Annotated in this window: 48 protein-coding genes (1 of these 48 running past the window's edge); 17 read left to right on the plus strand and 31 right to left on the minus strand. The window is 59.1% G+C overall.

Features of this window, described 5'->3' with window-relative positions; translation table 11 throughout:
* Positions 1–920 precede the first annotated feature (920 nt).
* The 14 genes from SB719_RS07400 to SB719_RS07465 all read right to left on the minus strand — a co-directional run bounded on the left by SB719_RS07400 (position 921) and on the right by SB719_RS07465 (position 14279).
* On the minus strand, positions 921–2216 hold the full coding sequence (locus tag SB719_RS07400) for a PQQ-dependent sugar dehydrogenase (protein ID WP_065649396.1): 1296 nt from the start codon (positions 2214–2216) through the stop codon (positions 921–923).
* Complete coding sequence (locus SB719_RS07405) at positions 2213–2635, minus strand: DUF2231 domain-containing protein (RefSeq protein ID WP_065649397.1); 423 nt, start codon at positions 2633–2635, stop codon at positions 2213–2215. The genes SB719_RS07400 and SB719_RS07405 overlap by 4 nt, the downstream gene beginning before the upstream one ends.
* 111 nt (positions 2636–2746) lie before the next feature.
* Positions 2747–3583, minus strand: coding sequence for an MBL fold metallo-hydrolase (locus SB719_RS07410; RefSeq protein WP_065649398.1), 837 nt, complete (start codon positions 3581–3583; stop codon positions 2747–2749).
* A 256-nt stretch (positions 3584–3839) separates the two neighbouring features.
* Positions 3840–4346, minus strand: coding sequence for a protein disulfide oxidoreductase (locus tag SB719_RS07415; protein ID WP_412159101.1), 507 nt, complete (start codon positions 4344–4346; stop codon positions 3840–3842).
* Positions 4343–5062, minus strand: a complete 720-nt coding sequence (locus tag SB719_RS07420) for a DsbA family protein (RefSeq protein WP_412159151.1) — start codon at positions 5060–5062, stop codon at positions 4343–4345. The genes SB719_RS07415 and SB719_RS07420 overlap by 4 nt, the downstream gene beginning before the upstream one ends.
* The gene (locus SB719_RS07425; RefSeq protein ID WP_412159102.1) at positions 5062–7065 is read right to left on the minus strand and encodes a protein-disulfide reductase DsbD family protein; all 2004 of its coding nucleotides are present in this window, start codon (positions 7063–7065) and stop codon (positions 5062–5064) included. Before SB719_RS07425 ends, SB719_RS07420 begins: the two co-directional genes overlap by 1 nt.
* Positions 7066–7114: 49 nt before the next feature.
* Entirely contained in the window at positions 7115–7474 is a 360-nt protein-coding gene (locus SB719_RS07430) for a hypothetical protein (protein ID WP_304231970.1), read from the minus strand.
* Positions 7475–7584: 110 nt separating this feature from the next.
* On the minus strand, positions 7585–9903 hold the full coding sequence (pqqF, locus tag SB719_RS07435) for a pyrroloquinoline quinone biosynthesis protein PqqF (protein ID WP_314689016.1): 2319 nt from the start codon (positions 9901–9903) through the stop codon (positions 7585–7587).
* Positions 9903–11042: a pyrroloquinoline quinone biosynthesis protein PqqE gene (gene pqqE / locus SB719_RS07440; RefSeq protein WP_065649403.1), complete on the minus strand. Its 1140-nt coding sequence runs from the start codon at positions 11040–11042 to the stop codon at positions 9903–9905. The genes pqqF and pqqE overlap by 1 nt, the downstream gene beginning before the upstream one ends.
* Positions 11029–11307 carry a pyrroloquinoline quinone biosynthesis peptide chaperone PqqD gene (gene pqqD / locus SB719_RS07445; RefSeq protein ID WP_065649404.1) on the minus strand — a complete coding sequence of 93 codons (279 nt, stop codon included), beginning with the start codon at positions 11305–11307 and terminating at the stop codon, positions 11029–11031. Before pqqD ends, pqqE begins: the two co-directional genes overlap by 14 nt.
* 4 nt (positions 11308–11311) lie before the next feature.
* On the minus strand, positions 11312–12067 hold the full coding sequence (gene pqqC, locus SB719_RS07450; protein WP_065649405.1) for a pyrroloquinoline-quinone synthase PqqC: 756 nt from the start codon (positions 12065–12067) through the stop codon (positions 11312–11314).
* Positions 12061–12987, minus strand: coding sequence for a pyrroloquinoline quinone biosynthesis protein PqqB (gene pqqB, locus SB719_RS07455; protein ID WP_065649406.1), 927 nt, complete (start codon positions 12985–12987; stop codon positions 12061–12063). Before pqqB ends, pqqC begins: the two co-directional genes overlap by 7 nt.
* Before the next feature lie 55 nt (positions 12988–13042).
* Positions 13043–13114 (minus strand): pyrroloquinoline quinone precursor peptide PqqA, encoded by a 72-nt coding sequence (pqqA, locus tag SB719_RS07460; protein ID WP_010617686.1) that lies wholly within the window; start codon positions 13112–13114, stop codon positions 13043–13045.
* A 139-nt stretch (positions 13115–13253) separates the two neighbouring features.
* Entirely contained in the window at positions 13254–14279 is a 1026-nt protein-coding gene (locus tag SB719_RS07465) for a dipeptidase (RefSeq protein ID WP_065649407.1), read from the minus strand.
* Positions 14280–14429: 150 nt separating this feature from the next.
* On the opposite strand from SB719_RS07465, the gene leuA reads away from it, so the two are divergent.
* Positions 14430–16142 carry a 2-isopropylmalate synthase gene (leuA, locus tag SB719_RS07470; RefSeq protein ID WP_065649408.1) on the plus strand — a complete coding sequence of 571 codons (1713 nt, stop codon included), beginning with the start codon at positions 14430–14432 and terminating at the stop codon, positions 16140–16142.
* Here the strand turns inward: leuA and SB719_RS07475 are convergent.
* A complete protein-coding gene (locus tag SB719_RS07475; RefSeq protein ID WP_304231990.1) occupies positions 16063–16845 on the minus strand; it encodes an AraC family transcriptional regulator in 783 nt (260 codons plus the stop codon). The genes leuA and SB719_RS07475 overlap by 80 nt on opposite strands.
* On the minus strand, positions 16838–17710 hold the full coding sequence (locus SB719_RS07480) for an NAD(P)-dependent oxidoreductase (protein WP_304231993.1): 873 nt from the start codon (positions 17708–17710) through the stop codon (positions 16838–16840). The genes SB719_RS07475 and SB719_RS07480 overlap by 8 nt, the downstream gene beginning before the upstream one ends.
* Positions 17711–17916: 206 nt before the next feature.
* On the opposite strand from SB719_RS07480, the gene pqqU reads away from it, so the two are divergent.
* Entirely contained in the window at positions 17917–20034 is a 2118-nt protein-coding gene (pqqU, locus tag SB719_RS07485; RefSeq protein WP_412159103.1) for a TonB-dependent receptor PqqU, read from the plus strand.
* A gap of 37 nt (positions 20035–20071) precedes the next feature.
* Here pqqU and SB719_RS07490 read toward each other — a convergent pair whose 3' ends face one another.
* On the minus strand, positions 20072–20629 hold the full coding sequence (locus tag SB719_RS07490) for an isochorismatase family protein (RefSeq protein WP_065649411.1): 558 nt from the start codon (positions 20627–20629) through the stop codon (positions 20072–20074).
* Positions 20610–21191, minus strand: a complete 582-nt coding sequence (locus SB719_RS07495; RefSeq protein WP_065649412.1) for a helix-turn-helix domain-containing protein — start codon at positions 21189–21191, stop codon at positions 20610–20612. The genes SB719_RS07490 and SB719_RS07495 overlap by 20 nt, the downstream gene beginning before the upstream one ends.
* A gap of 95 nt (positions 21192–21286) precedes the next feature.
* Between SB719_RS07495 and SB719_RS07500 the strand changes: the two genes are divergently transcribed.
* From SB719_RS07500 to SB719_RS07510, 3 genes are all read left to right on the plus strand, one after another.
* A complete protein-coding gene (locus tag SB719_RS07500) occupies positions 21287–22465 on the plus strand; it encodes a benzoate/H(+) symporter BenE family transporter (protein ID WP_065649413.1) in 1179 nt (392 codons plus the stop codon).
* Between the two features lie 150 nt (positions 22466–22615).
* Positions 22616–23947, plus strand: a complete 1332-nt coding sequence (locus tag SB719_RS07505) for an SrfA family protein (protein WP_412159104.1) — start codon at positions 22616–22618, stop codon at positions 23945–23947.
* 2 nt (positions 23948–23949) lie between these two features.
* Positions 23950–26898 (plus strand): virulence factor SrfB, encoded by a 2949-nt coding sequence (locus SB719_RS07510; protein ID WP_412159105.1) that lies wholly within the window; start codon positions 23950–23952, stop codon positions 26896–26898.
* Between the two features lie 213 nt (positions 26899–27111).
* Here SB719_RS07510 and SB719_RS07515 read toward each other — a convergent pair whose 3' ends face one another.
* Positions 27112–28059 carry a sugar-binding transcriptional regulator gene (locus tag SB719_RS07515; RefSeq protein WP_314689178.1) on the minus strand — a complete coding sequence of 316 codons (948 nt, stop codon included), beginning with the start codon at positions 28057–28059 and terminating at the stop codon, positions 27112–27114.
* A gap of 194 nt (positions 28060–28253) precedes the next feature.
* On the opposite strand from SB719_RS07515, the gene dalD reads away from it, so the two are divergent.
* Genes dalD through SB719_RS07530 form a run of 3 tightly spaced genes read left to right on the plus strand, consistent with a single transcriptional unit; the run spans position 28254 to position 32437 of the window.
* Entirely contained in the window at positions 28254–29648 is a 1395-nt protein-coding gene (gene dalD, locus SB719_RS07520) for a D-arabinitol 4-dehydrogenase (protein ID WP_412159106.1), read from the plus strand.
* A 12-nt stretch (positions 29649–29660) separates the two neighbouring features.
* Positions 29661–31127 carry a xylulokinase gene (gene xylB / locus SB719_RS07525; protein WP_314689174.1) on the plus strand — a complete coding sequence of 489 codons (1467 nt, stop codon included), beginning with the start codon at positions 29661–29663 and terminating at the stop codon, positions 31125–31127.
* Positions 31128–31156: 29 nt separating this feature from the next.
* A complete protein-coding gene (locus tag SB719_RS07530; protein ID WP_412159107.1) occupies positions 31157–32437 on the plus strand; it encodes an MFS transporter in 1281 nt (426 codons plus the stop codon).
* 156 nt (positions 32438–32593) lie between these two features.
* Here the strand turns inward: SB719_RS07530 and SB719_RS07535 are convergent, their stop codons facing one another.
* Positions 32594–32734, minus strand: coding sequence for a hypothetical protein (locus SB719_RS07535; RefSeq protein WP_412159108.1), 141 nt, complete (start codon positions 32732–32734; stop codon positions 32594–32596).
* A gap of 233 nt (positions 32735–32967) precedes the next feature.
* Between SB719_RS07535 and SB719_RS07540 the strand changes: the two genes are divergently transcribed.
* Positions 32968–35331: a virulence factor SrfC family protein gene (locus SB719_RS07540; protein ID WP_412159109.1), complete on the plus strand. Its 2364-nt coding sequence runs from the start codon at positions 32968–32970 to the stop codon at positions 35329–35331.
* Here SB719_RS07540 and SB719_RS07545 read toward each other — a convergent pair whose 3' ends face one another.
* From SB719_RS07545 to SB719_RS07555, 3 genes are all read right to left on the minus strand, one after another.
* Positions 35332–35601 (minus strand): barstar family protein, encoded by a 270-nt coding sequence (locus tag SB719_RS07545; protein ID WP_412159110.1) that lies wholly within the window; start codon positions 35599–35601, stop codon positions 35332–35334. It lies immediately after the preceding gene.
* A gap of 2 nt (positions 35602–35603) precedes the next feature.
* On the minus strand, positions 35604–36065 hold the full coding sequence (locus tag SB719_RS07550) for a ribonuclease domain-containing protein (protein WP_065649417.1): 462 nt from the start codon (positions 36063–36065) through the stop codon (positions 35604–35606).
* An 88-nt stretch (positions 36066–36153) separates the two neighbouring features.
* Positions 36154–36501: a helix-turn-helix domain-containing protein gene (locus SB719_RS07555; protein ID WP_039384236.1), complete on the minus strand. Its 348-nt coding sequence runs from the start codon at positions 36499–36501 to the stop codon at positions 36154–36156.
* Between the two features lie 289 nt (positions 36502–36790).
* Here SB719_RS07555 and SB719_RS07560 point away from each other — a divergent pair, with 289 nt between their 5' ends.
* Together SB719_RS07560 and SB719_RS07565 are read left to right on the plus strand one after the other, a co-directional pair.
* Positions 36791–37945 (plus strand): efflux RND transporter periplasmic adaptor subunit, encoded by a 1155-nt coding sequence (locus SB719_RS07560; protein WP_314688920.1) that lies wholly within the window; start codon positions 36791–36793, stop codon positions 37943–37945.
* 15 nt (positions 37946–37960) lie between these two features.
* A complete protein-coding gene (locus SB719_RS07565) occupies positions 37961–41113 on the plus strand; it encodes an efflux RND transporter permease subunit (protein ID WP_065649419.1) in 3153 nt (1050 codons plus the stop codon).
* Positions 41114–41199: 86 nt separating this feature from the next.
* Here SB719_RS07565 and SB719_RS07570 read toward each other — a convergent pair whose 3' ends face one another.
* Positions 41200–41682: an RrF2 family transcriptional regulator gene (locus tag SB719_RS07570; protein WP_065649420.1), complete on the minus strand. Its 483-nt coding sequence runs from the start codon at positions 41680–41682 to the stop codon at positions 41200–41202.
* 159 nt (positions 41683–41841) lie between these two features.
* Entirely contained in the window at positions 41842–43041 is a 1200-nt protein-coding gene (locus SB719_RS07575) for an MFS transporter (RefSeq protein WP_304232024.1), read from the minus strand.
* A gap of 201 nt (positions 43042–43242) precedes the next feature.
* Between SB719_RS07575 and tus the strand changes: the two genes are divergently transcribed.
* Positions 43243–44172 (plus strand): DNA replication terminus site-binding protein, encoded by a 930-nt coding sequence (tus, locus tag SB719_RS07580; RefSeq protein ID WP_065649422.1) that lies wholly within the window; start codon positions 43243–43245, stop codon positions 44170–44172.
* 23 nt (positions 44173–44195) lie between these two features.
* Here the strand turns inward: tus and fumC are convergent, their stop codons facing one another.
* Positions 44196–45593 (minus strand): class II fumarate hydratase, encoded by a 1398-nt coding sequence (fumC, locus tag SB719_RS07585; protein WP_314688919.1) that lies wholly within the window; start codon positions 45591–45593, stop codon positions 44196–44198.
* Positions 45594–45772: 179 nt separating this feature from the next.
* Here fumC and manA point away from each other — a divergent pair, with 179 nt between their 5' ends.
* The 3 genes from manA to add all read left to right on the plus strand — a co-directional run bounded on the left by manA (position 45773) and on the right by add (position 49729).
* Positions 45773–46957 carry a mannose-6-phosphate isomerase gene (gene manA / locus SB719_RS07590; RefSeq protein ID WP_292971600.1) on the plus strand — a complete coding sequence of 395 codons (1185 nt, stop codon included), beginning with the start codon at positions 45773–45775 and terminating at the stop codon, positions 46955–46957.
* 119 nt (positions 46958–47076) lie between these two features.
* Positions 47077–48576 carry a YdgA family protein gene (locus tag SB719_RS07595; protein ID WP_304232029.1) on the plus strand — a complete coding sequence of 500 codons (1500 nt, stop codon included), beginning with the start codon at positions 47077–47079 and terminating at the stop codon, positions 48574–48576.
* 154 nt (positions 48577–48730) lie between these two features.
* Positions 48731–49729 (plus strand): adenosine deaminase, encoded by a 999-nt coding sequence (gene add / locus SB719_RS07600; protein ID WP_065649426.1) that lies wholly within the window; start codon positions 48731–48733, stop codon positions 49727–49729.
* 48 nt (positions 49730–49777) lie between these two features.
* Here add and SB719_RS07605 read toward each other — a convergent pair whose 3' ends face one another.
* From SB719_RS07605 to SB719_RS07625, 5 genes are all read right to left on the minus strand, one after another.
* Entirely contained in the window at positions 49778–50818 is a 1041-nt protein-coding gene (locus tag SB719_RS07605) for an oxidoreductase (protein ID WP_304232034.1), read from the minus strand.
* Between the two features lie 65 nt (positions 50819–50883).
* Positions 50884–51807: an arabinose operon transcriptional regulator AraC gene (gene araC, locus SB719_RS07610; RefSeq protein WP_292971609.1), complete on the minus strand. Its 924-nt coding sequence runs from the start codon at positions 51805–51807 to the stop codon at positions 50884–50886.
* A 56-nt stretch (positions 51808–51863) separates the two neighbouring features.
* Positions 51864–52850: an L-arabinose ABC transporter permease AraH gene (araH, locus tag SB719_RS07615; protein ID WP_065649429.1), complete on the minus strand. Its 987-nt coding sequence runs from the start codon at positions 52848–52850 to the stop codon at positions 51864–51866.
* A 17-nt stretch (positions 52851–52867) separates the two neighbouring features.
* Positions 52868–54388, minus strand: coding sequence for an L-arabinose ABC transporter ATP-binding protein AraG (gene araG / locus SB719_RS07620; protein ID WP_065649430.1), 1521 nt, complete (start codon positions 54386–54388; stop codon positions 52868–52870).
* A gap of 88 nt (positions 54389–54476) precedes the next feature.
* On the minus strand, positions 54477–55460 hold the full coding sequence (locus SB719_RS07625) for an arabinose ABC transporter substrate-binding protein (RefSeq protein WP_304232040.1): 984 nt from the start codon (positions 55458–55460) through the stop codon (positions 54477–54479).
* A 367-nt stretch (positions 55461–55827) separates the two neighbouring features.
* Here SB719_RS07625 and SB719_RS07630 point away from each other — a divergent pair, with 367 nt between their 5' ends.
* Both SB719_RS07630 and araA read left to right on the plus strand, forming a co-directional pair.
* On the plus strand, positions 55828–57513 hold the full coding sequence (locus SB719_RS07630) for a ribulokinase (protein ID WP_304232043.1): 1686 nt from the start codon (positions 55828–55830) through the stop codon (positions 57511–57513).
* A 12-nt stretch (positions 57514–57525) separates the two neighbouring features.
* Positions 57526–57671 carry the start of an L-arabinose isomerase gene (gene araA, locus SB719_RS07635; protein WP_412159111.1) on the plus strand. The gene runs 1357 nt beyond the window's last position, so the window shows 146 of its 1503 coding nt (coding positions 1–146); it begins with the start codon at positions 57526–57528; its stop codon lies beyond the right edge, outside the window.

A 57671-nucleotide genomic window follows, 5' to 3' on the forward strand; every position in this document is an offset into this window, starting at 1 on the left:
TATGGCGCTCTGGTCCGGAATAGACATCTGCCTCCACGGGCCGCATGAATGCGGCCCCTGCGGAGATGCATTTACCGACACCAGGGTCATTCCGCAGGGACGCCATTTATGGCGCCCTGGCCCGGAATAGACATCTGCCTCCACGGGCCGCATGAATGCGGCTCCTGCGGAGATACATTTACCGTTCTCTACGTCATTCCGCAGGGGCACCATTTATGGCGCTCTGGTCCGGAATAGACATCTGCCTCCACGGGCCGCATGAATGCGGCCCCTGCGGAGATGCATTTACCGTTCTCTACGTCATTCCGTAGGGGCACCATTTATGGCGCCCTGGTTGCATGTAAAATCCGGTGTTAAATGGATACGCCAGGGCCGCATGCAGACAGCCTGAGCGGCCACGAAAAAAGGCGGAGGGGTGAGCTCCGCCTTGTTTCAAGTTCCGGTCAGTGCGCCTGACCGGTCAGTTGCAAAAGGGCAACGATGATTTGCAGGATAATCCGGACAATGTCCAGGAGCAATCGCACAAGTTCCATCACTTTCCTTCTCCTCTGACAGGAGCGCGCGCCATTCAGCGGCCGGGGCCCTGACCCTACCCGCCGGCCGCCTGAGCACATCTGTGAGGAGCGCTGAGCGGCACTCATTGCTAAAGCCACAGGCCAGCACCACCTGAAACCTGCCGGGATTTGACTATCCGCGCCCCTGAGAGTCATCAGAAAGCAACGATACTCCGCCCGCACTCAACACTGTATAACCATACAGTAATTTCCTGAAACTTGAAATATTTCCCGTCACATTTTATGATTCGCTGTGTGAGGAGTGCTGAGCACCCCGTTCGCCGCGCGGTTACCCGCCGCTTAAGCGAACCAAAAAAAAGGATTTGGCTGACCAGCCAAATCCTTTTCTATTTTTACCGGTAAAAACTACTGCGCCGCGCTGATGCGCCAGATCGCATCACCCGCATCGTCCGCGATCAGTACCCCGCCCTGATTATCCGTTGCCAGCCCCACCGGCAAACCGCGCACGTTTTTCTGATCGTCCGTGAGGAATCCGGTGACCACCGGCTGTGGTTCACCCACCGGCATGCCGTTTTCAAATTTAACCCACACCACTTTGTAGCCATTAAGCGGCGTCCGGTTCCAGCTGCCGTGCTCGCTGATAAACGCACCACCGCGATATTGCGGCATATTGTCTGCGCCGTAGAACAGCAATCCGAGCGGTGCAACATGCGAACTCAGGGCGTAGTCCGGCTTGATCGCTTTCGCTACCAGATCAGGCCGCTGCGGGCGGACCCGATCATCCACGTGCTGGCCAAAATAGCTCCAGGGCCAGCCGTAGAAGCCGTTGTCCTGCACTGAGGTCAGATAGTCAGGAACCAGATCGGAACCAATTTCATCGCGTTCATTTGCAATGGCCCATAGCTTACCGCTCTGCGGCTCCCACTGCAGCCCGGTGGGATTGCGGATGCCGCTGGCGTAGATGCGGCTCGCGCCGCTGGCTGCATCCACTTCCCACACCGCCGCACGCTGATACTCGGCACCCAGTCCATTTTCGGTGATATTGCTGTTAGAGCCGACACCGACATAGAGTTTACTGCCGTCCTGGCTGGCAAGCAGTGCTTTGGTCCAGTGGTGGTTAAGCTCACCCCCCGGCAGCGCCGTTACCTCTTCCGGCGCGGTACGGATTTCCGTTTGCCCGGTCTGATAAGGGAACTTCACCAGGCTGTCGGCATTAGCCACGTAAAGCGTGTTGCCAATCAGCTGCATACCAAAAGGCGCGTTCAGGTTTTCGATAAAGAGATGCTGCTCCCATTTACCGTTGACGTTACGCAGCAGCGAGATACGGTTGCCGCCCGGCGCACCTTTGCCTGAGGATTTCTGCACAATGCCCATGATGAGCTGCTTCGGGGCCGTTACCGGATTTTTCACCCCGTTGGCCTCGGCCACCAGCACATCGCCGTTTGGCAAAACATAGAGCTGGCGCGGGTGCATCAGCTTCGCCGGGATCCGCTCTATCTTCAGCCCGTCCGCCACTTTTGGCGTTTCACCGGTTTTCCACGGCGTCCCCTCCGGCACCTGCATAGGCGGCATGAAAAAATTCTGCGCTTTTGGCAGCTCGGGATTCGGTCCGATCTGTTTTTGCGGATCGAGAGAGGATCCGCTGTCGCAGGCGCTCAGCAGCGCAGCAAGACTGACAGCACTCAGAATGCGCAGTTTCATGGACGACCTCCCGGGATACGACGCGCGCGCAGCGCCAGCTGTACGTTGGCGATCAGCAGCAGCGCCACCACTATGGTCGACAGCGTAACGCCCACAGGTACCACCGCATACGCATCACGGCTATGAATAAAGGCGTTAACAATGGCCACCAGTATGGCCAGCAGCGAGAGCCAGAAGTGGGTTTTCTCACCGGCGGTGACGCCGCGAAACAGATGAATCAGGCTGATAATTCGCGGCAGAATAGCCAGCAGCAGACCAAACACAATCAGCCAGCTGGCGGCTTTGGTCCACATCACCACGAAGGTCTGCAGATAGAGGATATCAAACAGCCAGGCGGCAAAAAAAAAGCCCAGCGGCAGTGGCTCCAGCAAGGCATACAGCGTAATGCCGAACGCCGACTTTCCCGAGGTATGAAACATGGCACGCTCCCTTTAGAGTTTTCAGACGGCGGCGAGCCGACAGGCTTCGCCACGCCGCCAGAGAAATATTAGTAAAGATAAAGGGTAATGCGCAGAAAACCGGCAAAAAAGCTAGCAGTGCGGCCGGTAGTGGGCCAGTTCGCGCGCATCGTGGCTGCAAAACAGCGCAACGCCGCTCTGGGGCTGCAGCGAAAGTTCACGCAGCCGCTGCTGATTGATGCGCCACGCCTCGCGATCGCTGCACATGAGGCGCTGATAAGCGCGCAGACCCGGCGTGCAGTGGCGTCGGGTGTGATGCATCTCTCCACGATAAAACCAGGCATCGCCGCCATGCAGCAGCCAGCCATCGCCGTGGCGGATCGCCACGCCTGCGTGTCCGGCGGTGTGTCCCGGCAGCGGCACCAGCAGGATCTCATCACTGAGATCGTCTATGGCTCTGACCGCATCAAACCCGAACCAGCGTTCACCCTCACTGGCGTAGCCGCGCCAGCCATCGTGCGCGGTCCACTGCTGTGGCCGGAAGCGCTGACGCGCCAGCCAGCTCTGCTCACGTCCGCTGCGTACCGTATCAAGCTCGCGCTGCAGGAGATGGATCCGCGCCGCCGGAAAATCACTGATGCCGCCTGCATGATCAAAATCGAGATGGGTCAGAATAATATGCCGGACATCTTCGGCCTGAAAACCCAGCAGCTGAATTTGTCTCAGTGCACTCATCCGTTCACTGTAATGAATATTATTCAGCAGACGAAAAAAACCGGAAAGCCGGCGTTCCGGATAGCGCATATCATTAATTCCCAGTCCGGTATCCACCAGAATCAGGCCGTGCCGATCGCTTTCAATTAACAGACAATGACACACCAGTTCAGCAAAGGGGCCACGGCTGAAGCCATCAAACAGCGCCCCGCCCAGCGGGCACATGCAACCACAGTTCAGATGATGAATACGCATCCTCTCTCTCCCTGCGGCGCATAAAAATATTCCGCCGCTATAATCAGAAATTAGTCTGTTATTCAGGTATGCATCAGTTGCGGCATTATTGCAAAAAAAATTAATGACTGAATTAAATAAGCCAGTTGCAAATAACAAAATAACCGCAGCGCGTAGTGAGTTTGCCGGATAATTATAAATGACTTCTTTTGGAGATTATTAAACAAGTAAAATTGAGCCACGTATTATTAAAAAAGGCGCCCGCAGGCGCCCGTTATTATCCGCTGAACTGTGCAGCCCACCATAAACGCAGCATCAGTCCCCAGCGGCTGCTCCAGCCGCTGGTGGTACTGGTTACCCGGCCCTGATAAAGCACGATAAAGGTTGGCGTAGCCGCAATGTGCCAGCGCTGCCCCAGTTCACCGCGCGCGTCATTAACGGCTATGCCCTGCAGCCCTTTTTTTGTCAGCTGTTGTGTCACCTGCGCATCTGAACCCGATCGCAGCGCCACGCTTACCACCGGCACACCCTGCTGGCTGAGCCTCGCCACAACCGGCGTGGTCAGTTTGCAAACGCCGCACCAGCTGGCCCAGACGTAAACCAGCACCGGTTTTGATACGCTCAGCCCGGCCAAGCTCTGCTCACCCTGCAGCGTGGTGAGCGGCTGCTGTGCCAGATCGGCAGGCAGCTGCGGCGCGCGCAGCCAGTCAGCCGCCAGCATAATCAGCACGCCTGCCAGCAGCAGCCAGAGCGCTTCACGCAGCCAGCGCTTCAGCCGGCTCACGGTGCCGCCTTCAGCGCATCTTTCACCGCCGCCTCCAGCTGTGCATACGGCACCGCACCGCTGATCAGCTGATTACCCACCAGCGTGGCCGGGGTGCCCTGCACGCCCAGCTGCTGCGCCAGGGTCAGGTTGTGATTAATGGTATCCAGGCTCGCTTTATCCGGTGCCGCCAGGGTAATACCGGTTTTTTTCAGCGCGGCGCTGATGCTGGCCTCATCGTGATTGCCTTTTTTGGTCATCAGCATTTCATGCAGCTTCAGGAAGTTTTTCGGCTGCTGATTCCAGACCGTCAGCGCCAGTCGCGCTGAACTCAGCGAGCTTTCGGCACGATAAGGCAGCGGTTTAATCACCACCGCCACCTGCGGATACGCTTTCAGCAGCGTCGTAATATCGGCCTCAAATTTTTTGCAAAATACGCAGTTGTAATCGGTGAAATAGACCAGCGTCAGCGCCGGCTTTTCAGCGCCGATACGCGGCGATCCGGCATCGCTGAACAGCATATCACGGTTTTTTTCAACCATTTGCGCCACCACATTCTGCTGCTGTCGCGCAGCTTCCTTATCAAAGGCATCGGCGGCCTCAGCCAGTATGGCGGGGTTTTGTACCAGCGTTTCGCGGATCAGCACTTTGATACGCGCCTCCTGCTCCGGCGTAAAAGGGGCAGCAGCCAGTACCGGTGCGCTCAGCAGCAGCACAGCAAACAGGATATTTTTCATCATTTTTTTGCCTTATTCAGTGTGGAGAGCACCGCGTCACGGTTCAGCAGCGGTGACAAAATCTGACCCTGCGGCAGCGCCGGGCCATAAATCTGATTAAACGGAATGGCCGCCCGATCGCGCTGGCGCAGAAAGTCGCCAATGGCGGGATCCGGCTGTGTCCAGTCGCCGCGCAGCAGCACGACGTCCTCTGCACTCAGCGCGGCGCGAACGTCAGGCTGATTCAGCACCCGGGACTTATTAACCTTGCAGGTAATGCACCAGTCAGCGGTGATATCGACAAACACACGCCGGTTCTGCTGCAGCGCCGCGGCGATGGCGTGCTCTGACAGCGGCTGCCAGCGGAGTTCACCGGCATCCTCTGCCGGACGCGTCAGCAGGAACAGTGCCCCTGCTACCATCAGCACGACAGCCACCGCACCCGCCTGCTGCAGTGCGCGACGGCGCAGCAGCCAGATCAGCAGCATCAGCAGCAGCGCGGCGGCCAGCAGGCCTGCTGCGCGACTGCCCCAGTGCGGGATCAGCAGCGTAACCAGCCAGAGCGCTGCCAGCAGCATCAGTATGCCCAGCAGCGTGCGCAGATGAACCATCCAGCGTCCCGGACGCGGCAGCCAGCGCGCAACGCCCGGCAGCGCGGCCACCAGCAGCCACGGCACGCTCATGCCGATACCGAGCGCCGTAAACAGCAGCCAGAGCTGGGGCAGCGGCGCGGTCAGCGCATAGGCCACCGCCGTGCCGAGAAACGGCGCGCTGCACGGCGTTGCCAGCAGTGTGGCAAACGCGCCCTGCGCAAAGTGTCCCGTTAGTCCGTTCCCCTGATGCGTGGCCAGCCGGGTGTTAAAGGCTGAGGGCAGACGGAAATGCAGCAGATCAAACAGACTGGCGCTGAACAGAAACATGACGCCGGTCATCAGCAGCAGGAATCCGCTGTTCTGGAACTGTATGCCCCAGCCCAGCGCCTGACCGCTCAGGCGCAGCACGCTCATCAGGAGGGCCAGCAGCAGAAAGGAGAAGAGGATCCCGGCGCTGGATGCCAGAAACTGCAGGCGCGTCTGGTGACGGGTCTGTGCCTGCTGCTGCACCAGACCGCTCAGCTTGAGCGCCATAACCGGCAGCACACAGGGCATCAGATTCAGCACCAGACCGCCAAGCAGCGCCAGCAGCAGCACCGACCATAGCGTACTGCGCGCCTCGCTGCTCAGCAGCGGCTCCGCCTCAATCGTCACCTGGCTCTGCTGCGCCAGCCCGTTATCGCTGATCACCAGCGACAGCTGGCGGACGCGCAGGTCGGGTGCCGCATCGCCCCACTCGTCGGTCACGGTCACGCGTGCGCTGAGCGTGTTGCCCTGCACGCTGATCGCCGGTGCTGCCAGCATGCTGCCCGCCGGATAGTCAAAGAAGAGTTCGGGCGTGCGCCAGCCCGCCTGGCGTACCGCGCGGATCTGCAGCTCACCGTTCACAAAGCTGGCGTTCAGCTCATCAGTCAGCCCGGCACCGGGCGGAACCAGCCCCATCGCACGGGCAAAATCGCGATCAAATTCCGCCGCTGGCGGCCGGGCCAGATCGAGGCTGAACGGAAAATCCGTCAGGATACAGACGTCGCTGCACGTAGACAGCGTCAGCGTGCCGGTAAGCGTACGGCTGTCCGGCTGACGCTGCAGTGCGATCGGCAGCGTGACATTTCCCTTATAGCCCTGCGTGGTCAGTCCGCTGACATCAAAGCGTGCCGGTACAGGCCAGAACCACTGAGCGCTGATGCCGGGCGTCTGCCAGGCGATGGCCGGTGCCACGCCGCCTTCTCCCGGCGTGCGCCAGTAGGTTTTCCAGCCTGGCTGCAGATGAATATCAAGCAGCAGCCGGGTGTCGCCCGCCTGCGGCGCGGCGCGCAGGCGCACCTCAGCGTGGCTGTTTTGCGCGTTGCGCAGCCAGCCGGTATCCGCAGCCTGCGCACTCAGTACGCAGCCTGCCAGCAGGAGCAGCAGGCTCCTGAGTAAAACAGTCATGATAAATTCTCCGGTAAATAACAGGGGATACGCGAAACAGCGCGAAGTGTTATTCCCGGAAGACGCAGAGCGTAAGATGTCGCCGTCGCAGCGGCGGACGATGCGTTTTATGACGCCAGAAGAAAGAGAGATGTTGCGGTGCAGCAAGCGCTGATAGCAGTGCCATAACAAGCATCAGCAGCGGCAGTACGGCATCAAACACCGGTGTACTGCCGCTGAGGGATTTAGCGCTCAGTGCACAGGGCTTATCACTGCTGGCGGACGTATCATGCGCGCCGATCTCAGCGAAAACAGCAGCGGCGTTCACCGGCTGGGCGGGCAAATTGAAGCTGCGCTGTACAAGGCAAAACGCCAGCACCAGACAAGCGAGTGCCAGGATCCACGTTGCGCGTTGGGGCGATATCATCATGCCGCAGCCTCAGAGAAAAGTGCGGGCATTTTATGTAACGCCGCCGCAAACGCCAAGTTTTGCCGTGTAAACTTTTGTCGGGTGAGGCAGCGGCGCACGTTTGTGCCGGTTCAGGGCCGGTTAATCAGCACCCGCCAGCGCCGCCGCTGGCGCACCAGCTGCCGGAAAAGCTGCAGCATATGCGGCAGCGTCAGGGCGGCGACCGCCTCAGGCGTCAGACACGGCCCGCCCGCTTCGCGCCGCAGCAGATCCTGCGCCACCTGCCGGTTAGCGTGCGGCTGGCAGCGTTCCTGCAGCGTCTGCTGCCACGCGCGCAGCGTTTCGTCGTCACTCTGGCTCAGCACCGTCTGCATATCCAGCAGAAAGCGCCGGCAGTGGATCAGCAGGCGTACCCAGGAAATATCCGGCGACTGCAGCGCAAACAGCAGCCCGTCCACATCGGCGCAGCGCTCATAGCGGGCCGTGACCACATAGCCTGTCTGTTGCTCCACGCGCAGCCGCTGAAAAAAGCGCGGTGCCAGAAACAGCCCCAGCGCCTGCAGCGCCGCCAGGCTGATGTCATCCGGTGCCGTCAGGGGAATAAACAGCAGCAGCGCCTGGTCGCGGCCCTGACAGGCAACGGGCGTAATGCCACGCCGCAGCGGAGGCGATGCAGACGGCGTAGCCTGCCGCCTGAGCCTCGCCAGGCTCTGCGCGGCGTAGTGATTCAGATGCCGGTCATGCCCGCACCACGCCGCCTGCCAGCGCCGGGCTGACGCCGGATGCAGCAGCTGAGAGGGCAGCGTCTGCAGCAGCTGGCGGATAACAATGGCCGCGGGCTCAGGCGGGTCGCCCGCCTCATCCGCTGCGCTCAGCTGCGCCGTGATGGCCGGCAGCAGCTGCCAGGCCACGGCGGCGTCTGCCGGAATATCCAGCAGCAGCTGCCAGATCCCCTGCTGCTGCTGCCAGACGCCACGGCCACCCAGATGGCGCAGCTCTGCCAGCAGCGGCCGCAGACGCCGCTGGTACGCCATGCCGGCGCGGTCGGCAAGCGGCTGATAGCACGCCGGGCGCAGCAGCAGCGTCTCAGCTGGTTCAACCGGCAGCGCCTGAGGTAATGCGGCAGCGGTACCGCCGGAGCCTGTGGCATCAGCCCGTATCGCACGTGGCGGAAACTGCCAGCGGACAGCTGCCGCCGGTACGTCTGCGGAAAACGCCCCGCGGCTGCAGCGCAGCGTAAATCCCTGCGTGATGCAGGTCAGGGCGTTGCTCAGCGGCTGCCGGGTCAGCAGGCGCATCCGCCGGGCCTGCGTCAGCTGCAGGATAGCCGATGCAAGGTCCGATGGCAGATGCGCTGCAGGCGCCTCTGCCGCTGCCCGCAGCCGCAGCTGACGCAGCGGCGTCTCCGCGCGGAAGTCGCGCTGCGCCAGCTGCAGGTAGTGCTGCTGCTGGCGCAGCGTAGTGTGCTGCACGGCCTGCAGGTGCTGCCAGACACGCTGCTCTATACGCCAGGCCTGCGCGGATGAGATCGCTGGCGCGCTGAAGCGCAGCGCAAGTAATGCGTGCCGGGTATCCTGCCACAGCCAGCTGACCTGCAGGGTGTCACACAGCTTCTCGCCGCGCAGCTGATGCAGCAGACCGCCTTCGGCTTCATCCAGCCAGTAGCTGCGCAGCAGAGTGACACTGTCACTAAAATTGTGAGAGTAAGGCGTCAGCAGCGTCAGCCAGAAAGCGTTATCACCCGGCAGCTCCAGCAGCGTGATCGCATTGTCGTCGGGCTGCTGTGGCACAACCGGCAGCGCCGGAACGCTGTCGCCCGGCAGGCCGCTGAACGCTGCGGCCAGACTCTCCAGTTCGTCCAGCGACTGCGGTCCGGAAAGCCAGAGCTGCATTGCAGGTGCCGTAAAGCGGGTCTGGTGAAACCGGCGCAGCGCGCGCTGCAAATCAGTGACGTTGTCACCAAAAGCCGCCCTGCTGCCGGCGCGGAAACGCCTGAAGCGTTCTCCCAGCGGATGCAGCAGCGCCGCTTCGCTCAGCGCTTCGCTGTGGCTCTGCAGCAGCTGATACTCCGCATCGATAACGGCGCACTCCTGGCGAATGACGTCAGGCGTGAGCTTCGGAGCGAGCAGCATGTCCGCCAGCCGCGTGACGCCGCCTTCCAGCGCCGGGGCCGGCAGCTGAAAAAACCACGCGCTGCGGCTGAGCCGGGTGGTGGCGTTGACCTCGCCGCCCTGCTGCTGTACCCACGGCATCAGACGCTGGCTGCCACTGAAGCGCGCACTGTCGCAGAACAGCAGATGCTCGAGCAGATGCGCCAGTCCCGGCCAGCGATCGGGCTCATGCAGGCTGCCGGCCCCGACCTGCATCAGCGCCGCAGCTTCGCGGGCGTCAGGCTGGTGATACAGGTGGCAGCGCAAGCCGCTGGCCAGCGTCAGGGTACGCTGCATCATCAGAGACGCTGTTTGACAATCAGCGTGGAGTTGGCCCGGTTACGGAACTGCAGCTGGGCAATTTTGATATCGCTGCAGTTTGCCTCGCGCCGCGCCTCCAGGATCTGCCCGTGATGCGGTGATTTACTGCAGACCGGATCGGTATTGTCAGCATTACCGGTCAGCATATATGCCTGACAGCGGCAGCCGCCAAAATCTTTCTCTTTTTCATCACAGGAGCGGCACGGCTCCGGCATCCAGTCAAAGCCGCGATAGCGGTTAAAACCAAAGGAGTCATACCAGATTGACTGCAGGCTCTGCGTCAGCACGGAAGGAAATTCAACCGGCAGCTGGCGCGCGCTGTGACAGGGTAACGCGGTGCCTTCCGGGGTTACGCTGAGGAAGATGGAGCCCCACCCACCCATACAGGGTTTAGGACGCTCTTCATAATAATCCGGCGTCACAAACAGCAGATTGGTCAGGTTGCCGCTCTCACTCATGCGAGCCCGGTAGCGTGCCACCGTCTCTTCAGCACGGGCGATCTGCTCCCGCGTGGGCAGCAGCCCCTCGCGGTTCAGGTGTGCCCAGCCGTAAAACTGGCAGGTTGCCAGCTCAACATCATCGGCATCCAGCTCAATGCAGAGATCGATAATTTTATCGATCTGATCGATGTTGTGGCGATGCAGCACAAAGTTCAGCACCATCGGGTAGCCATGCTTTTTCACTGCCCGCGCCATCTCAAGCTTTTGCTGAAACGCTTTTTGCGAGCCCGCCAGCGCGGCGTTGAGCGTCTCATCGCTGGCCTGAAAGCTGATCTGGATATGGTCCAGACCGGCGTCCGCAAAGGCGTCGAGCTTTTTCCCGGTCAGGCCAATGCCGGAGGTGATCAGGTTGGTGTAAAAGCCGAGATCGCGCGCGGCGCGGATCAGCTCAGGCAGATCTTTGCGTACCAGCGGCTCGCCGCCGGAGAAGCCGAGCTGTACGCTACCCATAGCGCGCGCCTGCCGGAAGACCTCAATCCACTGTTCGGTGGTCAGCTCTTTCTCCTGCTGCGCAAAATCGAGCGGATTAGAGCAGTACGGGCACTGCAGCGGGCAGCGATAGGTCAGCTCAGCCAGCAGCCAGAGCGGCGCATTAACGGCGGGTTTATTCGGGTTCACGACACTGGATCCATTTCTGTTCAACGGCTGACTGCAGGAAATCTTTCACGTCGTCACCGACGCCGCCGGCTTCGGGAAAACGGGCGTCAAGCGTGCGGACGATCGCTGCCACGTCCTGCTTACCGGTCACCAGCTCCAGAATGGCCGCTGCTGTTTCATTCAGTTTCGCCATGCCTTCCGGGTAGAGCACGACGTGACTCTCCTGCGCGGCTTCCCACTGCAGACGATAGCCGCGCCGGAACGCGGGGATCAGGGTATCTTTCATGCGCTTACACCAGTCTTGTTGTATGCCAGGCCGCCCGATCGGTGACCGTATGATAAGGCGGACGCTGCAGCACGTAGGCCATTGTCATGGCGTCCAGCATTGTCCAGAGAATGTCGAGTTTAAACTGCAGGATCTCCAGCATGCGGTTCTGCTGTTCCGCGGTGGTAAAGACCTCCAGTGCCAGCGCCAGCCCGTGCTCAACGTCGCGGTTTGCCTGGCTCAGTCGGCTGCGGAAGTAAAAGTACCCTTCCTCTTTGATCCACGGATAGTGCTGCGGCCAGCTGTCGAGGCGTGACTGATGGATCTGCGGCGCAAACAGCTCGGTCAGCGAACTGCACGCCGCTTCCTGCCAGTTAGCGCGGCGGGCAAAATTGACATAGGCGTCAACGGCAAACCGCACGCCGGGCAGCACGTGCTGTTCCGACAGCAGCGCCTCGCGCGTCAGGCCCACCGCCTCACCCAGCTGCAGCCAGGCTTCAATGCCGCCCTCACGATCGTGGCTGCCGTCATGATCGAGAATACGCTGCACCCACTTGCGCCGCGTGGCCGGATCGGGGCAGTTGGCCATGATCGCGGCATCTTTCAGCGGAATGGTGGTCTGGTAATAGAAACGGTTCGCGACCCAGCCCTGGATCTGCTCGCGCGTTGCCTCACCGTTATGCATCGCTTTATGGTAAGGGTGATGAATATGGTAGTAAGCGCCTTTGGCGCGCAGCGCCTGTTCAAACGCCTCGGGGGTCAGAGCGTCGGTGATCACGATGCGGACTCCTGCAGATGGATCGCCATCCCGTCCTGGCTCACTTCAATGCCCTGCTGCGTCAGAAACTGGCGCTGCGGCGAGTGTTCGTCAAGGATCGGATTGGTGTTATTAATATGAATAAGGATTTTGCGCTTTGCCGGCAGCGCGGCCAGCAGCGCCATCAGACCCTGCTCTTCGGCCAGCGCCAGATGGCCCATCGCCCGTCCGGTATTTTTGCCAACGCCGGTGGTCAGCAGTTCATCATCCTGCCAGACGGTGCCGTCAATCAGCAGGCAGTCCGCTTTCTGCAGCCACGGCATGATCACCGCATCCGGCTCGCCCAGACCCGGCGCGTAGAGCAGCGTCTGTCCGCTGGCGCGGTTTTCAATAAACAGCGCCACGTTGTGCCCCGGCAGCGGCCGGTCGCGGTACGGGGAATAAGGGGGAGCGTTGCTGAGGATCGGGATCGCGGTAAACTGCAGATCGGGACACACCGCCACGCTGAACGGCTCAAGCGGCGTCACTCCGTGATGCGTCAGGCCGCCGTTCCAGTGCTGCAGCATCGTAAAAACAGGAAAACCGCTGGTGAGATCGGCATGAACTTCAGGCGTGCACCAAACCTGATGCGGGCAGCCTTCACGCAGGCTGAGTAGCCCGGTGGTGTGGTCAATCTGGCTGTCCGTCAGAATAATACTGCCGATAGCGGTGCCGCGCAGCACCCCTTTTTTTACCAGCTCAGGCGTCTGCGCAATCTGCTGGCTGATGTCGGGAGAGGCGTTGCATAGCACCCACTCTTCCCCGTCATCACTGACAATAATAGAGGACTGGGTGCGCGCCTGCGCCTGGATTGTGCCGTTACGCAGGCCGCTGCAGTTGGCGCAGTTACAGTTCCACTGCGGAAAGCCACCGCCTGCCGCTGAACCGAGAACTTTAATAAACATGTGAAAGACCGAAGCAGAAAAAGAGAATGCCCGCACGAGCGGCGGGCAGAGAGTCTTAGCGGTTGGAGATGTACAGAGTCACTTCCAGGCCCAGACGCAGGTCAACAAACTCAGGTTTTTTCCACATAGTGTTCTTCCTCATCGATGAAAACGCAGAGCAGGCTCTGCCATAAATGCCGCTGGCGACTGCGGGCAGTACACCAGGCGCGGCGATGTTGCGCCAATGTCGCGCGGAGATCAACCCTGATTCATCAGGGAAACGCGGTTCAGGCCTGCCAGATCTGGCGCAGCACGCGCTGCCAGTTGCCCCACGCGAGCTGTTCAGTCAATGCCTGATCATAGCCGAGACTTTGCAATAGCGCATAGAGCCGCGGTAATCCGGTGACATCTTTTAACGCCGCCGGTACGCTGATGCCGTCAAAATCCGATCCCAGCGCCACATGATCGCGGCCCATAATAGCGATCAGATGCGCGGCGTGTTTAACAATTTCCGTCAGAGCCGTGCTGTCATCGCGCTTTCCGTCACCGCGCAGGAAGGCGTTACCGAAATTTATCCCCACCACGCCGCCGCTGTCGCGAATGGCGCGCAGCTGATCGTCGGTCAGATTACGCGGCTGCGCACAGAGCGCGTGCGCGTTAGAGTGCGTGGCCACCAGCGGCAGCGTGCTGAGCCGCGCCGTCTGCCAGAACGCTTTTTCATTCATGTGCGAGACATCAATGACCATGCGCTGCTCACAGGCCAGCGCAATCAGCTGCCGGCCCTCTTCCGTCAGTCCGTCGCCGCTGTCGGGCGAACCAGGAAACGCGCCGGTAACGCCGTGACCAAAGCGGTTAGCGAGGTTCCAGAATGGCCCGATGCTGCGCACGCCGGCCTGATAAAACGCCTGCAGATCCGCTCCGGCGCCGTCGAAACCGTCGGCCCCTTCGATGTGGGCTACCAGCGCCAGCACGCCGTCGCGACGGCAGGCGGCGATCTCCTCCGCGTTCAGGCAGAGCCGGGCGCGCCCGGCGGATTCCGCCGCCAGCGTTTTCAGGATCGCAAGCTGCTGCCAGAGAATGGTGAGCGGCGGAAGCTGTTCCCGCGCACGCTCAGGTGCCACCTCGCTGAGATAGCCTGCCGGCGGCACAAACAGCGCAAACAGCCCGCCGCCAAAGCCGCCCTGCTGCATACGCGGAAAGTCGAGATGCCCGGTTTCTGTACCGGAAAAAAACGCGCGCGCCGGATCGTCGCGATGGTGCAGCCAGAGCCGCAGTAACAGGTCGTTGTGACCGTCGAACGTAAGAAATGACATAGTCTGCCTGAACCGGAAAGTGTGGCGCTATGCTACGCGTCCGTACCGCTTTCGCCAACCTGTCCGTTTCGCACCCGTGGTTGTCCGCTACGCGCAGGCAGACGGCCGTTTGCCTGCGCCACACTACAGGCTCTGCCAAAGGAGACGACTATGCTGACTTACCCTGCTGATAAATATTACCCTGCCGCCGTGCTGCCGCTGGCCGATCGCCAGTGGCCGTCGCGCCAGCTCACTCACGCGCCGCGCTGGCTCTCAACAGACCTGCGCGACGGCAACCAGGCGCTGGCGGTGCCGATGGACAGCGCCCGCAAGCTGGCGTTCTGGCAGCTGCTGCTGCGCTGCGGCTTCAGTGAAATTGAAGTGGCCTTTCCCGCTGCGTCGCAGACCGACTATGCGTTTGTGCGGGAGCTGATCGAGGAAGATCGCATTCCGCCCCACGTCACCATTCAGGTGCTCACCCAGGCGCGCAGCGATCTGATCGATCGCACGTTTGAGGCGCTGACGGGGGTCCGGCAGGCGATTGTTCATCTTTACAACGCCACCGCCCCGCTGTTTCGCGAGCGCGTGTTCTGTCAGAGCAAAGCGGAAATTGTCGCCCTGGCGTGCAGCGCCGCCCGCCAGATCCGCGATCGCTGTGCCGCGCAGCCTGACACGGCGTGGACATTTCAGTATTCGCCGGAAACGTTCTGCTTTACCGAGCCGGACTTTGCGCTGGAAATCTGCGAAGCGGTGGCGGCGATCTGGCAGCCTGGCCCGCAGCGACCGATGATCATCAATCTGCCTGCCACGGTGGAGGTCAATACCCCCAACGTCTATGCCGATCAGATTGAATACTTCTGTCGCCACTTCAGCCAGCGTGCAGCGGTGACGATCAGCGTACATCCGCACAACGACCGCGGCACCGGCACCGCCTGCGCCGAGCTGGCGCTGCTGGCGGGCGCCGATCGCGTCGAGGGCTGCCTGTTTGGCAACGGCGAACGCACCGGCAACGTTGACCTGGTGACGCTGGCGCTGAATCTCTATACCCAGGGCGTGGCGCCGGGGCTTGATTTCAGCGACATGCAACAGGTGGTGGAGACGGTAACCACCTGCAATCAGCTGCCGCTGCATCCGCGTCATCCTTATGCCGGTGAGCTGGTTTTCACCGCTTTTTCAGGCTCTCATCAGGACGCCATCCGCAAAGGCTTTGCCGAACGCACGGCGCGACAGGAAACCCGCTGGCAGATCCCCTACCTGCCGCTCGATCCGCGCGACATCGGCTGCAGCTATGAGGCGGTGATCCGGGTCAACAGCCAGTCGGGTAAAGGCGGCAGCGCCTGGCTGCTGGAGCAGAATCACGGGCTGCAGCTGCCGCGCGCGCTGCAGCAGAATTTCAGTCAGCGGGTGCAGCAGCAGACCGATACGCAAGGCGGCGAAATGACGCATCACGCGCTCTGGCAGCTGTTTTGCCACCACTACGGCCTGACACAGCCGGCGCGCCAGCTTGAAACGGCAGAGAGCCAGAGCGATGAACGGGCAACGCGTCTCCGCCTGCAGTTTACGACAGCATCAGGTACACGCACGCTGAATGGCAGCGGCAACGGCCTGCTTTCGGCTGCCGTCAGCGCGCTGCAGCAGCACTACGGACGCGCGCTCGCTATTGAGGATTACCACGAACACACGCTGGGCAAACGCAGCGACAGCCGCTCGGTCGCCTATATCTGCTGTACCGACGCAAACGGCGGACGCGCCTGGGGTGTGGGAATCGACAGCGACGTGACGCGCGCCTCGCTGCAGGCGCTGCTCAATGCGGCGGACGCCTTTCTGCCGGCGGAAAGTAGCCCGCCGGTGAGACGCCCAGCACGCGACGAAACATCGCGCTGAACGCGCCCGGACTCTCATAGCCGAGGTCAAGCGCCACCCGCAATACGCTTTCGCCCTGCGCCAGCCGCATCAGCGCCTGGCTCAGCCGGGCGCGCCGCAGCCAGTCGCCAAAGCGCAGTCCGGTTTCGTGGCTGAAATGACGCGAGAGCGTGCGTTCCGCCACGCAGAGTTCGGCCGCCGCCTGCGCCAGCGTCCACGGCTCTCCTGCGCTCTGCCGGATACGGGTACAGAGCGCCAGCAGGCGCGGACTTTGCGGCATCGGCAGGTCAAACGGCAGCACATTCATTACCCTGATCTCATCAAGGATCAGCTCATAAATGCGTTCGCTGCGGCTGCCGGGGGAGTAGTCGTCCGGCAGCGACAGCGCGCTTACGATCAGCTCACGCAGCAGCGCGGAGATCTGCACCACCTGACAGCTGGCCGGCAGGTCAGCGCGCGCCAGCGGATCGATAAACAGCGTGCGTGCAGCGACCTGACCGCCCGTCTGCAGCGCGTGCTGCGTGCCGGCGGGCAGCCAGACCCCGCGGCTGGGCGGCACCATCCAGCTGCCGTGCGCCGTCTCAACCCGTATCACGCCGCTCAGGGTGTGGATCAGCTGCGCGCAGGTGTGATGGTGCCACGGCTCGCGGGCGCCGTGTGCGTAATCGTGCGCAAACGGTATCAGCGGGCGCCGGGAAAAATCGAAGCTTATCTGTTTACTCATCCCCGCGTTTCAGCCAGGCGTAGACAGATGCCAGATCCTGATCGCCGTAGCCCGCCTCCACCGCCTGCTGCCAGAGCTGCGCAATGTTCTCCAGCGCCGGCAGCCGGGTCTCTCCCGCCGCCTCCAGCGCCAGTTTTGCATCTTTAAGCGCCCAGGTAAGCTGCATCTGCGGGGTGTAGTCCTCGCTGGCAATGGCACCAAGCTTGACCTTAGCGTAAGGCGCCGCCAGCGGACCGCCCTCCAGCACCTGCCACAGATCGTCCGTGCTGAAACCAAACTGCTCTGCCAGTCGCGTGCTCTCTGCCAGGCTCTGCATCAGGCCAATCAGCCAGCTGTTCACCACCAGCTTCATGCGCGAGCTGGCACCCGCCTCGCCCAGCCACTGCGTGCCTTTGCCGATTGCGGCAAAGACCTGTTCGGCGTTCTCAGCCCGCGCGCGGTCGCCGCTGGCCAGCACCAGAATCTGGGCGTTTTCTGCCGGCGCTTTGGTGCCGGAGACCGGCGCATCGATAACGTTGATATCGGGACGCGCCGCGGCGATCTGCGCGATCAGCGCGTCGGTTGCCGCGACGCCGATGGTGCCCATCTGTACCAGAGTGGCATTCTGCTTCAGCACCGGCGCGATGCGCGCCGCCACGTCGCGGGTGGTATCTCCATCGGCCAGCATGGTAATGACCACATCCGCCTGCGCTGCGGCGTCTTCCGCGCTGTCACTCAGCTGCAGGCCCGCCGCCTCCAGATCTTCCCCTTTAGCCCGGGTGCGGTTCCAGCCCTGCACGCGAAACCCTTTTTTCAGTAAGCTGGCGGCGAACGCGTGGCCCATCGCCCCCAGACCCAGTACGGCTACAACCGGTTGCTGATGCATTTTCTCTCCTGATGATGTGAGCACTGTTCTTTACAGTGACAGAAAGCGTAGTACGCCACCAGGGGTGTGGTGCAATACGGTAACGTTTTCATCCTGCCGGCAACGGTCCGCACTATTTTTTACGCTTTTCAATCAAATGACATAACCGGTAACATACCTGCCACTGAGATCCTTTTGGTTCATTCCTTTTTCTGACGGTTTTCATTATGAACATTGCTTTACTGCGCCGGGCACTGCTGCTGCCGGCGCTGCTGCCGCTGCCGCTGCTCGCCGCAGATAACGCGGAGCGTACGCTGGTGGTCAGCGCGGCACCCGCGGCCAGCGGCCTCTCTGAACTCGATACGCCCGCTGCGGTAAGCGTCGTCAGCGGCGAAGCTATGCGCCATGCTGCCCCGCGCGTCAATCTGTCAGAGAATCTCGCCAGCGTGCCTGGCCTGCAGATACTCAACCGGCAGAACTACGCCCAGGATCTGCAGCTCTCTGTACGCGGCTTTGGCTCGCGCTCAACGTTTGGCGTACGCGGCGTGCGCCTTTACGTCGACGGTATTCCCGCCACCATGCCCGACGGCCAGGGGCAGACATCCAATATCGATATCGGCTCGGTGGCGCACGTTGACGTCCTGCGCGGCCCTTTCTCGGCGCTGTATGGCAATGCATCAGGCGGCGTGATTAACGTTGAAACCGCCAGCGGTGAACAGCCTCCCGTACTGGAGGCGGGCAGCTGGTACGGCAGCTTTGGCAGCTGGCGCAACAGTGTAAAAGCCAGCGGCGCAACGGGCGACGGCACGCAGCCGGGCGATGTCAGCTACACCCTTTCCGCTTCGCGGTTTACCACCCACGGTTATCGCGACCACAGCGCCGCACAGAAAAACCTCGGTAACGCAAAGCTCGGCGTGCGCATTGATGAGGTGAGCACCCTGACGCTGCTGTTTAACAGCGTGCATCTGGAGGCGCAGGATCCGGGCGGCCTGACGGCCGCGCAGTGGCGCGACAATCCGCGTCAGGTCGCCAGCAACGTCTCTCTCTATAACGCCCGTAAAAGCGTGGATCAGACCCAGGCGGGCGTGCGCTATCAGCGCGAGATGGGCGAGCATGACGATCTGAGCCTGATGCTCTGGGCCGGTGAGCGTGAAACCACGCAGTATCAGTCCATTCCGGTTGTGGCGCAGACCCGCCCAGACCAACTCGGTCATCCCGGCGGCGTGATTGCGCTGACGCGCCACTATCAGGGCATCGATACGCGCTGGACCCATCGCGACGCGCTGTTCAGCGTGCCGGTGACGCTGACCGGCGGTCTCGACTACGAGACCATGACGGAAAAACGCAAGGGCTACCGCAACTTTACCCCGGATGGCGCCCTGGGCGTGCAGGGTGAGCGGCGCCGTGATGAACGCAACCGGATCTGGAACCTCGATCCCTATCTGCAGAGCGCCTGGCAGCTGACGGACGCGTGGTCGCTGGATGCGGGCGTGCGCTTCAGCACGGTGAACTTTACCTCGGACGATCGCTACGTTACCGCCAGCGATCCGGACGACAGCGGCAGCCGTCGCTATCATCGCTGGCTGCCGGCCGCCGCGCTGAATTACGCTATCGATCCGGGCTGGAACGCTTACCTCTCCGCCGGCCGCGGCTTCGAGACCCCTACGCTGAATGAGCTCTCTTACCGCACCCGCGGCACCAGCGGCCTGAACCTGGGTCTGCAGCCCGCCACCAGCGAGACGCTGGAACTCGGCACGAAAAAGCGCCTCGGCAACGGCCTGCTCAGCGCCGCGCTGTTTCAGACTGACACCCGCAATGAGATTGTTTCAGCCGGCAGCGATGAAGGACGCTCAACCTATAAAAACGCCGGTGAGACGCGCCGCCGCGGCCTGGAGCTGGCGTTCGACCAGCAGATTGGCTATGACTGGCAGCTGAAAGCGGCATGGACGCTGCTGGACGCCCGTTACCGCACTAACGCCTGCGGTGACGAGAGCTGTCGCGGCCATCGTATTCCGGGGATTGCGCGTAACATGGCCTATGCGGGCGTGGCGTATGCGCCGGAACAGGGCTTTTACGCCGGCGCCGATGTGCGGTATCTGAGCGATATTGCGGCCAATGACGAGAACAGCGTGCGGGCGCCCGCTTACACGCTGGCGGGCCTGAACAGCGGTTACAAGTGGCAGATCAGCAACTGGACGCTGGATCTGTTTGGCCGCGTGGATAACCTGCTGGATCGCCACTATATTGGCTCGGTGATTGTGAACGAAAGTAACGGCCGCTACTACGAACCGGCGCCGGGTCGTAACTACAGCGCCGGCCTTAACGTGAGCTACGCCTTTAACTGACCGCCCGGTGCCTGACCCAATCAGGCACCGGCAGGCCTTACTGCGCCAGCAGCGCCAGCACCTCCGCGGTGCTGCCGGTTTCACCCAGCCGCGGGAAAATGCGCGCGACGCTGTTTTCATGCGTGTGCGCATCAAGGCAGGTCATGGCGTCGGTGGCCAGCGTCACGTTATAGCCGAGCGCATACGCCTCGCGCGCGGTCGACTCCACGCCAATACTGGTAGCAATGCCGCACACCACGACCTGCGTGACGCCGCGCTGCTGCAGCTGAGCGTGCAGATCGGTCTGATGAAATGCACCCCAGGTTTTTTTCGTAATGCAGATATCATCCGTTTCCGGCTGCATCTCCGGCACCAGATCTGCCCAGTCAGCGGGCAGTTCACCGTCGTGGCGCGGCATCTCATTGCGCCCCGGCGCACCGCCCGCGACGTTAACCCGTACGACCGGCAGATGACGCGCGTGAAATGCGGTGACCAGTTCGCTGGCGCGCGCAATCACGTCGTCAGCGCTCAGCGGTGCCACCGGCAGACGGACAATGCCGTGCTGCAGGTCAATGACGATCAGGGCGGTGTGTGCATCAAGCGTGGTTAGTGCCATGGGGACTCCTCATAAATTCGTTAGCAGAGAGATAGTGTATCAGACTGTGGAAACGCAGCGGCGTGGCGAGCGGATTGCAGTAACTGTGCGGTTTATCGGCGGCAAACTGATACGCCTCGCCCGCCCGCAGCCGCTGCGCGCCCTGCTCCAGACCCAGCAGCAGCTCGCCCTCCAGCACCACCACCTGTTCAATGACCCCTGCCTCATGGGCAGAGGAGTGGCTCCGGGCGCCGCCGGCGAGCGTTACCTCAAGCAGATCAACACCCACCCGGGTATCAAACGGCAGCAGCGGGCGGACCTGCATCTGCGCGCTGGCCTCGCTGAATACCGTGGTGCTGGCTGAATGGGGCACGCTGCCGTGGATAAAGCGGGAGAAAGGCACGTTAAAGCCGGTCACGATCTTCCACAGCGTAGCCACCGTGGGGCTCGATTCACCGCGCTCAATCTGTCCCAGCATCGCTTTACTGACGCCGGTACGGGCGGCCGCCAGCGTCAGGCTCCAGCCGCGCTCCTGACGCAGCTGCTTCAGCGTCTGGCCTAACTCGTGTTGCAGATTATCCATATCGTCTCCTGAAAGCGTACCCTCCAGTGTATCACTTGTCGCAGCGGGACACGCGTGCCACAATGTGCGTTATAACGCACAACAGGACGTTTTCTATGCATCCGGCCGACACCCGCTCTCTCCCGTTTATTCCGCTGCTGGTCGCAGGATTTGTCGCCGTTCTGGTCGGCTACAGCAGCAGCGCCGCCATTATCTGGCAGGCGGCACAGGCGGCGGGAGCCACACCGGCGCAGATCGGCGGCTGGTTTACCATGCTGGGGCTGGCGATGGGGGTGGCCACGCTGACGCTGTCGCTGCGTACCCGCCTGCCGGTGATTGCGGCCTGGTCAACGCCGGGCGCGGCGCTGCTGGCGACCAGCGTGGAGGGGCTGAGTCTGAATGAGGTCACGGGCGTGTTTGTGGCGGTTAACCTGCTGATCCTGCTGAGCGGCGTGACCGGGGTGTTTGCCCGGCTGATGCGCTTTATTCCACCCTCGCTCGCGGCAGCGATGCTGGCGGGCATTTTACTGCGCTACGGTATCGGCACGTTTACCGGTCTGGAGGGCAACGCCGCACTGTGCGGCACCATGTGCCTGGTCTGGCTGCTCTGTCGCCGCTGGCTGCCGCGCTACGCCATCATTCTGGCGCTGAGCGCCGGGACAGGCGTGACGCTGCTTCAGCAGAGCGTGACCCTGCCGCCGGACGCCTTCAGCTTCACCCTGCCGGCATTTGTGATGCCGCACTTTACGCTTGCCGCCCTGACCGGCGTGGCGCTGCCCTGTTTTCTCATTACCATGGCCTCGCAGAATGCGCCCGGTATTGCCACGCTGCAGGCGCACGGCTATCAGCCGCCGGTCTCGATGCTGACCAGCTGGACCGGTGCCATCGCGCTGCTCTGCTCGCCGTTTGGCGGCTTTTCGGTCTGCGTGGGCGCGATCTCAGCGGCTATCTGTATGAGCGATGAAGCTGACCCGGATCCGGCGCGTCGCTGGATCGCCGCCGTCTGTGCCGGGGGGTTCTACCTGCTGGCCGGGCTGTGCGGCGCGCTGATCGCGGCGCTGCTCGGCGCGCTGCCCGCCGTGCTGATTGCGACGCTGGCGGGGCTTGCGCTGCTCACTACCCTCGCCGGCAGTTTGCAGCGCGCGCTGCAGGAGCCGGATCAGCGCGACAGCGCCATCATCACCGTGATGATCACCGCCAGCGGTATCTCCCTGGCCGGTATCGGCTCCGCCTTCTGGGGCATGGCGGGCGGCGTGCTGGCCCATCTCCTGCTGACCGCCCGTCGCCACGGTTAATTAGTAACCACTTCGTGCAGGAGCCGGGGAAAAACAGCCCGTTTACCCCCTCTTTTCGCGCCTTTGATTTTCCGTATTTGGCTTAAGATCACTTTTACGCCATTAATACACGATATTTTGCACGTGACCTCCATCGATAAGGGCCAACGAGTGGCAAAAACTTTTCTGCGCAGCGGCAAGCTGGATTCGGTACTGGCTCTGGGTGAGAGCGGCCAGCCGGTGTGGATCTCCGCGCTGCAAATTCGCGAAACGCTGCGGCTGCGTCGTCAGGATGCGCTCGCCAGCTGTCTCGCTATTCCGCAAGCCAGCGACAGCGGCGATCGCCTTGACTGGTACGCCCCGCACGCGGGTAAAGTCAAATCCTGGCTCGCCGCCAGCGACAGCGAGCGCCGCCGGGCGCTGGAGCTGCTGACGCAGTATCAGCAGGCGCTGCAGGCGCTGAGCGAACGCGCGCGCGCGGCGGACAAGCCGGCGCTGCGCCTGTTTGGTGCGCTGCTGAGCAAAAGCTTTCAGTTTCCCGATCAGCAATATGTCTATCTGGTTGACGCTAAACCGGTGATCACCTTCTGGGGGTTTGTTGATCCGCTGGCGCGCACGCGCGATGACGCGCTTGCCTGCCTGCGCGACACGCTGGAGCTGACGCTGCCGGCGCTGGTCGCGGAACCTGAACTGCCCGTCACGCCGCCGCTGGCGGCTGAACCGGTTGCTGAGCCTGAGCCCGAGCCCGACACTAAACCTGAACCTGAAGCCGTTGCGGCGTCTGAGCCGGTATCGCCTGAAGCACCGCCGGTGGCAGAACCGGCAGCGGCTGTCCCGGCCCGCCGCCCGTCACGGCTGCGTCCGCTCGCCCTGCTGCTGCCGGCTGCAGCGGTGGCAGCCGGGGTAACGCTGTGGATACAGCGCAGCGAAACGCCTGCGCCCGCGGCTGACCTGACTGCAGCCGTAGCCCCTGCGCCGGTTAGCGCACCGGTTCTGCCCGGCGTGCTGGTCAAAGCCGCGACGCTCTCCGCGACGCTGCCACAGCACGCCGCTGCGGCCATACCGGCACCGGCGAACGCCGCTCCGCCTGAGATTGTGGCGGAACATACTGAAGCGGCAAAGGCGGACGACCTGATCATGACCACGGACGATGCCCGCCTCGGATCGGTGAAATTTATCGACGGCACCTGGCGCGTGACGCTGCGCCAGACCAACCTGCCCACCGGCAAACCACCCAGCCTGCGTTATAAAATCCGCAACGGCAAAGGCACCGCCTGGATCAGCCAGGGCGATAATATTCGCTGTAAAGCTGACATCACCGCCGCGATGACCAGTGCCGGAACCATGGTGGTGCGCAGCCGCTATACGGCCAGCTGCAGCGATAAGTCGCGCTATCGTATGCCGGAGCTGATATGTAAAGCGGGCGACGGCATTGCCAGCTGTAATGCACAGTATGGGGCCGAACAGGCCTTTCCGTTGACGATTAAGCGTGAGAGTAAGTAACCATGTTGGCTCCTCTGATTGATGACAAACAGAAAATCACGCTGATTGAAGCGAGCGGCGTACAGTTTCTCGACTTCGGCCTGCGTCTGCCCTCTGCACAGGCACGTCGCCAGTTTGTGCGCCAGACCGCTAATGGCCCGCTGCTGCGTCTGCACGTGGACGGCAATAACGGTAAATTTCTGCTCTACCCGGAAGAGGGAGGCGCGGCTGAAGTGGTGCGCCCGGAATCGGATGTCGCTCTCGCCGACTCCCTTGCCCTGCTGGCTAACCAGTGGCTGCCGCTGCCGGTACTGCGCTGCACCAGCGGCCGTCGCTTTATCGGCGGCCCCGACAACTGGGCGCGCGTCTGCCTCGCGCCGCTCAGCGAGCCGGATGCGGCTGGCCATACGCACCGTATTACCCTGGCTTTTGACACCCGACTGGTGCCGGAGGCTGAAGGTGGTGAACAGCTCGGACTGAGCGCGGCCGATGCGCAGAACGGCGTGAGTTTTGCACTGGCGTGGCACAACTATGAGCTGGGCGAGTTCCTCGACCTTACCTGGGTTGATGGCTGGCTGCGTGAAACTTTTGTGCAGCAGGCGATCGCGCTGGAGTCACGCGGGGAGCTGGCACTGACGCAGGCGCTGCGTGAATTTGAGTATCAGGCGCACTACCTCAATCTGCTGGAGCTGCTGGGTGAGCAGCTCGATCTGGCTGAGATCGCTATTCAGGCGGTGTCGCTGCAAACCCCGGCGGTGAATGTCGATATCATTCTCGACGTCGGCAACTCGCATACCTGCGGCATTCTGGTGGAAGATCACCCGGAAGAGAGCAACGGTCTGCGTCAGACCTATGAGATGCAGCTGCGCGATTTATCACAGCCGCACCGCGTTTATAATGAGCTGTTCGACAGCCGGCTGGAGTTCGCTGAGGCGCGCTTTGGTAAAGCGAGTTTCTCACTGCAGAGCGGGCGCGATAACGCATTTATGTGGCCCTCGCTGACCCGCGTGGGGCGCGAGGCGAGCCGTCTGGCGCTGCAGCGCGCCGGCACGGAAGGCAGCACCGGTATCTCCAGCCCGCGTCGCTATCTGTGGGATGAGGCGCGCTATCAGCCAGGCTGGCGCTTTAACGCGGGCGGTCAGAGCGAAGAGGCGCAGGCTATTGCGCTGCCCTTTACGCTGCTGATCAACGATGAGGGAGAGCCGCTGCAGTCGCTGCCGGAAGAGGATCGCCTGCCGGTATTTTCTGCCAGCTACAGCCGCAGCGCGCTGATGACCTTTATGCTCTGCGAGCTGCTGGCGCAGGCGATGATGCAGATGAACAGCGTCGCACAGCGCCAGCGCATGCCGCAGAGTCAGGCGCCGCGCCAGCTGCGGCATGTGATCCTGACGCTGCCTTCTGCCATGCCAAAGCCGGAGCGGGAAATTTTCCGCCGCCGCATGCAGGAAGCGATCGCCCTGGTATGGCAGGCAGAGGGCTGGCATGCCGCCGCGCCCGCGCCGCGCCCGCTGCCGGATGTGCAGATGGAGTGGGACGAAGCTACCTGCGGCCAGATGGTGTGGCTGTTCAATGAAACGCAGGTGAATTTTGCCGGACGCGCAGAAGATTTCTTCAGCAGTATGGCGCGCCCCGATCGCCCGCGTGAGAGCGATGAACTGCCGGGCAAAAGCCTGCGCATCGCCTCGATCGATATCGGCGGCGGCACCACCGACCTCGCGATTACCCAGTACCGGCTGGATGATGGCCAGGGCAATAATGTGAAAATTACGCCGCGCCTGCTGTTTCGCGAAGGCTTTAAGGTTGCCGGCGATGACATTCTGCTGGATGTGATCCAGCTCTGGATCCTGCCGGCGCTGCAGCAGAGCCTGCAGAAAGCAGGCGTCACCCTGCCCGAACCGCTGATGCAGAAACTGTTTGGCCACGACAGCCGGATGGATGGACAGGCGACGCTGCGCCAGCAGGTCACGCTGCAGCTGTTTATCCCGCTGGCGCAGGCGGTGCTGGAGCGGTATGAAAACTGGGATCCGCTCGACAGCCACAGCGAAATCAACGCGCTGTTTGGCGAACTGGTGCCGCAGCAGCCGGCAGGCCCGGTGCTGGCGTTCGTCAATGGCGAAATTCAGCGCACGCTGGGCAGCGACAGCCGGTTTGATCTGCTGCAGGTGCCGCTGGTTGTCAGTATGGCGCAGCTGCACGGCGAATTTCTGCAGCACCGTATGGCTATCATTCCGGCGCTGCGCGCCATGTGCGAAGTGGTGTCACTCTATCAGTGTGATGTGCTGCTGCTTACCGGCCGGCCGTCGCGTTTCCCCGGCATTCAGGCGCTGGTGCGTCATCTGCAGCCGCTGCCGGGCAGTCGTATTCTGTCGCTGGAGGGGTATCACACCAGCGACTGGTATCCGTTTAATAAACAGGGACGCATCGATAATCCGAAATCAACCGCGGCGGTGGGCGCGATGCTCTGTCTGCTGGCGCTCGATCTGCGTCTCAGCAGCTTCTGGTTCCGCGCCGGTGATTTTGAGCCCTATTCCACCATTCGCTATCTTGGCGTACTGGATGAAAATGCGACGCTCACCGATGATAATCTCTGTTACAGCGATATCGATCTCGATAGCAGCAGTTTTGCACTGGATCGCAAAAGCAGCTTTCGCATTCGCGGCAACGTCTGCCTGGGTTTTCGTCAGCTGGAGAACGACCGCTGGCCGGCGTCACCGCTCTATAGCCTGAGCATCACCGACCCGCAGCTGGCGCGCAAAGTCGCGGGTGAAAGCGTGCTGCGTATCAAGCTGGCGGTACAGCCAGGCCCGGACAATAACGGGCCGGAGCGGCTGATCCTCAGCGACGCGCGGCTGGATGATGGCACGCGGGTGCCGCCGGAGCAGCTGAGCCTGAAACTCAATACCCTTTCCGGCAGCGGCAATGCCAACGCGCAATACTGGATCGACAGCGGCTCAGTCATAAGAAAAGTGTAGTTATTCAGCTTATTAAGCGATTTGGCGTGCAAAAAACTCACGCCAGGTCGCAAGGATCTGCGGCCTTTAACGTAAGAACGTCCTCTTTGATAATGGACCCGCAGCCCACTTTTTATCGCTTGAGTAATAAGGCAAATGCGTTTATCAGAGCCGCAACAGGTTGACTGAGGGCTGAAAAACCCGCGAATGCGGGTCTCTAATGACCAGATAGCGTTAATTATTTAATAAGTAAATTGCTGTTTCTTCATCGGTTACAAGGTCTGACACCCAGCCGCCCTTTAAAGCAGCGCGAATAGCAGAAAACTTGTGCTGGCCTCCGGCAAAACCGATGATTCTGCGTTTAGTATGCGGCTCAAGTGATACGCTTGTCAGCAACTCATCGGTCTCACCGAAAATGCGTTCACCTTCCTGATTGAAAAAATGGCCTAACATTTCGCCTACTACGCCCTTTGCATTCAGCGCTTCCACTTGTTCATCAGTAATAAAGCCTTCGGCATTCAGGGGACAACCCTGACTGACCTCGCCAATACCGACAAAAGACACATCTGCTTGTAGTGCACGCTGAGTTACACGCTGATAGACCTGATGCTGCACCCAAAGCGTTTTATCCTCAGGTGAGTCTGCATATAATGGCGCGGGAATAAAAAAATACTTACCCTGCATTTTTTCAGCCATCTTCAATGGCACATCATAACGCGTCCCTGAATCATCACGTGCGATAGCGCCTATCATCGATACGCATTGATGTTGCGGGCGCTCGACCCAGGGTAATGCATCAATAATTGATCTTAATGTTTTACCCGATCCTATTCCGAATACCTGGGGCGCATCTTCGCTAATAAATTGCGCCATCAATGATGCCCCTTCAACTGTCAACATTTGCGAGACCGCATCATCATTCAGGTTTGCTGAAGGAACTATTCGGCAGAGAGTGAGGTTAAATCTTTTCTTTAACTGATGAGCAAGCTCAAGACAATACGTCACAGGGTGTTCAATTTTTACATGAATCATCCCCATTTCACGGGCGCCTGACAGAAGCCGCTGCGCAACCTGTCGTGACAAGCCTAATTCGCGGGCAATTTCTTGCTGAGTCATTCCGGCAACGTAATACATCCATGCAGCACGTGCTGCAATCTCCTGCTTCTTCTCTTCTCTGCTCATTAAACCATCTCCTTTTAAGGATAAAGCATTTTACCGCGCAAAGCCTCTATACTCCTAACTGAGCATAAGCCCTCTTTGTGGGCAAATGTATTAAATGTGACTTTTGTCTCAGATCGCCCTGCTTCAGAACGGCTATCCTGTCTGCGTTTGGGCAAATGCCCTTTAAAGTGTCAAATGTTTATTAAGGAAGAGCTATGAGTAATCAATCTGTTTGGATGCATATTGGCGCCGGTTCATTCCACCGGGCGCATCAGGCCTGGTACATGCATAAATTGCGCGAACAGGGCGATACAAGCTGGAGCATCGCGATGGGTAATATCCGTGAAGATGCAGTTCCTTTACTGAACCAGCTTAAAGCCCAGGATGGTAAATATGTTCTTGAGACTGTGACGCCGTATGGGGAGAGGCGCTATGAGACTATTACGTCTATACGCAAAATCTTACCCTGGGACAGTCACCTCTCCTCACTGATTGAACAGGGTGCTAACGCTGAAACCCGGGTGATTAGTTTTACGGTTACCGAATCCGGATACTACCTCACTCCGGCTCATGAAATTGATTTAAGCGCTCCTGACATCCAGGCTGATCTGAAAGGAGAGGCCCGTACTCTCTATGGTACGCTGGCGCGTATTCTTTCGGCGCGCGTGAATCAATGTGACGCACCGGTTACGCTGCTGAATTGCGACAACTTGAGACACAATGGCGAACGCTTTCGAAACAGTTTCCTCACATTTTTGTGTGCTAAAGGCGAAACCGCATTAGCACAATGGGTTCAGGAAAATACCACCTCACCAAACACCATGGTTGATCGCATTACGCCGCGCCCTACATCTGACGTGGCTGAACGCGTGAAGCTGGCAACGGGCGCTAATGATGGTGCGGCGATCATGGCCGAATCTTTCATTCAGTGGGTGATAGAGGATAATTTTATTGCGGGTCGCCCTGCTCTTGAAAATGTAGGCGTAGAACTGGTTAGCTCTGTCCTTCCCTGGGAAGAAGCTAAAATTCGTATTCTTAACGCTACGCATGCAGCTATCGCCTGGGCAGGAACGCTGGCTGGCTTTACCTACATTGACGAAAGTACATGTCAACAAACGATCTACCAGATTGCATGGAATTATATTACCCAGGACGTTATCCCTGCACTTTCTCCCAGCCCGCTCGACTTAGCTGATTATCGCGACAAGGTTCTGTCACGCTTTAGCAATCCTTATATCAAAGATACCAATCAGCGTGTTGGCGCTGATGGTTTGTCAAAGATACCTGGCATGGTCACACCTACGCTGGCTGAATGCTTTAAAAAAGGGAAGGAACCTCATGCTACAGCAATGTTACCTGCCCTGTTCTTTCTATTCCTGCAACGCTGGGCTGATGAGCAACTGCCCTATAAATATCAGGATGGTGTTTTACAGGAGACAGCATTACGTGAGCAGTTTGCTGGCAAAGATCCCTTAGCAGCATTTTTAAACGACAGCGCTTTATTTGGTGAGCTATCGCAACGTGCAGATTTTCATGCGTTAGTGAAATGCAGCATTGAAAAATTGCAGCTGTGGCTTGAGCAACCTGAAGAATCGATGACTGCGGTATAAGGAGAACGAATAATGTATCTGGGCATCGACATTGGTACGTCTGAACTTAAAGGACTTATTATCAATACATGTGGCGAAATTATCGCGTCTCATCACGTTTCACTTGACGTTCAGCGTCCTTTTTCACATTGGGCGGAGCAGGATCCCGAAGCATGGTGGGAAGCCTGCAATCAGGTTATGCAGGAATTACGACTCTCCGTGCCTGATAAGTGGAAAGCTATTTGTGCTATCGGTCTGTCCGGGCAGATGCATGGAGCCGTTCTGCTTGATAGTGAAGGTAATGTGCTGCGCCCCTGCATTCTTTGGAACGATACCCGCAGTTCAGCGCAGTGCAATGTATTACGTGCTGAGCATCCGGAAATACCGGACATCAGCGCAAACATGATTATGCCAGGCTTTACCGCACCCAAATTACGCTGGATAGAGGAAAATGAACCTGAAATATTCAGCCGTATTGATAAGGTTCTTCTTCCCAAGGATTACCTTCGCTGGCGCATGACGGGTAATTTTGTGAGTGAACCTTCTGACGCTGCAGGCACTTTATGGCTGGATGTCGCTAAACGTGATTGGTCGGATAAATTACTTGAAATAACCGGCCTGACCCGCCAGAACATGCCTGAACTGATAGAAGGGAACGCGTTCAGTGGCATGATAAAACCCTGCGTGGCCGATAGCTGGTCATTATCACATTCAGTGAAGGTGGCAGGGGGCGGCGGCGATAATGCAGCTTCAGCCATCGGGGTTGGTGCAGTAAACCCGGGTGATGCTTTTATTTCGCTGGGGACTTCTGGCGTTATTTTTGTTGTTAACGATCATTGTCAACCTAATCCGCAATCAGGTGTACATGCTTTTTGTCATGCCCTTCCAGGCCGCTGGCACCAAATGAGCGTAATGCTCAGTGCTGCAAGTTGTTTGCGCTGGTTATGCAGGCTTCTTTCAGTCAGTGAAAATCAGCTTATGGATGAAATGGCCCAGCTGACAAGCGAGCAGCGTCGAAACGCACCTATTTTCCTGCCTTATCTATCGGGCGAACGGACTCCTCACAACGATCCTGACGCGACGGGAAGTTTTTTTAATCTCCGTCATGAAACACCTCGTTCGTTGCTCGGCTACGCAGTCATTGAAGGTGTCTCTTTTGGTTTGGCCGATGGCCTTTCTGTCTTTGGTGATACGCAACATCAGATCAGCCAGTACAGCCTTACAGGCGGTGGCGCTCGCAGTACTTTATGGGCACAGCTCCTTGCTGATCTCTTTCAAAAACCTGTTGTTACCCATCCTGTAAGTGCATCAGGAGCGCTGGGCGCAGCACGGCTTGCCTGGCTATGTGATGGCGGCGTGGAGAGTGAAATATGTCTGAAACCACCTGTTAAAGCTCATTATCAACCCGACACGTCTCGCGGCATTATGCTTCAGCAGCGTCTATGCGTATTCCGGCAGCTTTACGAGCAGCAAAAGCAGATTCGTAAGTTGTTATCGTAAGATTGATTTAATACAGCAGGATAAACGTGATGCAATCTGAAAATTACTGGTTTGGTCTGCCTAAAAAAATGTTTTGGGGGTTTATTGCTATTGCCATTTTTATGGCAGGTGATGGGTTTGAAATGGCATTTCTCTCCCGGCATATTACCGACCTTGGTTTTTCCCCGACACAGTCAGCTGTTGTATTTACATTTTATGGACTGTCAGCTGCATTAGCGGCCTGGGCTTCTGGTGTGGTCGCGGAATTGATTACGCCTCTGCGTGCAATGATGATTGGCTTAGTACTATGGATAGTGATGCACACATTATTCATGCTGCTAGGTTTGAGCATGCGGAATTATTCTTTAATGGTTATTTTCTATGGGATCAGAGGATTAGCTTACCCGCTGTTTATCTATTCCTTTATGATGATGCTGGTACAAGTGCTGCCACGTGAAAAGCTTGCAGCCGCAACGGGCTGGTTCTGGGCAATGTATTCAGTAGGCATTGGCGTAATTGGAAGTTATCTTCCGAGCCTTATCATTCCTTCATTTGGCGAAACCGGCACGCTCTGGCTCGCTATGGCCTGGGTCGCTTGCGGCGGGATTCTGGCTTATTTCAGCCTCTGCAATGTTCCGGTGGATCGCTCCAGGATCAATATACCTCTGCGTGACAAGATGAATGAAATGTCTCGTGCGGTCACAATTGTTTTCACAAACCAGCATATATTTTATGCATGTCTTATACGCATTATTAATACGATATCTCTTTTTGGTTTCGCTATTATCATGCCTATGTTGTTTGTCGATCGACTTGGCTTTACTCTTTCAGAATGGCTTCAGCTCTGGGCGATTTTTTTCTTTGTTACCATTTTTACCAATATTTTCTGGGGAATAACCGGTGAAAAAATTGGCTGGATACGTCAGGTTCGCTGGTTTGGTTGCCTGGGAATGACCATATCGACCCTGTCTTTTTACTACTTACCAGTATATGCCGGTCATAATTTTTGGGTCGCCACTATACCAGCTGTCATGCTTGGCATTTTCGTTGCCGCATTCGTGCCAATGACTGCAGTATTTCCTACACTAGAGCCAAACCATAAAGGTGCAGCTGTATCTATTTATAATCTATCTGCCGGGTTAAGCAATTTCATTGCGCCTGCTATTGCGTCAGTAGTCCTGCCTTTTTTTGATATAGTCGGAGTCGTCTGGGCGTATACCGGCCTCTATATCTTTGCTTATCTACTGACCTTTATTATTCGTGTCCCTCAACCCGGACACAGTCATAATTCAGTTGAAATGAAATCACCTGTCGCCGAACAACGCAGTTAAGTTATAGGGGGAGGTTTATCCTCCCCTTTTTTAGCCATTTTCGTGAAACCAACTTGCTACAGCAAAGATGTCTGGGGCGACAACGATAAGCACACCGTAATGAAGGATCAAGAATGTAAAGTCCGGTGCCATCCCCCTGTAATTGATGGGTGTATTTTACGCGACGCATAGCGCATGGCGCATGGCGCATGGCGCATGGCGCATGACATGATTGAAGACCATGAGTAAATGAAAACCAGACATGTGAATCGCTCCGGTACAGGCAATCAGCAAAATAAGCCCGTTTTTAGCGTCCATTTTTTTACTCTTTTCCAGGGATAAGATCAGCGACTCAAAGCGTAAAATTGGCTTATCTTTCTATATTCATAGATTTAAACGTTCCCGATGACTGACGGGCATTAACGCATTATCTCAATAGACGTACCCGGACAGAAAATTGAGTGGACTTCGGATTGTTTTGAAAAAAACATTTAAATATCATGAATATTAACGAATTTTTAGGCTATCGATTGCTGGAGCGTCTGTAAACGATGAGAACCACCAGAAAAACCACCGCCACCCCGGCTAAGCGCCTGAGCCTGCTGCGGGAAACGCTGGACAGCGCGCTCGGCTGGATCGATACCCATCAGCCGCACTCGCCGCGTCTTGCGCTGGAAGCCGATACGCTGCGCCTGCAGCTGCGCCGCGCGCGCGCTGAGAGCCACGCGCTGGCGCTGCAGCTGGCGCGCCCGGTTACGCTGGCGCTGTTTGGTCAGTCACAGGCGGGTAAAGCCTGGCTGCTGAGTGAAATGGTGGGCGACGCGCAGGGTCAGCTGATGACCCGGCTCAGCGACAAAGTGCTCAACTATTTTCAGCATATCAATCCCGGCAATCTCGATTTCGCTGCGGCCACGCGCTTCAGTCACCAGCGCGAAGCGCCCTCCGGCGCGTGGCCGGTAGAACTGACGCTGCTGAATGAAGCGGAGCTGATCCGCCTGCTGCTCGCCAGCGCCCGCATTGACAGTGATGCCGCGGATACCCGCGTCATTGAGACCACGCTGCAGCGCCTGCAGCGTCACCGGCAGAGCGAGCCACAGCCTGGCGCAGAGAGTGACGCGCTCATCACCCTGTGGGGGTGGAGCCGCCGTCATCATCGTCACGCGGAAGCGCTGGATCGCCATTTCTGGCCCCAGGCGGCCGAGCTGGCACCCTGGCTGAACGTCGATGACCGCGTGCAGCTTTATGCCCTGCTCTGGCCCAATCAGCCTGCCCTTAGCGACACGCTGCGTCCGCTGCTGCACCTGCTTCAGCAGCTGCGCCACGCGCCACGCGTGCTGGCTCCGCTTTCGCTGCTGGTGGATGATGCGCAGCTGCCGGCCGAAAAGCTCATCAGTCACGACGCCGATCTGCAGGAGATGATTGAGGTGTGCCCGGTCGTGGCCAACCGCAGCGGTAAGCCACAGCGGGTCGCGCTTGGTGAACTGGCGCTGCTGACGCTGGAGCTGACCATACCGCTGAGCTCCACGCCGCGTCAGGCGCTCTATGATGAGGCGGATATGCTGGATCTGCCTGCTCCCGGTACGCTCCCCGATCGCCAGCTGCAGGAGGAGCAGGCGCAACTGCGTCTGCGCAATCCGCTGCGTGCGCAACTGCTGGAGCAGAAGCGCGCCCTGCTGCCCGGTTTTTACGCCACGCGCCAGGGTATTGACCTGATGCTGATCTGTACCGCCGCCAGCCAGCGGCACGATGCGAATCCCGCGGCCAGCGCGCTGCGTGAATGGCAGATGCAGCAGAGCGTCACAGGTGGCAGTGAGAAGCCGCGCCTGATCTGGGCCATAACCCCTTATGACGCGCGCTATCAGGCGCAGCAAATCAATGTCGACGAGGCGGTACAGCGTCAGATCGGCCAGCCGGGTCAGAGCTGGGGTTCCATGCTGGCGCAGGATCGCGCCGGCGTCGATCGCATGAGCAGCTGGCTGCAGGAAGAGATGCAGCCCGAGGCGCGTCGCGACCGTCTGGCGCTGCAGACCGGGGCGCTGCAGCAGAAAGTTGCGGCCCGGCTACAGCCGTGGACAGAAGCCAGCGCCTCGCCCGAGCAGGCGCTGCGTAAACAGACCATCGCCGATACCTTGCTGAAATGTCTGCAGCACCGCACGGGTCTGCACGGCGAGCTGCTGGAGCGGCTGCAGCCGTCGCGCGATGCCGTGCGCCAGCTCTGGCTGAGTCAGAGCAGCGGCGCGGTAACGGCGCACAGCGGCAAACCCGCTGCAGAGCAAAGTTATTTCGGTATTGGCTTTGAATTTGATCTGTTCAGCGACGAGCCCGCGCCCGCCGGCGAGCCGCAGAATACCAGCGTCCGCAGCGATCAGCAGTTCCCGCAGCAGGTCCTGACGCTGTGGCTGGCGCATCTGCGCCAGCTGCCCGAGAACCGCAGTCTGCTGACGCTGCTGAACGTCGACAAACCCGCTATGGAGCTGCTGACCGAGGAGCTGATTGTGGCCAGTTTCCGCCTTAAGCTGCTGACAAGGCTGCAGGCGGCGCTGAATGAGCCGGACAGCAGCACCCATGAAGCACGCACCGATCGTCAGGTTTCACGCGCCATGACGGTGCTGGGTGATTTTGTCGCCTGGCTCGGTTTTTTACAGCGCCCGGAGAGCGAGCGGCCTGAGAGTCGCGTGAATCGTGGCCAGACGATTTTTTCCCGCCCGCCTGCGCCAAGCGTCAGCTTCTCGCCAGGCCAGCGCCTGACGCGCCTGACGGCTGCGCCCGCTAACCATACGGCGTTCTATATCTATGACTGGCTGGTCGGACTTAACCAGCTGATTGTGGAGAATAACGGCTACACGGGCGGCAGCGATCTGCCCTCCGGCGCGCGGCAGACGCTGTCGGTGCTGCTGCTGCCGCTGCACGCCTGATCAGCGCCAGACCAGGCGCAGCTCGCCATCCAGCAGCTGCGCCGCCTCCTCCAGCAGCGCCAGCACCGGCGCAAACTCCGCCTGCTGTGCAGCCTGCTCTGCATGCAACAGACAGAGCGTAGCCGGCAGCGCCATGCCGCCGGTCAGCCAGTCCCACAGCGCATCCAGGTTGGTGCCCGCGGCTGCGGGCGCACCGCTCTGCGCATTCAGCGCCTGATAAAACGCTGCGCGATCGCGCAGCGTGGCGAAATCGATATGCATAGTCAGCACGGTCAGTGCACCTTACTGAAACTGCGATAGTGATCGCGGGTGAGATAGATCAGTCCGTCGGATGAGTAGATCAGACGGTCAGCGCCACGCCGCCCGCAGCGGTAATTGACGTCCGCCTCATACCACTGCCGTCCTGCCTGGCGCGGCAGCTGCTGTTCACGATTGCTGAAGCGGTCACCGCCGATGGCGTGCCCCGGCAGAACCTCGCACAGATTGCCTTTATCCGGTACCCAGCCCTGACGGCGCGCGGCCGCTTTGGTCAGGTAAAAATCAGGCAGACGCTGATGCTGCACCAGCCAGTCCGCAACGCGTTCGGCCTGCGTCAGTGCATCAATGGTGGCAGAGGAGGAAGGCGTGGAGTGGCCCGTCGTGGGACTGGCAGGGGGAGCGCTGAAGTGTGGCCGCAGCCCGGTCCAGCAAAAAATAACGATCAGCAGCAGGCCGATCCAGCGTAATGTTGCCATAGCGACGTTCCTGAAAAAAAGGAGGTCAGCATAGCAGATTCAGGCGGGAAATTGACGCGGGCCAGCGTGGCTGGCCCTGGCGGAAAACTTACTGCATGGCACCGGGTGCATGTGAAGCGTGACGACGCCACGCGCCAGGCGCTACGCCATACTGGCGCTTAAAGCTGCGGTTAAATGACTGCTGTGAATCAAACCCCAGCGAAATCGCTACGTTCAGGATAGGCTCATTGGTCGTGGTCAGCCGGTCCGCTGATTTTTTCAGCTTTTTGGCCCGGATATACTCACCCAGCGGATAACCGGTGTGCTCTTTAAACATACGCTGCAGGTGCCACTTAGAGTAGCCCGCCCGGTCAGCCACGGTATCCAGATCCAGCCGTGCTTCGATATTGTTATCGATCCAGTCAATCAGATCGTGCATAAACGCGTCGCTCATCATCCCATTCTCTCCCGTCGCCGTTACGAACAGTATCAGTATCAGTTGCAGTTACACTTTAAGGGTGACTGACTATCGCACTTAATGCAAGTTTTATTATTACATTAAATGCCGTACTCACAGCAGGGTTTTTCTGTCTGCGCTGAGGCCCCCGCCGGACCGCACATAAAGTGTATCAGATATTCTTGCAGATGCACTTCGCTGAGACCTACACTCCTCCCGATTAATGCAATCGACAAAGTTGCATATTTTTACGTCGTCTTTCGTTCTTCATTAACGTGGAATAACAATAATGCCCGAAAAAAATAACAGGGTTCGTCAGGCTATTGGCCTGGCTGGCGCGGCGCTGCTGGCAAGTCTGCTGGCGGGCTGCGATCGCGGCGTGGCGCAAAACGCCCCGCCACCACCGCCGGAGGTAAGTGCCGCACAGGTGATCCGGCAGCAGGTCAGCGAGTGGGATACCTTTAATGGCCGGATCGAAGCGGTTGAAAGCGTTCAGCTGCGCCCGCGCGTCTCCGGCTATATTGACCAGGTAAACTATCGCGAAGGCGATGAAGTTAAAAAAGGTCAGGTGCTGTTTACCATTGATGACCGCAGCTACCGTGCCGCACTGGCGCAGGCTGAGGCGCAGCTCGCCGGTGCGCGCACGCAGGCGGCGCTGGCGCGCAGTGAATCGGATCGTACCGATAAGCTGGTTAACAGCCAGGTGGTGTCCCGCGAGATCTGGCAGCAGCGCCGTTCCGCTACGCAGCAGGCGCAGGCGAGCGTGCTGGCCGCGCAGGCGGCGGTTGATATAGCCCGCCTCAACCTGAGTTTTACCCGCGTGACCGCCCCGATTGATGGCCGGGCCAGCCGCGCGCTGATCACCGCCGGTAATCTGGTCACCGCAGGCGACAGCGCCAGCGTGCTGACCACGCTGGTTTCCCAGGATCGGATGTACGTCTGGTTTGATGTCGACGAAGCGACATTCCTGCACTATCAGCAGCTGGCACGCCAGGGCGAACAGCGCGGCGCCCTGCCGCTGCAGGTTGCCCTGACCGGCGAGCACGGCTACCCGCATCAAGGCACGGTAGATTTTCTGGATAACCAGCTCACTGCCAGTACCGGCACCATCCGCATGCGCGCACGGCTTGATAATTCACAGCGCGAGCTGACGCCGGGGCTGTTTGCCCGCGTCCGGCTGCCGGGTCGCGCTGATTTCACCGCGCTGCTGATTGATGACAAGGCAATTCTTACCGATCAGGATCGCCGTTATGTCTACATTGTTGACGCAGAAGGAAAAGCGCAGCGGCGGGATATCCGGCCCGGCGATCTCTCCGGCGGACTGCGTATTGTTCAGCAGGGTCTGCAGCCTGACGATCGCGTGATCGTTAACGGCCTGCAAAAAGTCTTTATGCCCGGCATGCCGGTGCACGCTCAGTCTGTCGCAATGCGCCCCGCCCCTTAACCGAGACCCTACTCTATGGATTTCTCTCGCTTTTTCATCGACCGGCCCATTTTCGCGGCGGTGCTGTCGATACTGATTTTTGCCACCGGGTTAATTGCCATTCCGCTGCTGCCGATCAGCGAATACCCGGATGTGGTGCCGCCCAGCGTACAGGTACGTGCCGAATATCCCGGCGCTAACCCAAAAGCGATCGCGGATTCTGTCGCCACGCCGCTGGAAGAGGCGATCAACGGCGTTGAAAATATGATGTATATGAAGTCGGTGGCCGGCTCCGATGGCGTACTGGTCACCACCGTGACTTTCCGCCCCGGCACCGATCCCGACCAGGCGCAGGTTCAGGTGCAGAACCGCGTGGCGCAGGCTGAAGCACGCCTGCCGGAAGCGGTGCGCCAGCTGGGGCTGACCACCCAGAAAATGTCGCCCACGCTGACGCTGGTTGTGCATCTTTTTTCACCCCACGGCAAGTATGATTCGCTCTACCTGCGCAACTACGCCACCCTGAAGGTAAAAGATGAGCTGGCACGCCTGCCCGGTGTCGGCCAGATTCAGATCTTCGGCGCCGGCGAATATGCGATGCGCGTCTGGCTCGATCCCGGCAAAGTCGCCGCACGCGGCATGACGGCCGCAGAGGTGATTGCCGCCATGCGCGAACAGAACGTGCAGGTCTCTGCCGGCCAGCTCGGCGCGGAACCCACCCGCAAAGCCAGCGATTTCCTGCTCTCTATCAACACCCAGGGGCGGCTGGAGAGCGAGGAGCAGTTTGGCGCTATCATCCTGAAAAGCACGGCTGACGGTTCTCTGGTGCGGCTGCGCGACGTGGCGCGCATTGAAATGGGCTCCGGCAGCTACGCCCTGCGTTCGCAGCTGAATAACAAGGATGCGGTCGGCATCGGTATTTTTCAGGCACCGGGGGCAAACGCAATTGATCTCTCCGACGCGGTGCGGGCAAAGATGAACGAGCTGGCAACCCGCTTCCCGGAGGATGTGCAGTGGGCAGCGCCTTATGATCCTACGGTGTTTGTCCGCGACTCTATCCACGCCGTGGTGCAGACGCTGTTTGAGGCGATTGTGCTGGTTGTGCTGGTTGTGATCCTGTTTCTCCAGACCTGGCGCGCCTCCATTATTCCGCTGCTGGCGGTACCGGTGTCCGTGGTCGGTACCTTTAGCGTGCTCTGGCTGCTGGGTTTCTCACTCAATACCCTCAGCCTCTTCGGGCTGGTGCTGGCTATCGGCATTGTGGTGGATGACGCCATCGTGGTAGTGGAGAACGTTGAGCGCAATATCGAACAGGGTCTGACGCCGGTGGCTGCCGCACACCAGGCGATGCGCGAAGTATCAGGGCCGATTATCGCCATCGCGCTGGTGCTCTGCGCAGTGTTTGTGCCGATGGCGTTTCTCTCCGGCGTGACCGGGCAGTTCTATAAGCAGTTTGCCGTGACCATCGCCATCTCGACGGTGATCTCCGCCATTAACTCGCTGACGCTCTCGCCGGCGCTGGCGGCTAAGCTGCTGAAAGGCCATCACGCGCCGAAAGATCTGCCCGGCCGGCTGATTGACCGTCTGTTTGGCTGGCTGTTCCGTCCGTTTAACCGTTTCTTCCAGCGCAGCGCAACGGGCTATGAATCCCTGGTCGGCAGCACGCTGCGCCGGCGCGGCGCGGTGTTTGCGGTCTATCTGCTGCTGCTTGCCGGTGCAGGCTTTATGTTCCACAGCGTGCCAGGCGGGTTTATTCCCACACAGGATAAACTTTATCTGATCGGCGGCGTAAAAATGCCGGAGGGGGCTTCGCTGGCGCGCACCGATGCGGTGATCCGCGAGATGAGCGAGATTGGCATGCATACTGACGGCGTCGCCTATGCGGTTGCGTTTCCTGGACTGAACGCGCTGCAGTTTACCAATACGCCGAATGCCGGCACGGTATTCTTTGGCCTGAAACCCTTCAGCGAACGCACGCGCAGCGCGGCAGAAATCAATGCTGAGCTGAATGCCAAAATCGCGAAAATTCAGCAGGGTTTTGGCTTTTCGATTATGCCCCCGCCGATCCTGGGTCTGGGCCAGGGGTCAGGTTACTCGCTTTATGTGCAGGATCGCGGCGGTCTCGGCTATGGCGCCCTGCAGGAGGCTATTAATACTCTCTCCGGTGCCGTGATGCAGACGCCGGGCATGATGTTTCCGATCTCCTCTTATCAGGCCAACGTCCCGCAGCTTGATGTGCAGGTCGATCGCGATAAAGCCCGCGCGCAGGGCGTGGCGTTGCCCGATCTCTTCACCACGCTGCAGGTTTATCTGGGTTCGGCCTACGTTAACGATTTCAACAAATTTGGCCGTACCTGGCGCGTGATGGCGCAGGCAGACGGGGATTTCCGGGACAGCGTTGAAGATATTACCTCGCTGCGTACCCGTAATGACCGGGGCGAAATGGTGCCCATCGGCAGCATGGTGCATGTCACCACCACCTACGGGCCCGATCCGGTGATCCGCTACAACGGCTATCCCGCTGCGGATCTGATTGGCGATGCCGATCCGCGCGTGCTCTCTTCCGCTCAGGCGATGGCGCAGCTGGAAACCATGTCAGAACAGATGTTGCCCAACGGCATGAATATCGAATGGACTGACCTGAGTTATCAGCAGGCAACCCAGGGCAACAGCGCATTTATCGTTTTCCCGGTTGCGGTCCTGCTGGCATTTCTGGTGCTGGCAGCGCTCTATGAGAGCTGGACGCTGCCGCTGGCGGTGATCCTGATTGTGCCGGTAACCATGCTTTCAGCGCTGGCGGGCGTCTGGCTGACCGGCGGTGATAACAACGTGTTTGTCCAGGTCGGGCTGGTGGTGCTGATGGGGCTGGCGTGCAAAAACGCCATTCTGATTGTGGAGTTTGCCCGTGAGCTGGAGATGCAGGGTAAAAGCATTACGGCCGCCGCACTGGAAGCCTGTCGTCTGCGTCTGCGGCCGATTGTGATGACCTCGATTGCGTTTATCGCCGGTACGATTCCGCTGATTCTCGGCGAAGGCGCTGGCGCGGAAGTACGCGGCGTGACCGGAATTACCGTGTTTGCCGGTATGCTTGGCGTTACCCTGTTTGGCCTGTTCCTGACGCCGGTGTTTTACGTCACGCTGCGCAAGCTGGTGACACGACGCGCCCCTGCAGAAAGCGCAACGTCAGCATAACAACGTTATACATGCAAAAGCCCGGCTGCAGCCGGGCTTTTTTATATGCTATTGACGTTCCGGCTGCGTATGACGCACCGGTGTTATCAGGGTTTCTGGCAGAGTCCGGCGGGCTCAACATCCGGCAGCGGCTCACAATTGCTGGTATCGTTACTTTTCAGTTCGTTCAGCGCATCCGCCACGGTACGCGTCTCCAGCACTTTCAGCGACGCCTCTTCCGCCTCCTGAGCAATCGATTTGAAATACCAGCAGAGGTTGGCGCTGACCAGACAACGCGGTGCAACATCCGGTCGCGACGCCCACAGTTTTTTGTCTTCAATCACTGACGTATAGATATCGCGTAGCGTGATTTCCGCTGCGGGCCGGCCCAGATGAATTGAGCCGGTACGACCCAGCGTCGAAACAATAATGCCATCGCGCGTCAGCGGAACCATCAGTTTACGAATAAAACTGGGATTCGCCTCCAGACCGTACGCCAGAATTGCGCTGGTCGAGCGTTTTCCCAGTTGCTCCGCCATCGCGACACTTAAAACCATCTGCAGAGCTGTCGGGAAGCGATAATCTAACATTTCAATATCCTGAGTTGCGGCTTATCTTTTTGTTTTTATAGCGCGTCAATGAGTGAACAATGAGCAATAAATATAACAAACACTGTTGCTTTTTAGAAGCAACCCCGGCCTTACAGGGCACGGATTCCCCATCTGCAAGGCGGTTTGCGCACAAGCTGCTTAGTTTTGCACGGACGACGCCTGCGCCGGTAACTGCTGCTTAAGCAGCATGACCAGCAATACATTTACGCCTGCCAGCCCGCACAGCACCCAGAGCGTGATATCAGCGCCGGCACGGGCAAACAGCCAGCCGCCCGCCAGCGGCGTCAGCGCCTGCCCTATCAGCGCCGGCCGCGCCATACGACCGGTGACCACGGCATAATGCTCTGGTTTGACCACAACCAGCGGTAATGTACCGCGTACGATGGCCCGCAAGCCGTTCCCGGCGCCATACAGCATCATCGCAACCAGCGCCATGGCCGGAAACAGCGCCAGCAGCATTAGCCCCGCTGCGACCAGTCCCACAGAGAACAAGGCAGTCCATATGGGGTGACTACGCTTAAACAGGACATCCAGAAGCCGCGAGCCGATCTGACAGGGACCGAGAATGGCGCTGAGCGCCAGCGCCGCGCTCAGTGAATAACCGCCTGACTGAAGCAGCGTAATAAGCTGAACCGAGATGGCGGTCATAATAACCGAAGCGAGGGTGAAAATGGCGCACAGCAGCCAGAAAAGTTGTGATGAGGGGGCGTTCTGCAGGGCATCAGAGGCGGCGCCGGTCTCACCTCCCCTGCTCTCTGTTTGCATCACCGGCGGCGGCAGCGCATAGCGATAGGCGGGGAATACCAGCAGCGTGAGCAGCGCAGCAATAATAAAACAGGCGTCACGCCAGCCGGCGAGCGCAATCAGCCATGCCGTTCCCGGCCATACCAGCGTGGTACATAAGCCCGAAATCAGCGTCACCCCGGTAATGGCGCTGCGCGCCTGTCCGCCATACAGCGTGCCGAGCGTCGCAAATAGCGAATCGTAAAGGCTCATGGCCATCCCTGTGCCTATCAGCAGCCATGCAGCAAAAAACCAGCCGGGCCGATAGCTCAGCCCCATGAGCACCAGGCCTGCAGCCATCACGATACCGCCGCCTGCCAGCAGTGCCGGTCCGTATCCACGGGCAATCAGACGGCCGCTAAGCGGCGCCAGCAAACCCGAGACCAGAATACCGAGTGACAGTGCGCCATAGACCCACTGCCGGGGCCAGCCGGTTTCAGCGATAATCGGAGCGGCCATCACAGCCATCAGGTAGAACGACCCGCCCCATGAAAGGATCTGGACCGCACCCAGCGTGATAATAGCCGGAATAGCGGGTTTTGCATGATAGCGCACAGGGTGGCCCCATATAAGATAAAGCGTTGTTATAGCATGGATATTCTTCAGGCTGAACGCTCTTTGCTGTTAAGCAGCTAACCACTCCGTGGCTTCTGTCAGGATCTATATAAAATTAATAAGTATGCTGTAACTAAAATAGCCTCTTGCCAGCAACGTGTACACAGGTACATTAAGGATGTTGTAACAAAGGAGAACATAATGGCTCGCTACGATTTAGTCGCTGATTTACATGAGTGCGTCAATACGCTGGAACAGCGCCTCGGCGCGCTGCGCGCCAGCATTGAGCAGCAGCCGCTGCTGGTGGCTCGCGTATTTAGCCTGCCGGCAATTGAAAAAGGTCATGAACATGACGAGATTGATAAAATAACGGTTACCCAGCATCTGGGGAAAAGCGCACGCGAGATGGCGCTCACTCACTACTGCCGGCTGTTTATGCAGCATCAGTCAGAAAAGCTCAGTACTAAAGCGGCCGTACGGCTGCCCGGTGCGCTCTGTATTGAGGCAGACGAACATGCTGCTGAACAGATTACCCTGCAGGTCAGCGAGATCAACGCGCTCAAGCAGCGGCTGGAGCAGCTGATAACCGTGGAGTCCGGTTTACCGAGCGAAGCGCGCTTTGAATTTGTGCATCAGCATCTGCGCGGACTGATTACGCTGAATGCCTATCGCAGCGTGCCCCTGCTTCATGCGCCGGATACGCTGCGCTTTGGCTGGGCCAATAAAAACATCATTAAAAATCTGACGCGGGAAGCCGTTATTGAGCAGCTGGAGCGCAGCCTGAAAGCAAATCGCGCTCAGGCGCCCTGGACGCGCGAGCAATGGGCAGAAAAAGTTCAGCTGGAGCTGGAGCTGGTGCGATCGCTGCCCGCGAGCGCAAAGCTGAAAATCAAACGGCCGGTCAAAGTGCAGCCTATTGCACGCGTCTGGCGCGCCAGCGAGAAGAAACAGACGCAGCTGGCCTGCCCTTCTCCGCTGCTGGTACTGTGTCGTGACAAAACGCAGGTGCCGGTACTGGGCGAACTGCTGAATTACGACGCAGAGAACATCGCCCATCGCTATAAACCGCTGGCGCAGCCGCTGCATCTGATCATCCCGCGTCTGCACCTCTGGAGCGACCGCCTCGCCTGACGGCGCGGCCGCCCCCTGCAGGATTACGCTTTCATGCTGCCAACCATCTCTTCCGGGCGCACCCAGGCATCGAACTGCGCCTCATCCAGATAACCGAGCTGCAGCGCGGCCGCTTTAAGCGTCAGGCCCTCTTTATGGGCTTTTTTGGCAATCTCAGCCGCTTTGTCATAGCCAATGTGCGTATTCAGCGCGGTTACCAGCATCAGAGACTCATTAAGCAGCTGATCGATGCGCTCCCGCACCGGCTCAATGCCTGTTGCACAGTGATGATTAAAGCTGTCCATGCCGTCGGCCAGCAGCCGTACCGATTGCAGGAAGTTATGAATCACCATAGGACGGAATACGTTCAGCTCAAAGTTGCCGGACGCCCCGCCCATATTGATCGCCACATCGTTGCCCATGACCTGGCAGCAGAGCATGGTCATCGCTTCACACTGCGTCGGATTCACTTTACCCGGCATAATCGAGCTGCCCGGCTCATTTTCCGGGATGCTGATTTCACCAATGCCGCAGCGCGGACCGGAAGAGAGCCAGCGGACGTCGTTGGCAATTTTCATCAGCGACGCCGCCAGACCTTTCAGCGCGCCGTGCGCATGCACCAGCGCATCGCAGGTTGCCAGCGCTTCAAATTTGTTGGGCGCGGTAACAAATGGCTGACCGGTCAGCGCGGCCAGCGCCCGCGCCACGCGGACGGCGTATTCAGGATGCGTGTTCAGGCCGGTGCCCACGGCGGTGCCGCCCAGCGCCAGCTCAGACAGATGAGGAATGCTGTTTTCAACGTGCTTCAGGCTATGCTCCAGCATGGCCACCCAGCCGGAGATCTCCTGCCCCAGCGTCAGCGGCGTGGCATCCTGCAGGTGCGTACGGCCAATTTTCACAATATCGCTGAATGCATCCGCTTTGCGGGCCAGTGTGGTTTTGAGCACCTCCAGCTGCGGAATAAGCTGCTCGCGCAGTACCGTGACGGCCGCCACGTGCATAGCGGTGGGAAAGACATCGTTAGAGCTCTGGCTTTTATTCACATCATCATTAGGGTGCACCCGCCGCGCCATACCGCGCTCACCGCCGAGGATTTCGCTCGCGCGATTGGCCAGTACCTCATTCATATTCATGTTGGTCTGGGTGCCGGAGCCGGTCTGCCAGATCGCCAGCGGAAACTGATCGGCGTGCTGGTTGGCCAGTACCTCATCCGCCGCGCGAATAATCGCTGCCGCGCGATCGTCCGGCAGCAGCTGCAGATCGCGGTTCACCTCCGCCGCTGCCCGCTTGGTCTGCGCCAGAGCCCGGACCAGCTCAACCGGCATTTTCTCAGTTGAAATACGAAAATGCTCCAGCGAGCGTTGCGTCTGTGCGCCCCAGAGTTTGTCTGCCGGCACATCGATGGGACCCATTGAATCTTTTTCAGTGCGACTGGCTGCCATAGCCCTCTTCTCCTTACTCAGTAGTGAAGTGATACCTGCATGGGACGTCTGAACACCCTGCTGGCGATCCGAATCAATAAAACAGTATGCGGTCACATCGCGTTTCCTGCACACAGGTCGCGCTAATTGCTGACATTTTCTGCTTTACTGGGCAATAACTGTTCAGCTGAGGGCAAAATATGCATAAATTGAATAACTCACTGCAGTATTACGACTGGGGCAGCACAACGGCGTTAACGGCACTGTATGGTATCGCCGATCCGCAGGGCCGGCCGCTGGCAGAACTGTGGATGGGCGCGCACCCGAAAAGCCCGTCAACGCTGGTTACTGAGGGCCAGCCCCGCTCGCTGCGCGATGCGATCGCGCGCGATCCGGTGGCAATGCTGGGCCGCGCCGTCGCTGACCGGTTTGGTGAACTGCCGTTTCTGTTTAAGGTGCTCTGCGCGGCGAAAGCGCTCTCCGTGCAGGCGCATCCGGACAAACACGCAGCTGCCGCCGGTTTTGCCCGTGAAAACGCGGCCGGTATTGCTCCGGATGCGCCGCAGCGCAGCTATAAAGATGCCAGCCATAAACCAGAGCTGCTCTATGCGCTTACGCCTTTCCAGGCGCTGAACGGTTTCCGCGAGCGGCCTGAAATGGTGTCGCTGCTGAGCGCGGTAGCGGGCGCGCATCCGCAGATTGGACACTTTATTGAGCAGGCCACGCCAGATGCCCTTGCCCGCCTGTTTGCCACGCTGTTCTCGCTGCAGGGGGATGAAAAAAGGCGTGCGCTGGCGATCCTGTGCTCAGTGGCAGCGTCACGGGATGCGGAGCCGTGGCTGACTGTACGGCAGCTGGCGGCTGATTACCCGGACGATAACGGTCTGTTTGCACCACTGCTGCTTAACCAGCTGCTGCTGCAGCCCGGCGAAGCGATGTTTCTCTCTGCCGGAACGCCACACGCTTACCTGCAGGGCACTGCACTGGAAGTTATGGCAAATTCAGATAATGTGCTGCGTGCCGGCCTGACGCCAAAATTTATCGATATGCCGGAGCTGCTGGCTAACCTGAACTTTACCGCCCGCGCGGCCGGTACGCTGCGGCTGCAGCCTGAGCGCGATGCGCAGGCGCTGCATTTTCCGGTGCCGGTGGATGATTTTGCTTTTGCCATTCACCTGCTTTCTGCCGTGGCGCAGCCGCTGGCACCGGCCGGCGTCGCCCTGCTGTTCTGTATTGAGGGTGAAGCACGGCTTGCCAGCGCGGATAGCCAGCTTATCCTGCAGCCAGGCGAATCCTGTTTTGTTGCCGCCCGCGAAGCACCGATTGCAGCCTCAGGCAGCGGACGTCTGGCCCGCGTCTTCTGCGCGCTCACTGCAGACGGCTGACGCTGCGCCGGTTAACTGCTATCCTTTCAGACGATTACTTTAAACGCCTGCGGGCGTTTTTCTTCACCCGGCGCGTTACCCTGACGGGGCGCGAACGCAAGGATAAGGATGACTCAGCGATGAAAAAGACTCAGGTTGCAGCAGGTGTGATTATCGCGCTCGGTGTGGTTTGGACCGGCGCAGCGTGGTTTACCGGCAAGCAGATTGAGAGCCATAAGGATGAGATGCTGCAACATGCCAACAGCCAGATTAACGCCTGGGCACCCAACAGCCGCCTGACGCTGAGCTATCAGGATTATCAGCGCGGCCTGTTCAGCAGCAGCACGAAACTGGTTGTTCAGGCGAGCTCGCAAACGGTGGATAACCCGCTGCTTAAGCCGGGTCAGACCATTGTGCTGAATGAAACCATCGATCACGGCCCTTTCCCCTTTGCGCAACTGAAGCGTGGCAATATTCTGCCGGCAATGGCCTCAGTGCACTCAGAGCTTGCCAATACTGACGCGGTGAAAAAACTGTTCGCGCTGACTGACGGCAAATCACTGGTTGCAGCCGATACGCGTATTGGTTACAGCGGGGCTACTGATACGGCGCTGACCCTGCTGCCAGTGGACTACAGCAACGCACAGACCGGCGACCGGCTGGCTACCAACGGCGGTAAGCTTGACGTCAGCGCCGACAGCAAAGGCGATAAAGTCAGCCTGAAAGGTGAGTTTTCCAGCATCGCCGTCACCAGCAAAAATCAGCTGGAGCAGCCGGTGCTGTTCACCCTGAACGGTCTGGCACTGGGCGGTGATACTCACCTGAGCCCGGAAGGCGTGCGCGTGGGCGATCAGAACATCACGCTGGATAAACTGGAAGCGAGCATCAACGGTCAGCAGGGAATGACGCTGCAGAACATCGACGGTAAATCCTCTTTTGATAATAAAGAGGGCAAAATCGGCGGCACCATTGATTACAAAGTGGGGAATATCAACCTGCAGCAGCAGCCTTTCGGCGAAGCGCGTCTGGCGATGAAGTTTTCGCAGTTTGATGCGCAGGCGGTGAAAACCTTCTCCGATACTTACAATGCCCAGATGCAGGATCTGCTGCGCCAGCCGGGTGTTGCTGAGGATCCGATTCGCTATCAGGCCAGCGTGCAGACCATTTTGCGCAACAACCTGCCGCTGCTGCTGAAAGGCGCGCCGGCGGTGAGCATTGCGCCGCTGAGCTGGAAAAATGATAAAGGTGAAAGCACGTTTAACCTGAATATCGGCTTCAACGATCCGGCGGCAGTCAGCGGCGAGGCGCAGAGCCTGGGGGCAGCAGTGGATCGCATGCTGAAAACGCTGGATGGCAAACTGAATATCAATATGCCAATGGCAACAGAAACGATGCGTCATGTTGGCCTGGCAGAAGGATATCAGGGAGATGACGCGCAGAAGCTGGCCGATCAGCAGGTCAAAGGCGTGGCTGCGATGGGCCAGATGTTCCGTCTGACGCAGCAGCAGGATAATAATATTGTCACCAGTCTGCAGTATGCGAACGGTCAGGTAACGATGAACGGTGACAAGATGTCGCTGGAGCAGTTCCTCTCCCGCTATATGCTGGGAATGCCAACCAGTGAAGGCATGCCACAGTAACCTCTGCGGTACGCCGCCTCATCCTGCGGGAAGAGGCGGCGCCTTTTCGCTCTAATATTCACCATCTGTTCTCCGCTTTGCGCAAATCGCTGGCGCAGTTGCGCAAGATATTTTTATAATGCTCTGCACTTTATTCCTGACAAGCGAGTGCGCCATGATCGACCAGCAGCTTCCTCTTACCGATATTCACCGCCACCTTGATGGCAATATCCGCGCCCAAACTATTCTCGATCTCGGCCGCCAGTTTAACCTCTCTCTGCCCGCCAGCTCTCTTGAAGCACTGCGTCCTCACGTGCAGGTCACCGCTAACGAACCCGACCTGGTGAGTTTTCTGCAGAAGCTCGACTGGGGCGTTAAGGTGCTGGGCGATCTCGACGCCTGTCGCCGCATTGCGCTGGAAAACGTCGAAGATGCAGCGCGTGCAGGCATTCACTATGCGGAACTCCGCTTCTCTCCGGGCTATATGGCGATGACCCATAATCTGCCGGTAGCGGGCGTAACAGAAGCGGTAATTGATGGTGTGCGTGCGGGCGTGAAGCAGTACGGTGTGGATGTCAATCTGATTGGCATTATGAGCCGCACCTTTGGTGAAGAGGCGTGCCTGCGCGAGCTGGAAGGATTACTGGCACATCGCGACGGTATCACCGCCGTGGATCTGGCGGGCGATGAGCTGGGCTTTCCGGGCAGTGAGTTTCTGAGCCACTTCAACCGGGCACGTGACGCCGGTTTTCGCATCACCGTGCACGCCGGCGAAGCGGCGGGTCCGGAGAGTATCTGGCAGGCCATTCGCGAACTGGGCGCGGAGCGTATCGGTCACGGCGTTAAGGCGATTGAAGATCGGGCGCTGATGGATTTTCTGGCTGAGCAGCGTATCGGCATCGAATCCTGCCTGACCTCAAACATCCAGACCAGCACCGTCTCCTCGCTGGAGAAGCATCCGCTGAAAGCGTTCCTGCAGCACGGTATTCTGGCCACGCTGAATACTGATGACCCGGCGGTTCAGGGTGTGGAACTGGCGCATGAATATGAGGTGGCGGCCCCTGCAGCAGGTCTCTCTCTGGCAGAGATCCGCCAGGCGCAGGAAAATGGTGTGGCGATTGCATTCCTGAGCGAAGCGGAGAAAGCGGCGCTGCGCCAGCGCGTAGCAGGCTGAGGCGCTAAGCACCAGAGATAACGCGCCGCCCTGCGGCGGCGCGTAACATCAGCGCGGTGACATCGTCTGACGCTTCTCTGCAGACTGCAGACCCAGCTCAATCAGCTCCATAACCTGTATCGCCTCTTCTGCCTGCACCGGATTTTGCCCCGTGCCGGCTATCGCGTCGCGGATCGCCGCATAGTAGGCCGGATAGTTGCCCGGCTGCGTCAGCAGCTCCTGCTCCACCAGCATATCGCCTTCCGCCAGCGTCAGCGTGCCGTTGCGCATATCGTAGCCCCACGCCTGCTGCGGCGGTCTGGCGCCTGATTTCAGACTATCCTCCTGCGGATCGAGCCCATACTTTACGTAGCTGCCGCGCGTGCCGTGTACCACAAAGCGCGGTGACTCTGCTGCCACCAGCATGCTGGCGTGCAGCACCACGCGGCGCGTCGGGTAAGTCAGCACCGCGTGGAAATAGTCAGTGGTTTGCGCGCCCGGGCGCAGCTCTGCCATATCCACATTGATCGCGACCGGCATACCAAACAGCTGCAGCGCCTGATCCAGCACGTGCGGGCCGAGGTCAAACCAGATGCCGCTGCCCGGTCCCTTCATCTCGCGCCAGCGCTGGCGAACTTCCGGGCGAAAGCGGTCGAAATGTGACTCCAGATAGCGTATCTCGCCAAGCGTGCCCTCACTGAGTAACATTTTCAGCGTCAGAAAATCGCTGTCCCAGCGGCGGTTATGGAATACCGACAGCAGCAATCCTCTGGATTTTGCCAGCTGATCGAGCTCACGCGCCTGCGATAGCGTGACGGTGAAAGGCTTGTCAACGACCACATGCTTGCCGGCATTCAGGGCCGCTTTAGCCAGCGGAAAATGGGTGTCATTGGGGGTGGGGATCACAATCAGCTGCAGGGTGGGATCGTCCAGCAGCGCCTGCGGATCGGCGACGACCTGTACCGAGGGCCAGTCAGCATGCACTTTAGCGGCATCACTGCTGGAGATCGCTGCCAGTTCCATATCGGCTGTTCCGGCGATTAAAGGGGCATGAAAGGTTTTACTGGCAAAGCCATAGCCTATCAGGCCGACACGTAGTTTATCGCTCATTCTCACTCCTTTTGTCATATACCCGACTGATTTAAGACGAATCAGCCGGTGAGAACAAGGTGGAATCAGCTGAAAGAGATCGCCCGGCCAGGCTCCGGCCAGTTCTGCTGCGCTTCGAGCGCGTCGTGCGCATCCTGGCTGCGGCGGCGGAAATCACTCGGGCTGACGCCCACGCGTTTGCGGAACACGCGTGAAAAGTAGAGCTGATCGTCATAACCTACTTCCCGTCCCACGGAGGCGATAGGCTCCTGCGTTGTCTGCAGCAGCAGCTTGGCGCGGATCACCCGCTGATCTTCACGCCAGCGCAGCAGATTAATGCCCATCTGTTCGCGGAACAGATGCGCCAGCCGCGAAGGCGATAAACAGACATGCCGCGCCACCTCCTCGATTTTGACTTCGCTGGCAAGATGATTGGTCACAAACTGGCAGGCTTCAATCACACGCGGATCGCGAATTTGCTGATGACTGCGCGGATCCTCTTCCACCGCACGCAGCAGCAGACGCTCCAGCAGGTTCATCGCCAGCTCTTCAGCAAAGCGACGCCCGGAGTTGTGCGTCTGTTCAATGCTGGCAAACAGGCGATCAAATTCGCCGCACAGCGCTTCGGTCAGACGCAGCCGGCCCACGCCCTGCTTCTGATCCTGCCACTCCAGCCAGTCGATCCAGTAGGCGCGCGGCCGAAAATAGACCCAGCGATGGTGCCAGCACGGACTGTCTGGTGCACGTCCATAGTAGTGCGGCGTTTTCGGCTGGAACAGCAGCAGGTCACCCGGCTCACAGTCAAAAGCGGATTCGCCATCAAAGATCCGGCCTTTGCCACGGATGGTGAGATTGAGAATATAGCCCTTCATCCCCAGCGGTCGATCGATAAAAAAGTCGAGCGGCTCCTGCGCGTTAATTGGCGTGAGTCCCGCTACCAGCCAGGCGTTAAACGGATAGCCCGGCAGCAGGGGGTTCTGTTGTTCACTGGGGGGTTCGCGATGGTACATAGTGCCCTCACTCTCAGCATGACGCGCGGCGCAACACCCGGGTTGCGCCGCCAGGATCAAACGGCTCTGTTTTTCTGTTTATAGCGATCGAAAATCACTGCGGCTAACAGTATCAGACCCCGCACGACATACTGTGAGAATGGCGAGATATTCAGTAAATTCATCGCATTCTCTACGGTCCCCAGGATCAGCACCCCCGCCACCACATAGGAAATTTTACCGATGCCGCCCTTCAGCGAGACGCCGCCCAGCACGCAGGCCGAGATCACAATCAGTTCATAGCCCAGCGAAGTCATGGGCTGACCGCTGGTCATACGCGAGGCCAGAATGATGCCCGCGGCGGCTGAAACCAGTCCTGAAAGGATAAAGATAATGATGCGGGTACGCACTACCGGCACGCCAGCCAGCCGGGCAGCTTCTTCATTGCCGCCAATTGCCAGTGTATTGCGGCCAAACGTGGTTTTGTTCAGCAGGAAACCAAACGCAACCATGGTGGCAATGGTGAGCCAGATAGGTGCCGGCACGCCCAGCCAGTTAGCATAACCCAGCGCAAAAAAGCGTTCATCTTCAATGCCTACCGCTTTACCGTCAGAGAAGATATAGGCCAGTCCGCGCACAATCTGCATCGTTGCCAGCGTGGTGATCAGGGCGTTGATTTTTAACCGGGCAATGACAAATCCGTTCACAAAACCGGTCGCCATACCCAGCAGCAGCCCGGCGGCTACGCCAATCCACAGGCTTTCGGTCATGTTGATCACCACCGCCGTCACCACGCCGGCGCAGGCGATAACCGAGGCGATGGAGAGATCAAAGTCGCCCGACGCCAGACAGAACAGCATACCGCAGGCCACCATGCCGGACATCGACATCGCCAGGCCCAGCCCTTTCATATTAATAAACGTGCCAAAGTTCGGCACAAAGATGGCGCAGACAATAAACAGCAGCGCAAAAACCACCAGCATGCCGAAATTGTCCCAGATACGTCCCAGCTGCAGCCCGCTGCGCTGCACCGGTGGCGTATTGGAAGTGGTAGATGAAGCCATTGTTGCTCTCCTGTACATCAGGCCACGGCGGCCGCTTGAGGGGTTTTCGGCATCGCCAGACTGAGCGTCAGCTGTTCGGTTGCCGTGTCGTGCGTCAGTTCTCCGGCAATTTCACCTTCGCGCATGACAATAATGCGGTCGGCGAGCCCCATCACTTCGGGCAGATCGCTGGATGCAAACAGCACCGCAATCCCTTTGCCTGCCAGTTGGTAAATCAGATTGTAAATTTCATGCTTCGCGCCAACGTCAATACCGCGCGTTGGCTCATCCAGCATGATCACGTTCATCTCTTCCGAGAGCCAGCGACCCAGAATGGCCTTTTGCTGGTTGCCCCCGGAGAGGTTCATGATCAGCTGATGCGGACCAGGCGTCTTGATATTGAGCGAACGGATATGGCTTTCTGCGTTTTTCGCCTCCCAGGCAGGTCTGATCAGGCAGCCCGCCGTGAGGTTATGGCGTCGCGCGCTGATATTGATGTTCTCCCGCACGGAGTGCACCGGAATAATGCCTTCCGCTTTGCGATCTTCAGGACAGAGCATAATGCCCGCCCGGATGGCATCAATCGGCTGGCGGATCGTGAGCGGCCTGCCATCAAGTGAAACCGTGCCGCCACGCAGTTTTGTGGCCCCAAACAGCCCTTTCATCAGCTCGCTGCGTCCGGCGCCTACCAGACCAAACAACCCTACAATTTCTCCCGCGCGCACGGTCAGTGAGACAGGCATGCGCACCCCTTTCGCCTCGACCTGGTCGAGCTGAAAACGAACGGCGCCCAGCTCGCGTGGCGCATAGCCATAGATATCGCCCAGGTTGCGCCCGACCATCGCCTCGACCAGATCGTCGTGGTGGGTATTGGGCATATCCGTAAACGTGCGCACATAGCGGCCATCTTTAAACACGGTAATTGCATCGCTCAGGGCAAAAATCTCCTCCATGCGATGCGACACATAAAGCACCACCCGTCCTTCGGCCCGCAGCTGACGGATAACGCGGAACAGATGCTCAATTTCGCGCGCTGAGAGCGAACTGGTTGGTTCATCAAACGCAATAATGCGGGCGTTGCGCGCCAGCGCCTTTGCAATCTCCACCATCTGCCACTGACCCAGTGAGAGATATTTCAGTGGCATATCGGGATCGATATCCATCCCGAGGTTTTTCAGCTGCAGTCCGGCTTCATAACGCAGCAGTTTGCGGTTTACCAGACCGCGTTTATGCGGCAGCTGGCCGAGATAGATATTCTCCGCCACGCTCATTTCCGGTACCAGGTGCAGCTCCTGATAGATGATGGCGACGCCGGCATCCAGCGCATCAACCGTATTGGTGAAGTGTTTTGCCTCGCCCTGGATGCGGATTTCGCCGCTTGTGGGCTGATAACTGCCGCTGAGGATCTTCAGCAGCGTTGATTTTCCTGCGCCGTTTTCGCCCATCAGCGCGTGCACCTCACCGGCGCGGCACTCAAAGCCGATATCCTGCAGTGCTTTTACGCCAGGAAAGGTTTTGCTGATGCCATGAAAAGAGAGAAATGCCTGATCGGTCTCCATGGAAACTCCTGATAATGCCCGTCGGATTTCAGGTGCGCATAAATGCGCACCCTGCAAACCAGGTACGCATGAATGCGCGCCCTGTGCGTTACATCAGCCCTTTCTTCGCCAGTTCGGTTTTGAAGTTATCGCGGGTGATCAGCACCACATCCGTCACCTCTGTAAATCTGGCAGGTTCTTCGCCTTTAGTGACCCAGTTGTAGAGCATCTGGCTGCTCTTATAACCGTGAACGTCCGGGCTGGGCAGCAGTGAACCATAGAAACCGGTCGCGGAACCTTTAGAGAGTTCGCTGATCGCATCCACGCCGTTAATGCCGATACCAATCACATCCGGCGCTTTGAAACCCTGGCCCTCAGTGGCACGCACGCCGCCCAGCACGGTGTTATCGTTCATGCCGACAATCAGCCAGTGTTTCACTTCCGGGTGCTGCACCAGCAGCGAGTTACCGGCATCAAACGCACCGGGAATATCGTTGGATTTGGTCGGGACCTGATAAATCTGCTTCTCAGGGAAGCCTGCTGCTTTAATAGCCGCCATCGAGCCGCCGGTACGACGACGCGCCGTATCCAGTTCGTTAGCGGTGATCGCCATCACCGCCGTCTCTTTAACGTCCCAGCCGCGTTTCTGCATCTCTTTATAGAGTTCCTGACCCTGGCGCTCGCCGATCTTTGTTGCCGCCATCATTACCAGCGGAACGGTCTCCATTGGCTTGCCTTTCGCCGTGACAAACTGGTCATCTACCGCGATCACTTTCAGATCGTAGCTGCGCGCTTTCGCCATAATGGCCGAGCCGAGTTTGGGATCGGGGGTGCAGATGACAAAACCTTCCGCACCGCTGGCCGCGAGGCTGTCGATGGCGTTAAGCGTTTTTTCACCATCGGGGACCGCAATTTTAATCACCTCAAAACCCAGATCTTTGCCGGCTTTATCAGCAAATTTCCATTCGGTCTGAAACCACGGCTCCTCAGGTTGTTTAACGAGAAAACCGAGCTTCATCGTCTCGGCGATAGCGGAATGTGACATAACCGCGGCGAGGCTGACGGCCGCCAGCGCTTTAGTGAATTTATGCATGATGCTCTCCGGCACAATGGTGTTTTATCGCTGTTATTAACGTTTTTGTGTAAACGCTACCATCTGAATTCTGCTTTCTTGTACAGCGCAAAATCAGTGCGTTAGCTCAAGAGTTGCTGAAAGGCTGTGCAAACGCTGGGCTAGTTGTAGCGAGAAATGCGGCACAAAATGTAGAGCGGTATCACATAGCAAAACGAAGGCAAAAATATCCATATATTCAGCAAAATTAACCGGTGCCTGACTTTTGCGGCCGATCACACAACCTCTCCGATGACAGAAAAGTACATATTGTCAGCCACTGATGACTAACGGCCCGGGACATTGCCTCGCAGGATAGAACCCATATAACTCACACAGGAGAATCCCGATGGGTGCTGGCGCCATAACAATTGGGCTGGATTTTGGCAGTGACTCAGTGCGTGCGCTGGCGGTTGACTGCCACAGCGGCAAAGAGCTGGAAAAAGCGGTGGTCAACTATTCGCGCTGGGCGCAGGGCCAGTTCTGCGACGCGCACGCTAACCGGTTTCGTCATCATCCGCAGGACTACATCGATGCCATGGAGCAGGCGCTGGTCAGCGTGCTGCAGGCATTAACGCCTGAACAGCGCGCGGCGGTAGCCGGGATCGGCGTGGATACAACCGGATCAACGCCGGCGCCTGTCGATCGCGACGGTAATGTCCTGGCGCTGCGACCGGAATTTGCCGCAAATCCCAACGCCATGTTTGTGCTGTGGAAAGATCATACTGCCATTGAAGAAGCTGAAGCGATCACGCGTCTGTGTCACAGCGGGCGCTTTACCGACTACACCCGCTATATTGGCGGCATTTACTCCTCCGAATGGTTCTGGGCGAAAATCTTACACGTCTCGCGGGAGGATGCCGCCGTGCGGGAGGCGGCTGTTTCCTGGGTTGAACTCTGCGACTGGGTGCCGGCGCTGCTAAGCGGTACGACCGCCCCCGATAAGCTGCGTCGCGGGCGCTGCGCCGCCGGACATAAATCGCTCTGGCATCCGGAGTGGCAGGGCCTGCCGGACGTGGCCTTTCTCAACGCGCTTGACCCCATGCTGACAGAACAGCTCGATTCACCGCTGTTTACCGATACCTGGACCGCCGACCTGCCGGTTGGCACGCTGAGCGCTGAATGGGCTGCCCGCCTCGGCTTATCGGAACAGGTGGTTATCTCTGGCGGCGCCTTTGACTGCCACATGGGCGCGGTCGGGGCCGGTGCTCAGCCCTATACGCTGGTAAAAGTCATTGGTACATCAACCTGCGACATTCTGATTGCAGACAGTGAAACCGTCGGCGACCGCGCGATCCGGGGCATTTGCGGCCAGGTCGACGGCAGCGTTGTCCCTGGTGCGATTGGCTGCGAAGCGGGCCAGTCGGCCTTTGGCGATATCTATGCCTGGTTCAGCCGCCTGCTCGGCTGGCCACTGCAACAGGCGGCGCAGCGTCATCCTGAACTGCAACCGCAGCTGGCTGCGCTGCAGCAGGACCTGATCCGCGAGCTTACCGAAGCCTGGGCCGCCAATCCGCAACTTGATCATCTGCCGGTGGTGCTGGACTGGTTTAATGGTCGCCGTACCCCGGATGCCAATCAGCGGCTGAAAGGCGTCATTACCGATCTTAATCTGGGCACCGATGCACCGGCACTGTTTGGCGGGCTGATCGCCGCCACGGCTTTTGGCGCAAGGGCCATTATGGAGTGCTTTGAGCAGCAGGCGATTCCGGTAAAAAGCATTCTGACGCTGGGGGGGATCGCCCGCAAATCCCCTGCCATTATGCAGGCGTGCTGTGATGTGATGAACCGTCCGCTGGATATTGTTGCGTCGGACGAGTGCTGCGCACTGGGTGCGGCAATTTTTGCGGCCGTGGCGGCAGAGGTCTATCCCGACGTACCTGCCGCTCAGCAGGTGATGGCCAGCCCGATTGCAGTCACGCTGCAGCCCGACGCACAGCGCGTAGCGGCGTATCAGCAGCTCTATCAACGTTATCAAAACTGGTGTGAGGCGGCTGAACCACAGTACGCGCCGCGCACCCTATCCGCACAGTAAAGGAGTGGTTTAATGGAACAGCATAACGCACAGCACGTGTGGTTTGTTATCGGTACACAGCACCTCTACGGCGCGGAAACGTTGCGCCAGGTGGAAGAGCACGCGCGTCAGGTAATGGAAGGGCTTAATCAGGCGGGTACACTGCCGGTGCCGCTGGT

Origin of the sequence: Pantoea sp. SIMBA_079 (genome assembly GCF_046940275.1) — a bacterium.
Taxonomy (GTDB): Bacteria; Pseudomonadota; Gammaproteobacteria; order Enterobacterales; family Enterobacteriaceae; genus Pantoea; species Pantoea borealis.

Coding starts and splice junctions, on each gene's coding strand:
- SB719_RS07400 (WP_065649396.1), bottom strand. CDS start 2,216: ATGAAACTGCGCATTCTGAGTGCTGTCAGTCTTGCTGCGCTGCTGAGC.
- SB719_RS07405 (WP_065649397.1), bottom strand. CDS start 2,635: ATGTTTCATACCTCGGGAAAGTCGGCGTTCGGCATTACGCTGTATGCC.
- SB719_RS07410 (WP_065649398.1), bottom strand. CDS start 3,583: ATGCGTATTCATCATCTGAACTGTGGTTGCATGTGCCCGCTGGGCGGG.
- SB719_RS07420 (WP_412159151.1), bottom strand. CDS start 5,062: ATGAAAAATATCCTGTTTGCTGTGCTGCTGCTGAGCGCACCGGTACTG.
- SB719_RS07425 (WP_412159102.1), bottom strand. CDS start 7,065: ATGACTGTTTTACTCAGGAGCCTGCTGCTCCTGCTGGCAGGCTGCGTA.
- SB719_RS07430 (WP_304231970.1), bottom strand. CDS start 7,474: ATGATGATATCGCCCCAACGCGCAACGTGGATCCTGGCACTCGCTTGT.
- pqqF (WP_314689016.1), bottom strand. CDS start 9,903: ATGATGCAGCGTACCCTGACGCTGGCCAGCGGCTTGCGCTGCCACCTG.
- pqqD (WP_065649404.1), bottom strand. CDS start 11,307: ATGAAAGATACCCTGATCCCCGCGTTCCGGCGCGGCTATCGTCTGCAG.
- pqqB (WP_065649406.1), bottom strand. CDS start 12,987: ATGTTTATTAAAGTTCTCGGTTCAGCGGCAGGCGGTGGCTTTCCGCAG.
- SB719_RS07465 (WP_065649407.1), bottom strand. CDS start 14,279: ATGTCATTTCTTACGTTCGACGGTCACAACGACCTGTTACTGCGGCTC.
- leuA (WP_065649408.1), top strand. CDS start 14,430: ATGCTGACTTACCCTGCTGATAAATATTACCCTGCCGCCGTGCTGCCG.
- SB719_RS07475 (WP_304231990.1), bottom strand. CDS start 16,845: ATGAGTAAACAGATAAGCTTCGATTTTTCCCGGCGCCCGCTGATACCG.
- SB719_RS07480 (WP_304231993.1), bottom strand. CDS start 17,710: ATGCATCAGCAACCGGTTGTAGCCGTACTGGGTCTGGGGGCGATGGGC.
- pqqU (WP_412159103.1), top strand. CDS start 17,917: ATGAACATTGCTTTACTGCGCCGGGCACTGCTGCTGCCGGCGCTGCTG.
- SB719_RS07490 (WP_065649411.1), bottom strand. CDS start 20,629: ATGGCACTAACCACGCTTGATGCACACACCGCCCTGATCGTCATTGAC.
- SB719_RS07495 (WP_065649412.1), bottom strand. CDS start 21,191: ATGGATAATCTGCAACACGAGTTAGGCCAGACGCTGAAGCAGCTGCGT.
- SB719_RS07500 (WP_065649413.1), top strand. CDS start 21,287: ATGCATCCGGCCGACACCCGCTCTCTCCCGTTTATTCCGCTGCTGGTC.
- SB719_RS07510 (WP_412159105.1), top strand. CDS start 23,950: ATGTTGGCTCCTCTGATTGATGACAAACAGAAAATCACGCTGATTGAA.
- SB719_RS07515 (WP_314689178.1), bottom strand. CDS start 28,059: ATGAGCAGAGAAGAGAAGAAGCAGGAGATTGCAGCACGTGCTGCATGG.
- dalD (WP_412159106.1), top strand. CDS start 28,254: ATGAGTAATCAATCTGTTTGGATGCATATTGGCGCCGGTTCATTCCAC.
- xylB (WP_314689174.1), top strand. CDS start 29,661: ATGTATCTGGGCATCGACATTGGTACGTCTGAACTTAAAGGACTTATT.
- SB719_RS07530 (WP_412159107.1), top strand. CDS start 31,157: ATGCAATCTGAAAATTACTGGTTTGGTCTGCCTAAAAAAATGTTTTGG.
- SB719_RS07535 (WP_412159108.1), bottom strand. CDS start 32,734: ATGGACGCTAAAAACGGGCTTATTTTGCTGATTGCCTGTACCGGAGCG.
- SB719_RS07540 (WP_412159109.1), top strand. CDS start 32,968: ATGAGAACCACCAGAAAAACCACCGCCACCCCGGCTAAGCGCCTGAGC.
- SB719_RS07550 (WP_065649417.1), bottom strand. CDS start 36,065: ATGGCAACATTACGCTGGATCGGCCTGCTGCTGATCGTTATTTTTTGC.
- SB719_RS07555 (WP_039384236.1), bottom strand. CDS start 36,501: ATGATGAGCGACGCGTTTATGCACGATCTGATTGACTGGATCGATAAC.
- SB719_RS07560 (WP_314688920.1), top strand. CDS start 36,791: ATGCCCGAAAAAAATAACAGGGTTCGTCAGGCTATTGGCCTGGCTGGC.
- SB719_RS07565 (WP_065649419.1), top strand. CDS start 37,961: ATGGATTTCTCTCGCTTTTTCATCGACCGGCCCATTTTCGCGGCGGTG.
- SB719_RS07570 (WP_065649420.1), bottom strand. CDS start 41,682: ATGTTAGATTATCGCTTCCCGACAGCTCTGCAGATGGTTTTAAGTGTC.
- tus (WP_065649422.1), top strand. CDS start 43,243: ATGGCTCGCTACGATTTAGTCGCTGATTTACATGAGTGCGTCAATACG.
- fumC (WP_314688919.1), bottom strand. CDS start 45,593: ATGGCAGCCAGTCGCACTGAAAAAGATTCAATGGGTCCCATCGATGTG.
- manA (WP_292971600.1), top strand. CDS start 45,773: ATGCATAAATTGAATAACTCACTGCAGTATTACGACTGGGGCAGCACA.
- SB719_RS07595 (WP_304232029.1), top strand. CDS start 47,077: ATGAAAAAGACTCAGGTTGCAGCAGGTGTGATTATCGCGCTCGGTGTG.
- add (WP_065649426.1), top strand. CDS start 48,731: ATGATCGACCAGCAGCTTCCTCTTACCGATATTCACCGCCACCTTGAT.
- SB719_RS07605 (WP_304232034.1), bottom strand. CDS start 50,818: ATGAGCGATAAACTACGTGTCGGCCTGATAGGCTATGGCTTTGCCAGT.
- araC (WP_292971609.1), bottom strand. CDS start 51,807: ATGTACCATCGCGAACCCCCCAGTGAACAACAGAACCCCCTGCTGCCG.
- araH (WP_065649429.1), bottom strand. CDS start 52,850: ATGGCTTCATCTACCACTTCCAATACGCCACCGGTGCAGCGCAGCGGG.
- araG (WP_065649430.1), bottom strand. CDS start 54,388: ATGGAGACCGATCAGGCATTTCTCTCTTTTCATGGCATCAGCAAAACC.
- SB719_RS07625 (WP_304232040.1), bottom strand. CDS start 55,460: ATGCATAAATTCACTAAAGCGCTGGCGGCCGTCAGCCTCGCCGCGGTT.
- SB719_RS07630 (WP_304232043.1), top strand. CDS start 55,828: ATGGGTGCTGGCGCCATAACAATTGGGCTGGATTTTGGCAGTGACTCA.